Genomic DNA, 57,671 nt, shown 5'->3' with positions numbered 1-57,671 from the left:
CGACTTTGCGTCGACAGGTCAGGCTGACGATCGCCGCACAGCTAGACTACACTCAGATCAACGCCCTATTCACCAGCCAATGGCCGAGCCCACATGATCACGCCCTACCAGCGGCAATTAACCATCCTTTTTATCAGCGCCCTACTGCTCATCGTATTGGTGGGCCTCATTACCTATTTTGCCACCGATCAGCGCAGGTCGGACGAGCGCACCCGCAGCGATACCAAACACGCCCTCGGCATTGTCACTTCGCGACCCAAATTTGGTGCCTTCGCCGGTACCGGCGTTTGTGAGGCCGCTATCCGGGGCGACGTGCAAGGCAAAATTGTCACCCTGCACGTAGACCCGCGCTCTGCGAATTACAATGAATATGAAAAAACGAACTCGCTGTTGTTTTTGGTGGATGTCGTGCCCGAGGGCCAAGCATTCCTGAGCGAGCAGCTATCCACCAAACAACTGAACGCTCAATGCATCACGTCCGCCGAGAGCAACCAATTGGTCAAGCTACTGGTTGCGCCGGCGTCAAAGCGCTAGCTAATTTCCGGGATCACGACTCAGACAATTTTGCCTGTACGGGGTTGGCGTAAATACCCAACAGTAAATCGCGCTGCTCGTCGTTAAGTCCGGCAATGCGCCGCTGCAGTTCCGCGTGTTCCGTGGGGTAGTCAGCGGGGTTAAAGGGCTGGTCGTTCTCGCCCACGCCCACCGCCGGCACAGTGCCGGTCAACAGTTGAAAAGCCAAGCAGTTGCTGGGGTGCAACACATAGTTTTTCAGCACCTGTCGATCGATTTCCGCGGCCACCTCATCGGTACCCTTAAAATCGCCTTGAATTACGTCACCGAAACTTAAGTGGATGCGCCCTTTATGGCCATTGATTCCGGCGGCAATACTGGCCACATCTTCGTGCTCGCCTTTTTGGTAGCTGCCCTCCGTTTTGAGTACATACAGCTCACGGCTTTTGGCGAGGTCGCAGGGGTCCCATTCATAGGAAATAGACACCGGCACTATTTTCAGCTCTGCCAAATAGTCGCCTAGAGACTGGGTTTTTGGCCGACTCAAGGCGAACATACCCACCACGGCAGAATTGGTTTTATCGCGGCCATCTTTTGCGCGCCCTTCACGCTGGGCGACCCAAACATTGGATTTCTGCTCACACAATGCATGGTGAATATAAGACGAGAGGTATTTTGCCGCCTTGAGCTTCTCGCGCGGTGCTTTGGCAGAGCGATTGACGATAAAACTCTTGTTCAAACGCATCAAATCCGACACGTAAGGCTTAGTGAGCAGATTGTCGCCAATGGCAATTTGAAGCGTCTGAAATTGATTCTGAAATAACACATAGTTCACCATGGCTGGATCCATGGCGATGTCGCGATGATTGCTGACGAACAGGTAGGCCTGATTGCGATCGAGCTTTTCTAAACCGCTCGCAGTCACGCCGTTTGATTTTTTCTCAAGCATGGCATGCAAGTAGTGCGACACCAACTCCTGCAAACTGTGGACGGTTTCGATACCGGCCAACTGCGACTTTAACTTCATTGCCACCAGTGGCCGCATCAACCACGGCAGCAACTTGGTCAAGGTGGGAAATTTCAATGCCGCAACGGCAGTTTGCAGCTCGGGGTCTTTGACAATGCGGGCCAGTACGGGCGCCACTTCGTCATCGCGGTAGGGTCGAATATCGTCAAAATCGGTCATGGGTAGATCGTCTTGGGGTTAGGCCTAGGCGGGCTTTGCATTATAGTAGGCCAGCTCAAATAGACTGGCATCACCGCCCTCGCCTTCCAGTTGGCGAAAGGCTGGCAAAATACCTAAAAAGGAACAGAAATGCTACCCGATATCTGCCCCTGCTGTAGCGGCCAACCCTATCAGCAGTGCTGCGCGCCCCTGCACGCGGGCGCCCCAGCGGATAGCCCCAAAGCCCTTATGCGCTCGCGGTTTGCGGCCCATGCAATAAAAGACCTCGAATACATTGTCCGGAGCTGGGCGAGCGCTGCGCGCGCCGATATTGATCGCGAGGCGCTGGCGCAATGGCTCAGCGCCGCGGAGTTTGGCCAGCTTATGGTGCGTCAAGCCCAAGGCGACACGGTGGAGTTTGAATGCTGGTACCAACAGGATGGGTTACTGCACCATCTGCACGATCTATCCCACTTCGTGCAGGAAGACGGCCATTGGCGCTACGCCCGTAGCGAGCCGCCCAAACTCAAAGCCACCGTCGTAGGTCGCAATGACCGCTGCCCTTGCGGCAGCGGAAAGAAACACAAGCAGTGCTGTCTCGGCGCAATGGCTGCGGCGTCTTAAGTACACACTTCCTGCACGGATTCCGCCAACGCGCCAATGGCGTCTTCTAGCTGCTCATCGCACAGGTAGGGCGCAGGCCCCATGCGCAGCCATTGCTTACGGAAGTCCGTGTGGACGCCGCGGTCGCGCATGGCTTCACTGAGTTGCTGTGCGTAGGGCGAAGAAAACGACAGAAACCCGCCCATGTATTCCACTGACGTGGACAATTGAATGTGTGCGGGAGCAAAGCATGCATCGGTGAAGCACTTTGCCAAATGGGCCAATTGGTGGTGGTGCACTTCGTCTAGAAAATCCGGCGTTAATGCCCTGCGCTCAAAATAGTCAAACACCTTAGCGGCCCGAAACAGGGGCAACATGTCCTGACTGGATCCCCCAAAACGCGCGCCACCATCGGCGTAGGCCAAGGGCGTTTGTGCGGGGCTGTCAACTATGGGGTCGAACCCGCCAAACCAACCGGTGACCACTGGGCGAAAATCTCGGCCGGGTGGCACGTGCATAAACGCCAAGCCACTGCCCATCTGACAATACTTAGCGCCACCGCCCACCACGAATGCCTGCTGTAAATTGTAATCGGCCACAGAAAAGGACAGCACGTTAATGGAGTGGTAGGCATCAACAAATAATTCGACGCCATGCGCCGCGCACAAAGGCATCAAGGTATCCAGCTCAAGGCTCTGATGGCCCGTTTCAAAATTCACCGACGAGGCACACACGGCAGCCGTTTTATCGTTGATATGGCGCCCCAATCGCTCCACCAATGTACTGGCCGGATTGGCGGGCTCCAGGATAACTTCAACACCCGCTTCAGCCAAACGAGCCAACTGGCGCGCCACCGAGGGGTACTCCGCGTCACTGGCGATAATTCGCGGCCGTTTTGCCAGCGGCAGCGCAGACAGAAACCGGACGAACAGCTCGTGCACACTGGTGCCCAAGGCGATGTTTCCCGCACTCGCCTCAATCAAATGAGCAAAGCCCGCGCGCACCCGCTCGACCACGGTAAACTCTTCATCAAAGCGCTCTTCGCCATAGCGGTTTAGGCAATCCCAATGTTGCTGATAGGCCTCGCCGGCGCAGTCTGGCATAGCTTGGTGGATGTGGCCGGTGAGCATAATCCGAGCCCCCACGGCAGCGTGCTTATAATCAGCGGCTAACACATTGGGCGACTGCTGTATTTCGACGAGCTGTGGCATTGCACTTCCTTAGGGTGTGGCGAGCTTGATGCCAGTATAGCCAAGGCAGCTAAAGTCACCGGCGGCAATGACCTGCAATTTGCGTTAAAATCCCGCCCCCAATAATGGAGGCCCCATGACGCACCCCCCCGCAGCCCCAGCACCGACGATGCACAGCCTGACCGATTTCTTCGAGCACTTAGGGCTGCAATGGCGGCTCCAGGATTGCGGCGTGCGCCTGCAACCGGTGGCCAGGCACGATTGGCGTCAGATAGAAGCAGGCGAACGCCCCTACCCCTTTCCCTATTTAGGTCAGGCCCACTTGGCGTTTATTTTATGGGCCGAGGATAGAGTCCATGCACCCAATATCTGGTGGTTTAAGTTGCCACTCGACGAGCAGGGTCTCTTGTCGCTGGCCGAGCGCGATGGGTTATTGCGCCAATTGGTGGACGCCCTTGCCCGCAATGTGGCGGCCGCGCAAGCAGGCCAAACGCCCAAGGGATTGCTGGAGCACAACCCTTACGTCTGGCAAGCCAATGACAACCAACTGGCTATGTTGCACGCCCGCCTAACCGCGCAACTAAAATTGCCCGCCAGCCAGTTTCATGCCGACGCACTGCACTATTTAAAGCAAGGACCTTGGGAACACTGGCAAGCGCTGGGATTGCAAGGTTTGGCGGATGTGGTGGCGCGAGTGGATGAACCGGATCATCGCAAGGCCCTTAACAGTGCCATTGCGGGCCTGCCCAGCCCAGTATTGGTGTCCATTTGCCAGCTGTTAGAGCACCAGCCCATCGGCGCCTCGCTCAGCCAAGCCATAGTGGACCGGCTGAGCCGCGCCTGTGACGATCAACTGGCGGTGGAAATCAACGTCTGCCTGCGAGCGCTGGCGGCAAGCGAGGCCAGCGGTTTAATTGATCGAGCCCTCGCCCTCGCCCTCGCGACACCGCTCGATGCCGAAGCGTTGGTGACGCTGGCCACCCGCCATGGCACCCGCTTGGCACACTCAGCGCTGGCAACGCCCTATTTGGAACAGATTGCTGCACTGGGCCAGCTCGCCTTTAACCGCATCATGGCCGAGTTATTGTTTCAGCCGGGCCAACGCGCACAGTGGCTGGCTAACTTTCGCGCAACCGATCGATCAGACCGCCTTGGCAGCGCCATCGGCGGCCTCTTGAGTCACACTCACTGAGGGCGAGCGCTCGCGCTCCGCTGGTGCCGCGCGCAAACGGTCCAATAACAGCGCTGGGCCGGCGGCTAATAAGAGTGCCAACACCAAGGCCCCCACCGCCACCCACAACATGGCCACATAAGCGCTGCTAGCGGCCCCGCCATCTCCGACCATGCCCGCCGCCACTAGCGAGCCCGATGCCAAGCCCATTTTTGAGGCAAAACCCGCCAACGCAGCCATGCGACCCTCGGCGTCAAATTCCGCTGCCATGCCCAGTAGATAGGCAATCACAAATGCCCAAGTAATTCCCACCACACAATTAGCGGCGGCAAACAGACCGGCATGACCGGCGTACAACAGTGCCCAGGTCGCGAACACCGTCAGCACCATGGCCAGAGTGAGCGGCGCCAAGCGCCCCGCGCGGCCCGAAAACACAATCACTAAAACCGCCCCAACAACACCTAACCAGGCGGCGATACCCAACCAGCGAGTGATGTAATCCAGCGCCAATCCATGGGACTTTGCCAGCCCCATAATCACCGCATAGGGGCCGTTGTTGCCGGCTTGAAACAAAAACAACGCGGCCAAAGTGGCCAACAATGGCCACCAAGCGATGCCTCCCGAACGGCTTTGCAAGCGCACCTGCAGTGGCTCAAGCACTGGGTAATCCGGCAGTAGCGCCAGCAATCCCAGGCTCACCCCACTAAACAGCATTAAGCACCAAAACAGCACCTCGGCACCAAACACCGGCACTAAATTGGGCAGCCACATAACTCCCAAGCCACCCAAGCCGTATTGCACAACCAATAGCACACCGAAGGTTTGCGCCGGCTGGTGGGTACGCGCAAAAATACTGTACGCAATCCCAACCAATAGACCGCCCAAGACCCCGTGGCCACCTCGAATCCACACCAGCCAATCCGGCGCCGTCAATAATGCAGAGGCAAAGTCCACCGCCATCAAGGCGCACAACAGTGCGGCACAGCACCAACGCCAAGGCAACCGCCCCGCCAATGGCACGGCCAACAAAGCACCGATAGCCGCACCGTATATATTGGCCGAGCCGATTTGACCGGCTTCAGCGGTCGAATAGGCGCGTCCAGTCACCAAGCCATCGACCAGCGCTGGCAATATGTTGACGTAGAAAAATCCTGCCGTTGCCACCATCGCCAAACACAACCGCGCCATCAGTCCATGGGGCGATTGCCGGGGTAAACCCCACCAAACAATTTGTTGCGCAGGAGCACCTTGGTTCGAATTCTCCATACTTAATGGTCTCTTTTATGTGGCACGTTTGTCGGCCTATTTATGGGTATTTCGATCGCGGTCGCCATCACTCTATTTGGCGCCCCTGCAAATCATGTGTCGGCTTAAACGCGAAGTGAAACAGCAAGTGGCTGTGGTCTATCGCCGTCATCTATGCCGCGTTAAAACACACTTAAAAGCCGGGACTGGCCCGGCCACTTAGATAATTTACCGGTGCCTTGTTACTGACACAGCGGCGATAACTTGTGCGCTTCCTGTGCCGCCTTCATCCACAGGTAGGTGTCGTTGTCGGAAAAGTAGTAGTAACTTAAACCATTGGGCAGCAACAACACACTGATACCACCATAACCAGACATAAAGGGCACCCACAAGGGATTGCTACAATTTAAATCGCCGCTAATTTCGTGCGCCCAAAAACCATTGTTGTAGTGGTAGTCGGCCAGCGGTATTGGACCACGGTCAGCACTGTTGCGCTGCATCGCTGCATCGAACATCGCATTATCTAACATCGCGACCCCATTGATCTGACCGTCAGCCACGTTGAGGAAGTTTGCAATCTTCGCCACATCATCGCGCTGAAATACTAAACCCCAGCCCGCAAAGGGTTGCGCTACCGCATCATAAGTACGACGACTCACTTGTGCGGTTGGGCTAACACCCAAAGGCTTCCACAGATCATTGACAATGACATCTGAAAAAATATCGGCATTGCTACCCGCTTGCGCTTTAAGAAATGCATTCATCGCCGTGCCCAGCACATAGGTGTCCGAGGTGTGGTATACCCACTGGGTTCCAGGCGCCACTTTTCGATCATAATAGCTGCAGCTATAACTGATTTTACTGGCGTGATCTTCGGGCAAAAACAAATCGTTAGTATGGGTTCGCCCTTCGTCAGTCATGTAGCCCGCCGAGCCATAATTGCCGGTAGCCATATCGCTGGCATGCTCAAAGGTTACATCGCCCCAAGTGCCGGTGGCGCCGCAATCAGCTACCCAATCGCCAATCATTTGCTGGCTTGCACCAGCGTAAAGTTTTTCTAGGCGCATCATGGCGGTGCCCGCAAACACCGTTTTGGCGGTGGAATATGAGGGGACTGTAAGCCAATCGCAATAAGGGTAGTCGCCGGCCCGCGTCGCACAACCGCCCACATAGTTAACGCCTTGATAGGTGACGCCGAATAGCGTCATATGCGCAGGATCGGTTTCCGCAGCGCTGCCAAACTGGCTGGGATCAATACCGGGGAAATCCTGCGCGAGCGCGGCAACAGGTTTGGTTGGCAGGCGCGCTGCCACCTCGGTTTGATAATCCGCTTTTACTGTATCTGCATTATTAATCACCTGCGGCGTGTAACTGGCAGCCAAAGTGCCCCACATATCAAACTTAAAGTACAAGCAGGTCTCACTGCTGATTTGATAGGCTACATTTGACACGCTGCCATCATTTTTAAACAGTAAACTCATCACCCCATTGTGCATACAATTGGCGTTTTTCTGGTGCAGGGCAAAGGGAATGGCCGCGCGCGAAAAACCATTGTCACCATTTTCATTCCAGACGCGGCCAGGCTGTAAAATATACTCCCACTCGGGGTGACTATTGGCTAGCGTGCCCCGCTCCACCGGCACTAGATGGGTACCCGTTTGCACAAATTGATAATCAAATTCTGGCAAGTGCTTGCGCGTAGTGTCCCCACTGCCGGTGTAGCGAAAGGTATCCTTGATTTCATCAAAGGCACCGCTCGTGCTTTCGTTATGCAATTGCAAACTGCCTTCAAACTGATGCACGGGCTGGGCGGCCTCTGCCGGCAGTGCAAACGCACCCATTTGCACCAAACTGCCGTTTGCCGGTGCGCCGGTCAGTGCGGCGTAGCTAAGCTCATTGCGCACCACAGCGCCCGAACCCGAGAGTGGATCGTAATTGTCCACCACTGTGCCCGGCTCAGTGCCGGTACCCGTTAACGCTAGGGTCAGCGGATTCTCGTCGGCGTCATTATTACTCAGCGATAAGCTGTCTCCGGCATAGCCTGTTGAGGTGGGTGAGAAAACCACGCTAATACTGCAGCTCCCGGCACCGGCCAATGTTTGACCTGAGCAATTGTCAGCCTGCACGGAAAAAGGTGCAGTAGCGGAGCTCAGGGCACCCAACACTAAATTTGCGTTGCCACTGTTGCTAATTATAAATTGGCGCTGATCACTATCGCCGACATTGACTGAACCGAAATTACCGCTGCCCGACAGTTCAATCTCTGGCGCAGGCGTTAAGCCGCCCAGGGTCGCGGTGACCATAACCTCATCGCCCCAACAATAGTCGCCCAACAAATTGCCTGTGCCGCGAAAACGAACCTGCAGATTACTGTTGTCATCCGCACCGGCTGGATTGGCGCTGGCAGAATAAAAAGTGGCGTCGTCTTGGCCATCGGCCAGCTCCAACATTTGCGTCCAACTGGTGCCCGCGTCCAACGAGTACTCCGCATAACAGCGGTCACTGCCTTCAAGGCCTGTAGCTGCCAAACGCATGGTGATTTGAACATCGGAATAGCCTGTGGCATTTACACTGTGCGCGCCGCTGGCGGTTTGCTTCAATCGCAAGCTGTAATTGCCGATCGATTGGGTCCCACTGACCGCCACATTACCGCTGGTGTTCCAGCCGGCACTGTCGCCATCTTCAAAATTTTCACTAAATAGTATGTCTGCAGTGACCGCGGTACTTGTAAACAGCGCCAGTAGACCGATCCGCAGAGAATTGGCGTTTAACATTGGTATTGCCTCGCGTTGGTGAGTTGAGGTTGCACACAACAAAATGCACCAAGTTCCACTCTATCGAGACAGGATTTTTATCCATAGTTCCAGATACCGCCCCGCCATGAGGCCAGATTCCGAAGCCGCAGTCGCTTGAACTTATCGCAGGCTTACGCTCATTTACAACGCCAAACCTGCACGCTCAAACTGCGCCCGTAGAGGCGCCAATAGCGTTTCATAGCGTCGCCATTTAGCCACTGAATCTGCATACACCGGCCGCCTCACTTGGGTTGCGCTGGCAGTTTTACTGGCACTGCTATTGGTGTGAAAATCCAAACAACCGGCCTCCCACTGCAAACCGCAATACGCAACAATCTGGCGCGCCTGTTGCTCGGGGTCGGCGACTACCGCTTCGTAGTCGACGCGCAGAAACCCATTGGGCACCACCTTTTCCCAATGCCGCATCAATGCGTCATAGGCCAAATAATAGGTGCCCAAGTCAGCGAGGTCATAGGAAAATGGGTAGGCATCTTTAAAATACTGTTTATAGATGGCAAGGCAAGTATCAAGCGGATGGCGGCGCAAATTGATAATTTTGGCATTGGGCAGCGCCAACTTGATTAAACCCACATACAAATAATTAAAGGGCAGTTTATCGATGATATGCACCGATCCTGGACAGTATTGTGTTGTCTTTTCCATGTAACGGCGCCCCAGAGATTCAAAATCGAGATGAGCGCTGGCAGCTATAAAGTCTTGGCGATTGTTTACCGGCAAGCCCGATGTTTTAACCGCTTCGATGAGTGCAATTGAAAAGTCATTGATCTCCCCTGCCGACTCAACTGCCGAATGGCTGGCCAAGATCCGCTCCACGAGAGTCGTGCCCGTGCGCGGCAGCCCCAAAATAAAAATGGGCTCAGCCTCGCGATAACCTTGCTTAGGCTCCGCAAATACAGCGGGCTGAAACACCTGCTCAATCTGATGAATTATCTCGACGTCGGTTTGCACTCGATACTGCATTAAAGATCGCCTGCGGCCATTTGCTTTCTGGAGCGCAGCTGAGGCGTCCTCAATGCGCCCCAAGTCTTCGTATTCCTTTGCCAGCGCAAAGTACAAAAAATGTATATCGACAACCTGTCGACCGCTTGCTTCTGCAGCTTGAACAACCTGAGTAAGCTCAGCAATGGTATTCTGCCCAGAGCGCGCAGGCCGCAACCCGGAACGGGAATAATAAGCTTCATAATCATTGGGACTGCGTCGAATGGCTTCGCTGAAGTTTTCATAGGCGCCATCGATATCGCCCAGGTACCGCTGCATACAGGCTTTATTGAAATAAAAAGCGCTGGGGGCTGGGTCCATCTCAATGGCGATATTAAATTGCACCAGCGCGTCCTCTACGCGGTTCAACTCATTCAACAAATTGCCAAAATCGAAATGCAAGCTGGCCGCAGTGAATCGCTCTGTGAGCAATGACTCCGCAAGCTCTAGTGCTGCAAGGCGCTTGCCTGTGGCGAAATGGCAAAGTGCTTTTTGAAGGGCATGTTTATTGGTTGGCTTTAAATTCAGCGCGCTATCTATCGCCGCATCTGCCTCTGCAAACTTGTTTAATCTTGAGTACAGGCGACTCATCATGTACCAGCCCAACGCGAAATTCGGATACTTACCGGTCAACTGTCGAGCTACCGCAAGCGCGTCAGCCAAATTTCCGGCATCGAAATGTGCCATGACCTCGCTGGCCATCGACTGCTGTTGGTTGTCAATATCAATCACACGCAAGCGCTCTTTTATACACGATTAAATCATTTGCATCAGATAATTGCAGAAATTGCCAAGACATGCCATCCCACTCGTCCGCCAAACTAACACCACCCGAAATAATTGCCATCAGCCGATGTATTTACATTTCAAAACAAACAAAAAAACCGGGCTAGGCCCGGTTTAAACACCTGAGGAAGGTTAAAACTTATACATCACAGAGGCACCCAGTGTGCGTGGCAAACTGAGGTAATCGTTTGAGGCATTGCCGTAGAAATTATTTGAGGGGCTGGTTTCAGAGCCCATATGTGCCGCCGTAACCTTGCCCGTAGTCCCCGCTTCATTGCCAATATTTTTCACGTAGGCCGATACTGTCCAGGCGTCTGCACGCAAAGTCGAGGTGAAGTTCCACAATTGGAATCCATCAATGTCAGCGGCTGCCACGGAATACAGCGGATCACTCTCAACTGTACGGCCCAATGAATTTAGAGAATCCGATTGAAAATAGCCACTTAACACACTGGTCAACTGCATACCGTTATTCAGGTAGGTGTTGTGCGCAAGGCTGACGTTGAACACATGCTTGGAGGTGCCTGGCAAGGTGTCACCATCTTCGGCAACCAATTTTTCATAGTTAACACCATTGCCATAGAAATTACCGGCAGGTTTATACACATCATCCGTCAACTTCGCATCAGCATAGGTATAGCCTGCGGAGTAGCTCAGCGATTCAGAAAGACTGCCGGAAAGCTCCAACTCTAAACCTTGGGTGCGTGCAGATTGCCCGTTAATAACCGCAAAGAAACCCCAGTTATTGGTGGCCGTATTCAATTGCGGGTCCGTCCAATCGGTGTAGTACACAGACGCCGAATAGGACATCGTATCTACTGAGCCCTTGTAGCCCAACTCGTAGTTCACCACGCGATCAGAGGTAAACGTAAAGTAGTCTGGATTTTCTGCATAATTACCTGAAGTGGGCACCGCGTTAGCACCACCGTGGCGGTAACCTTCCGAGATTGTGGCGTAGAGCAAGGTGTTATCGTCAACATCGTAGGCAACGTTGGCTTTGAGCAACACGTCATCATCAGAATTACTCTGGCTCGCCTCGCCCGGCGCCCCGCCCCAAATGGGGACAGAAACTTCAGCATCTACGTCGAGATCATTGGTGAAGTAGCGGCCACCCAATGTCACGTGTAAAGCGTCCGACACATGGTAGGTGAGCTCGCCAAATACCGCAGTCTCTTCGTAATTTTGATTGCGGCGGAATTTGAAATCTTGCTCAGTCAAAATTTGGTAGCCACCCCAAAGATCAAACAGATATTCATCGTAGCCTTTTAAGTAGCTATTTTGCCCCAGCTTGCCGTCCTGCTTGGTGTAGTACAGGCCCGCGGTCCAATCCAACACACTGTCGCCGTTTGAAACTAGGCGTAGTTCTTGGGCGAATGCTGCATCGTCGTAGAAACGCTCAGCTTGCGCAAACGGGCGCGGCGATGAACCGTAGTACTGGAACCAACCGTTCTGCGCATACACGCCGCTGTTATCGCTAATGCCTACGCCTTCATGGCTAGTTTGTGAGCTACTTGACGTGAGCGTTGCAAAGCCGAGATCAACCTCGACCTCAAGCGCGGCTAGTTCCACTTCACGGCTAGATGGCTCCTCCATGATGGCGCCGTTTTCATAGTCACCATAGTTGCCACCGTTTACTAAATCGGCGCCGCGCGTGGCTTGGCGACGGCCGCCAATTTCATCCTCTTGATGTTGAATGGATAGTTGAGCATTGAACGTATCGCTGGGCGCGAATAGAACTGACGCACGGTAATATTCAATATCAACTGTGTCGGCATCTTTACGTTGGGTATACACCGGAGTTGACGTCAATCGATCGCCACTCACAACGGGATCCCCAGTTGCATCCACGGCATACACATTGACGTAGTCAACGATACCATCATTGCTGATTTTACCGGCGTTCATTCGCACAGCCAGCGTATCGGTAAGCGGGATATTCACCAGGCCATCAATGCTTAAATTGTTGCCATCGGAACCTTCTGTCTGCCCATAGTTTGCGCTGACCTCACCGGCAAACTCGGTAGTACTCGGCTTATTCATGATGTAACGCACAGTGCCGGCCAATGAGCCAGAGCCGTAGAGCGTGCCCTGTGGCCCGCGCAGCACCTCTACACGTTCAATATCTTTCAAAATAAAGTTGGCATACAGTGCCGTATCGTCCACGTAGGTAGCAACGGTCGGCACGGCGGCCAATGGCACATCACCATTCGCGCCACTGTCGACGTTCATCCCACGAATAACAATGCCATTGGTCATGCCTGAGTTGCGATAGCCGCGATCAATAACCGACACGCCCGACACAGAGCGCAACACATCAACGGCGTCGATGATTTGCTGATCTTCTAAATCGCTGCCGGAAACGGCCGAAATATTAAATGGAATATCTTGTACGCGTTGCGAACGCCGCGTGGCGGTGACCAACACCTCTTCCAGCTCGACCGCGTTTTCAGCAGCGCTTACAACTGTCGGCTGCGCTGCACACGCACACGCAAAAGCCAATGCCGTTAATTGAAATGTAGTTTTTGTATTCACAACTGGTGACCCCTCAACATTATATTATTCTATCCAACACTACTGTCTCGTATTCAGGCCGCCCAACGTAGAGCCAGTTACGCGGCTAAAATGAGTCCAGTTAGCTGTCCTGTTCTGGCAATATCAGCTCGCCCAATTGCTGCAAGGCTGGCGATGCATGAGCGCCCTGCTGGTAGGCGGGAAATTGCACATCACAATCGCGCCAGCTTTTCAGCACCTGGCCCAAACCGTGCCATCCGCGCTCGCGGCAACGTCGCACATGTGCCAAATCCAACTCAACGGCAATGACTTCGCGCACTTCGCCGGCCTGATGTACAACTTCTCCGCCCGGCCCACAGACCACAGAACGCCCATTGCCTAAGCGTCCCGCCACATTGATATCCACAAAGTACACCTGATTGGATAACGCATTGGCGCGCGCCAAGGAGATCTCCACTTCGCGATCTATGGTGTTGGTCATAGTGGGATGCAAAATGACCTCCGCGCCCATCCACGCCAAGGTGCGCGACACCTCCGGAAACCACATGTCGTAGCAAATGCTGACCCCAAATCGACCTACACCGGGCACATCGAAGACGCAGCACTCAGCGCCGGGCGTGACACCTTTTTCATAGGGGGCAAAGGGAAAAATTTTTCGATAGCTGGCCACCTGTTGCCCCTGGGGATCGAACACCGGAGTGGTGTTGTATACCTGTCGCCCATCGGCCACAAACAGGCTGCCCGGCACCAACCAAACATTGTTTTCGCGCGCGCACTCGGCCAATTGCTCAAACACTGGGTGATCTGCAGTAACTGCCTGCTCAGTAGAGGGACCAAACAGCGCCAACTCGCCGATGACCACCATGTGCAACCACGGAAACCGCTTTTTAGCCAGCATCACTTCATGCACTAGCTCATCAAGATTATTTTGGTTGTTTAATGCAAGCTGCAAACCGGCAACGGCAAAACGACTCATTGGCAAATTCCCTGATTCATACCCATGTGAGCAATAGCACCTATTGCCCTAACTGTGTTCAGAGTAAGGGCATGTGAATCTGCGCCCTAGTGCCAGTTATTTACCGCTTATGGTTCCAGTTGTACTGCGCTCGTATCTTTGGCCTGTTGATGCCGCATGATGGCGCTGTCGATAAATCGGTGGTCGTGGTCATACCACCGCACTTGATCTTGTTCCACCACGGTATAAAAACTCATGGCCTCACCGTATGACCAGGTTTGCCACTGGCGATAAAATCGATCGTCGGCCACCCACCATCGGCCCTCGTCCTGCTCTTCATTGGCAAATCCCGCGTGCCCCACCATGCGACCGTCAGCTAGCAAATCGATAGTTAGCGGTTGCCCGTACACGGTTTTGGTTAGCAGCCGAGCGCCTGCCAGTGCGCGGGTAAGCTCCGCGTTGGTGAACCATTGTGGATTGGATTCATCCAATGCATCGCAGGGTTCACCCGAAAGCTCACGAATCAGTGCCGCTAATTTAGCAATGCCGGGTCTAATTTTCTCCACCGGCAACGAACTCACCCCCAACCGAAAACAGCCTGAATGATTCTCGGTTGCACCGTAAAAATGTGCGACGGGCTCAATGAGGATGCCGCGCATCTCCGCCTGCCGACACAACTCCTCAACCTGTAAGCCAGCGGGCCCCTGCACCCAACAACAAGTCCCCCCCTCCGACTCCATGGTGTAAACGGCGCGCGGCAAATAGTGATTCAAGGCGTTGCGCAAGGCGATCCATCGATCTTTAAAGGTTTGGTGCAGTCGCCGCATTGTGGCATCGAAATGGCCGAGCGATAAAAAAAATGCCGCAGTGCGTTGATTATTGGCCGCAGGGAAACGCGAAAGATAACGCCGCTCGTGGCGCAGCGCTTCGATCAGCTCTGCCGGCGCAATCATAAAGCCCAGGCGTAAACCCGCGGAAATTACTTTCGACAAACTACCGATGTAGATCACCCGGCCTTCACGGTCCTGACTTTTAAGCGAGGGGTGAGGATTGCCTAAAAAATTTGTTTCGCTATCAAAGTCATCTTCAATAATAATTTGATCGAACTGCGCAGCCTGCCCAAGCATCGCTGTGCGTCGCTCGGAACTTAGTGTCACCGTGGTGGGCACCTGATGGCTTGGCGTCACATAGATAAATTGGCTGCGACCGCTGTTTTTCGAGATATCTATACCGTGTGTATCGACGGGTAGAAACTCTAGTTCACTGCCAGCGCGCGTCACCAACTCGCGAAAATCGGGATAGCCAGGTTCTTCCATAGCCACGCACGTATCCACGTCAAACAACAAATTGGCCAGTAAAAACAGTCCCTGCTGAGCACCATTGGTTATTAGTATTTCATCCGGCCGCGCAGATATTCCACGGCGCGGCAAGATTTTGGTCCGAATTTGCTCGATCAATTGTGGGTCGTCAGCGTCGCCGCGGGCGCGCGACCAATCGTTAATTTCACGTACCCCTAAACTCAGGCGGCTCGCTTCGCGCCATTCAGCAACGGGAAATAACGACTGATCAAATTCGCCCTCCAAAAAGGGATAGGGATAATCCTGCCACTGGGGCGGTACCGGAAAGCCCGAATCAACCTGCACGTGCTTTGCCAAGCGTTGACGCCACAGGCGATTGACTGCGGGTTTGGCGTCGCCATCAGCTAACCGCGGGCCACCGCACTGCACCGCTTGACTCACGTAAATACCAGAGCGCTCGCGACTCACTAAATAACCTTCGTCAATGAGCTGTTGGTAGGCGAGCACCGCCGTATTGCGCGAGATACCTAAACTGTCTGCCAAGCGACGCGATGAAGGCAGGCGCTGACTGTTTGGAATCAACCCCTCCGCCACCAGCGTGACAATTTGCTGGCGCAACTGGGCTTGCAGGTTCAACTCTGAGTCTTCACTCAGCTTGATCAGGTTCTCAAGCATGGTATTACCCGAAACATTGGATGGTACTTTTGTACCAGCCTCGCCACCCAAGTACAAGGGCGAATCGTCCAGCATCAATGGGCCGAGACAAAAAAGCCCGCACAGGTGTGCGGGCGCAAGCATGAGCCATCTACTGACACAGGGATTGGATTTTATTTAGCTCTTTTGCGGAATCCACAAAACTGTATTCGTTGTTATCACTAAACATGTAATAGGTAATGTCATTGGGCAGCATAACCACCGACAGCCCACCATAACCGGACATATAAGGCACCCAGACATCGCTGCTACAATTCATTGCGTCTTTGGCGTTCCACGCCCAAAAACCGTTTTGATAGCGATCATACACGCTACCCGCGCTCAACCCGTGGTCGCCGGTGCGCTGCATTGATTCATCTAACATGGCGGTATCCAAAAGCGATTGGCCATTAATTTTTCCATCCGCCTGCGCTAAAAATTCCGCTAACTTAATGACATCGTCGCGGTGATAGGTCAAACCATAGCCCGCCAATACTTGAGATTGGCTGTCAAAAGTACGCAAGCTGGTGTAGGTAACTGGGCTTAGGCCCAACGGTTGCCAGATTTCCGGCACTAACAGGTCGGCGTAAAAATCTTGCCCTGCCCCCGCTTGTGACTGATAAAACATATTCATTGCACGACCGAGCAGATAGGTGTCGGAGGTGTGGTACACCCACAGACTGCCGGGCGCAGATTTACGGGGATAAGCGCAACTGTGAGCCACTTTTTCCGCATGTGTGTATTTCAGAAAAAAGTCATTGCTCGTAGTTGTTGATGCCTCATCCACCTCAAAGCCAGATGAGTCGTAATTTCCGGTAGCCATATCCAGTGCGTGTTCGAAGGTCACACCAGTCCACTGACTGCCAGAGCATTCGCCGACCCAATTGGATAAAGGTAAATCTTTTTGCACGCCCGCGTACTTTTGCTCCAAACGCATCAGGCCGATGGCGCCTACAGTGGATTTGGCCGTAGAGTAAGACGGTATATCCAAGACATCGCAATGGGGATAGGTGCCCTGGCGCGTATCGCAACCGCCGGCGTAGTGCACACCTGCAATGGCCACTCCAAATACCGTGCGATGATCAGCACTCTGTTCAGACCCTAGGGTAGCCGTGTTGATTCCAGCCGCGGGATAGTCCACGGCCAGCTCACTGATAGGTTTCACCATCATGCGATTAGCCACCTCTGTTTCGTATTGAGCCTGCAACTGAACGGCACCACTCACCGCTGCGGGTGCGTAGCTGGCAGACAACAAGCCCCACATATCGTATTTAAAATACGCACAGGTTTCCGCCGCAATTTGGTAGGCCACTTTGGTGATACTGCCGTCATCTTTAAATGCAAAACTCATCACTCCGTTGTGCGTGCAGTTGGCGCCATTTTCCTGCAGCGAGAACGGCAGTGAAACACGGCTGTAGCCATTATCACCGTCTTCTTGCCACACCCGTCCTGGCTCTAAAATGTAACTCCAGCTGGGGTGACTCGTTGCGATTAAGCCGCGCTGCACCGGTATCAAATGCGTCCCGTGTTGCACGAAGTCAAAACTGAATTCCGGCAGGTGCCCCGGGTCGGTGTAGGCATAAGCCAAACTCGTGCCGCGCTCCACAAAACTGCCGTTGGTGGCTTCGCCAAAAAGCGTCAAATTACCTTCAAAATTGTGCTGGGGGTTCGCGCCATTGGCGGGCAGTGCATAGGCGCTGTAATCCATTAAACTCACGCTGCCACCATTGAGCGAGGCGTAACTCAACGCGGTGCGATTTACATTGCCATTGCCCGTTAAGGGGTCATATACCGCCTGTGCCGCGATGCCGTTGCCCAGCAGTTGCACGTCCGCTGCCGGCATGTCTGGATCGTCGGAGTTGATGGTGAACAAATCACTCACACTGCCAGTGGTGGTAGGCGCAAAGGCCAGCGTCACCTGACACTGGCCCTGCGGTGCCAAGGTGGCATAGGCACAAGTGTCCGTGCTCACAGAAAACGGATTAGCGGGCGCCGACACTGCGCCAATGTGAAGATCGGCATTGCCGAGATTACTCACGGTAACGCTTTGCTGCGCACTGGCGCCCACCGCCACATCGCCAAAATCCAGCGCGCCCGATATCTGGATATCTGGTGCCGCACTCATGACATCCCCGGTCACCAGAATATTATCTGCCCAGCAATAATCGCCAGTGCTGTTGCCACTGGCGCGCAAGCGCAATTGCACATTGTCATTGTTGTCACCGCCTATCGGGGCTAAATAGCCGCTGTACAAAGTGACGCCGTTGTCCTGACCGTCATACACCGTGATGACGCGCTGCCAGGTTTGGCCGTCGGTGGACACCTCGCCCACACAAGTTTCACCATACTCCAAACTTGAAGCGGCAAATTGCATGGCCACTTGCACATTGTCGTAGCCCGCTGAGCTCATAGATTGGTCCGCCGTGCGCTGGCGCGTTAGCCGCAATGAATAATTCCCGGCATAAACGGTGACATAAGCAGTCCCGTAGCCACTGAATGCCCAACCATTGGCGTTGGCATCCTGAAAGTCTTCATTGAAAAGCGTTTCTGCAAACGCAGCTGACGTCAGGCTTGCAGAGACGAGGCAATACATGAGCGGGCGGACGATCGAGCGCATGGGAAATCCTCTTACAGTTAGCGATTGTTATTGAGAGGGGGTGCGATTCTGTCCTTTACCTTACGCTGATAAGCGGGAGCCCTTTAGCGCCAGTTGCCAGTTCTACGTAGTGCCAGCCGGCTACACGACAAAGCACCAGGCAAAAAAAAGCCCGCACAAGGCGGGCTTAAGGCTGACTTAGCAAACAGGCATTATTCCCATTCGAAACCGAAGCTAACTCCCACTGTGCGCGGGCGACTCGGGCCAAAGAAATGCGCGGGCACGATGCCGCCGTTGTTGTTCATACCGTCATAGGTGGTTTGGTTGGTGAGGTTTTCTATGTAACCAATGATCGACCAATTTTCATCGGAGCGATAACCGGCACGCAGTGTCCACTCTTGATAGGCATCGATTTTGGACTCCGCGACGTTTTCCCAACCGCCACCGCGCTCGGACTCCCAGGTAACCGACAAGTTGCCCACCAGCTGGCCACCGGTAATGGGATAGTGCGCGTTAAGCACGGCACTGCCGGCAAACTCTGGCGACCAAAACAGTGAGCTGCCCTCACAACCGAGCGGGTCGTCCAAGCCACAAATATCAGACAGCTTGGTGGCTTCGGTATCCAAATAACCCGCTGCCAAATACAAATCCCAGTTGTCGTTTAACGCCGCGGTGATGGTTCCTTCAAGGCCTTTGCCATCCACTACGCCCGCGTTTTGCACACTCGACGCACCGCCGTCGGCGATCACCACTTGCAGGTCTTGGTAGTCGTACCAGAAGGCCGTCATGGTGACATTGGCTTTACCATCCAGAATCGTGTCCTTATAACCCAGCTCCCATGAATCGACAGTTTCAGGTTCAAAGGTGTTCAAACTTTGAACGTTGGGATCGATTTGGCTGCCCCATTCAAAGTCGTCATCAAAGTCCATGTTAAAAGTACCGAAGCCACCGGGCTTGTAGCCTTGGGTGTAGCTCGCAAAAAACATTCCGCTATCCATGGGGCGCCAGCGCACCAGTGCACGCAAGGTGGTGTCTTGCCAACTCTTCGAGCCTTTAATATCGCCGTCGGTGTAGAAACCGTAGGCCCAGTAGGCACCCAAGTAGCTATCTGGTTCAGGCACATTTTGGGTAAAGGTTTTCTGGTCGTCTGAATAGCGAACACCGATGCTGGCATCCAATTGGTCGCTGAACTCATAGGTTAAATCCACGTACGCGGCCCAACCTTCGTAATCCCCTTTGGCGCGACTGGATTCGTCCAAATTGCCGTCTGCACTGGCTTCAAAGTCGGTGTAGTAATCGCTGCAACCGCCGATGGTGGCATCGTAGTACTCGTAGTAATAGTACTTACACATTTCATCTTCGGAGGCGCGGAAGTTGAACCGGGTGTCGATACTTTCACGGTAGTAAGACACACCCGCATACCACGACAAGGCGTCGCTACCCGTGGAGGTCAGGCGAAATTCTTGCTGAAAATAATCGCCGGTTTGATCTTGGGTGTAGTTACTCAGATTGGCGGGCGTGCCGTCGTAATCTTCGGAGTAGTAGTAGTCGTGATCTTTGTAACCGGTATTGGAACTCAGCTCTGCAAAACCGAGGTCGTAAGTCAGCTTCAAGCCAAACGATAGAATATCGGCGTTGTCGGCTTCGCCTGCGGCCAAATCAATATCGGCATCGCGCTTGTTGCCGCGCACGGTGATGGGGCCATTTGATGCTTGTAAACGCTCCCAGGTATCACCTGTGGTCACGGCGCGATACACAGAACCCGATTGTTCGCGAGTTTCGTATTCCACCGTGGTGTCGATGCCGAGCTCGCCACTTTGATAGGCCGTCGACCAGCGAATGGCGGATTTATCGTGACCAATTTGATCTTCTTGGCCCGAGAAATTTTCCACATAACCATCTTCTTGCGAGTGATAACCGGCTACGCGCATGGCAAAGTTATCAGACATGGCCATGTTGACGGCGCCTTCCACCACGCCGTGACCGCGCTGACCAATGTCCACATCGATGTAACCTGAATTGCCGCCGTTGATGTCGGCCTTGGCGGTGTGCACGCTGATGGCGCCGCCAATAGAGGAGCGGCCAAACAAGAAGCCTTGGGGCCCCCGCAACACTTCCGAGCGCTCCATGTCGTACAGACTGGTTACCGCAGCACCGTTGCGACCTTCATAGAAATCGTTTTTAAAGAACGCCGCCGAGGGATCGCCACCCACACCAAAATCTTGGGTGCGAATACCGCGTACACTCACCGCATCTAAAAAGGAATCTTTCGAGTTACCCGTTACACCCGGCGTGATGTTAATTAAATCTTTCACATCATCCAGATTATTGTCCTTGGTAAAGTCACCGGTAAATGCAGAAATCGCCAGCGGCACATCCTGCACATTTTCGGCACGCTTTGTGGCCGTTACGGTAATCTCTTCAAGCCAATCTTGTGCCTGTGTAGTGGCAGATAGGCCGGTGGCAAAGAGCGCAGCCGTGATACTGGCAGCGAGTCGCTTGCGTCTGAGTGACGTCGGATGGTTGGTTTGCATGGGTGCCTCTCTTGTCATTGTGATCCCCTTGTTTTAGCTAGACTAATGCGTGTTAAACCTCGATATTTTCACTGCTGAGCGTCTGCAGCATGGGCTGCAGTTGTTGTTGGTATTTTTTCCAGCGGCCAATGGAGCGGGTGTGTACGGGTTCGCGTACCTGCGCGGCACTGGCGGTGGCCACGGTGCTTGACTGCTGATGAAATTGTAAACATTGCGCTTGCCAGGGCAGCTCTAAATAGTCCAGCAACGCGCGCGCATTGGGCTCAAGATCTTGTGCCGTGGCTTCGTAGCTGATATCAAAAATGCGCCCCGGAAATTCGCGGTGATAATGTGCCATCAAGCGCCGATAGCGGGCGTGGTGACGCGCCATTTCTGCTTGATCGTAGGAATGCAAATAGGCGTCGGCGAAGAGCTGTTTGAAACTGGCGAAGCAGGCGTCCATGGGGTTGCGCGTGAGGTGCACAATTTTAGCCTTGGGCAGCGCTTTTAAAATAAATGGAATCAACAGATAGTTGACGGGCAGCTTATCCACAAAGCGCGAAGTATCGCCCTGCATACGCCGAGTTGCTTCCATGTACATATTGCCCACCTGCCGGTAATCCAATGGCAGGGCGGCGTTAAATAGTGCTGCAGAAAACCGCTTCGGGTCTTGATGGCGGCTGAGGCGCCGCAACGATAAACCAAACTGCTGCAATTCACCTGCCGATGTCACATCGGTGTGACTGGAGATGATGCGTTCAATCAAGGTGGTGCCGGTGCGCGGCTGCCCCAACACAAAAATGGGTGCGCGGTGCTCACTGCCCGGCCCGTCAGCCAACCACTCGGCGGTGCAGTGTTCCGTTAAAAATTCAACCATGGCAATTTCGGCAGCTTCATCGAAGGCCACCGTATTGCGACGCGCTTTGGCACCCGCCATAAACGCCTCGATGGCCGAGGACCAATCCTCCAAATCTTCACTTTCTTTACCGATGGCATAGTGCAAAAACGCCTGTGCGCGCTCTGGCAATTGCGGTTGCGCCAGCAGCTCACGCATCTGCGCAATGTGGGTGTCGTCCTGCGCTTTGTGCGCCGACGCCAACGCCCAGTGCGCCTGCGCATGGCCGGGCACTTTGGCGAGCACCTGCTGGTAGTCGGCAGTCGCTTGGGTCAACTCCCCGTGATACACGCGGTTGCTGGCGAGATTCAAACGGTACTGAATATTGTCGGGCGCGCCGGCCACCGCCTGCTCAAACTGTTGCCGCGCCAAGCCGTGATCGCCCATGCGCGAATAGACGGCGCCCAACAGGTCTTGCACTAAAGGGTCGCTACTTTTATGGGCTTCCGCTTGCTTCAACGCCGCATCGGCGCGATTGACCTGCCCCTCTTCCATAAACAATTTGGCGAGGTGCGCCCAGGCAGCAGCGTGGCTGGGTTGCAAGGTGGTCACGGAACCGAAGGCCTGTACGGCAGTGGCGCGGTCGCGCATCTCAAGGGCCACCAACCCCACTAAAAAATGAGCCTGAGGTAGCCGTGGATTCATCGACATGATTTGCTGACACAGGCGTGCAGCCTGCTGGGGCTGGCCCGCGTTAAGTAGTGCGAAACCCTGCTTAAGCAAAGTGGGCAGTGGTGGACTGGCGATAGCGTGATCCATTTGAGCCTGCGTCGTTGTTGTTATGGTTTGCACACAACTAAACCCCAGAGGGTTCAAAAGTATGCACAGTATTTAATCAAATTGCGCCAATCCGAATAATTGTTCAATACCCTATCGGGGTCAAGCAATAGAACACTGGCGTTCGAGCGTGGCGTTGGTTACATTCCGTCTTTCGCTTTTTCCCACAAGACCATTTTCTGGGTGCCCCATGCCATATAACCATAGCAAATACCGCCCGTTTCGGACGTTATTACTTACCATTGCCGCCCTGTTGCTGAGCGCGAGCTGTCTTGCCTCTGAGGCAGATCAAACTGACACTCCCTGGACACTGCCCGCTATTGTGCTTAAAGAAGTGCCTTTCAGTGTCACCATAGCCAACGCCGACGCGCTGCAACAGCGCACACTGTTTGTCACCGTTAACGGCAAGGCCCATCAGGGCACCTTAGAAGAGGGCACGCTGACCTTCACCGATTTGGTTAGCGATCAAAGCCCCGCACAGCTCACGCTGAGCAGTAACGGCCACACGCTGGCCGACGCCGAAATTACCGCGCTGCCGGGCTGGTTCTCGCTAATCCCCGCCCTTATGGCGGTGACCATGGCCCTGCTGCTGCGCAACGTGATGGTGGCGCTGTTTGTGAGTTTAATCACCGGCATTTGGATGGTCTACGGGATGACCGCAACGGGCCTCGGCCACGCCATTTTGGACGCCTGCCAAGTGTATGTCATCAACGCGCTCACCGAGCGCGAGCACATGGAGGTGGTGGTTTTTTGCTTCTTGATTGGCGGCATGGTGGGCATCATCTCCCGCAATGGCGGCACCATGGGTATCGCGGAACGCATTACTCGCGTGGTTAAGAACCGCTCACAAACACAGCTGTCCACCAGCTTTTTAGGGCTGGCGATTTTCTTCGACGATTACGCCAACAGCTTGATTGTGGGCAACACCATGAAGAAGATTTCCGACACCATGCGCATCTCTCGCGAAAAGCTGGCGTACATCGTCGATTGCACCGCGGCGCCCGTATCGGCCATTTTATTCGTCACCACCTGGATCGGCTTTCAGGTCGGCGTCATTAACGACGGCCTATCCACCATCGGCAACTTTGACGAATCCGCCTATTCGGTGTTTTTGAATTCCCTCATGTACAGTTTCTACCCCGTGCTGGCCATCGTGTTTGTGTTGCTAATTGCCAGCTCAGGCAAGGATTTTGGCCCCATGTTGCGCGCCGAGCAGCGCGCGTTTCACACCGGTCGCGTACTCAGCCCCGCCATGGATCACGACAGTGGCCCAGCCCCCGAAGAAAAAGACCTCGAAGCCAAACCCGGCGTGCCCCATCGCGCCTTTAATGCCGTGATCCCCATGTGCGTGCTCATTGGCGTCACCATGGTATCCATTTACATGACCGGGCTCGCGAGTCCAGACCGCGCCGACGATTCGCTGCGCGAGATCATTGGCAACGCCAACTCCTTTGCCTCCATGATGTACGGCTCGGTGGCTGGCTGTATCGTGGCCTTTGTGATGACGTTGGGCCAGCGATTGCTGACCGTGCACGAAATCACCGATGCCTGGTTTGCCGGCGCCAAAGCCGTGATGCTGGTGATTTTTGTGCTGACCTTGGCGTGGGCCCTGTCAGCGGTGAACACCGAACTGCACACCTCGGACTTCTTGATTTCAGCACTGGGCGACACCTTAAATCCCAACCTGATGCCGCTGGTGATCTTCCTGTTGGCCGCGTTCATGGCGTTTGCCACCGGCTCGAGCTGGGGTGTCATGGGCATCATGATGCCGATGGTGGTGCCCTTGGCCTGGGCAGTGCTGGTGCACAACGACATGACCGGCACCGAGCACTTGCACATATTTTACTCCTCCGTATCCGGCGTCTTAGCGGGCGCCATTTGGGGCGACCACTGCTCGCCGTTGGCTGAATCCACACTGCTGTCGGCCATGGCCTCGGGCTGTGATTTGATCGACCACGTACGCAGCCAAATGCTCTACTGCCTCGTTGTGGGTGGAGTGGGTATGCTTATCGGCACCCTACCCGCCGGCTTTGGCCTACCTTGGTGGCTGTGCATGTTGGTGGGCGCCGTGCTTTTGTGGCTGATCGTGCACTACTTTGGTCGCCGCGCGGAAGACACCCTGCCAGCCGCGCAAGTTGAGGTTAACCATGGCGCCGCCGAAAGCGCCTGATCCCATCGGCCCGGCGGCACCTGAGTGCTACTGGGCCGACACCGCCACGGCGCCGCAGTTGCCGCCCGTTTCGCTCGATTCCAGTTACGACTTGATCGTAATCGGGGCCGGCTTCACGGGCATGAACGCGGCCCTCACTGCTGCCGAGGCGGGTATGCAAGTGCTGGTACTCGATGCCCACGCGCCGGGCTGGGGCGCCAGTGGTCGCAACGGCGGCTTTTGCTGCATTGGCGGGGATCATTTAGGCATTACCGCCATCGCAAATAGATTTGGCGAAGACGACGCCAAACGCTACGCGCTTGGCCAACTTGCCGCCATCGATCACGTGGCTGCCCTGTGTGAAAACCACGGCATTGATGCCGATCGCTGCGGACAGGGCGAATGGGTACTGGCCCACAAGCATGAACGCCGTGCCGACCTGCTGAATTACCAACGGGAACTCGCGCACTTCTACGGTTTGCAGGCGCAGCTGCGCCCCACAGCAAATCTGGACAGTGCCGGCAATATCAACCCCTACAGCCAGCCGGCACTTTGGACGCCAACAGGCTTTGGCCTGCACCCCCTCAAATACCTTTATGGCCTGATTGACACAGCACTAGCGCGCGGCGCTCACATCCATGCGCCCGCGCGCGTCACGGGACTGCGCGCCAGCCCTGCTGGCTGGCGCGTTCAGGGCGAGGACTTTCAATTGCGCGCACGGCGGGTGCTTATCGCCACCAATGCCTACACCCAAGACACGCTCACCCGAAAATTGCGCGGCCGACTGCTGCCAGCCCAATCCAATATTTTAGTGACCCAACCGCTGCCTGCAGACACCTTGCGTGCCATGCATTGGGCCCATCTCACACCGGCCTACGACACGCGTCGGCTGCTATATTACTTCCGCCTGTTGCCCGATGGACGGCTATTGTTCGGTGGCCGCGCCGGAATTTCAGAGTCTGCGACGAGTTTTGCGGCGAGACGGGCGCAACACACGGCGGACTTCCTGCAACTGTTCCCCGCCGCCCACGGCCTTGGCATAGACTATTTCTGGAGAGGACGCGTTGCCCTAAGCCGCAGTCAAACGCCACATGTCGCCAAATTGGCAAACGGCCTTTACTGCGCACTGGCCTTTCATGGCAACGGCATTGCCATGGGCAGTTGGTCTGGCCACCAAGCAGTGAAATTAATGTTAAAGGCCGAACATCAGCTGCCGGATTTTATGCAGCGAGCGCCGCGACGGTTTCCACTGCCTTGGCTCAGGCCACTGTACTTGGCGGCGGCCTACGTCGCTTATCAATGGCTAGATTGATGCGAGTAAACGCGGTTTTGCACCGCAACATACACGGTAATATCGGAAAATTATGGAACAAAAAGTCAAACGCTGGCTGATGTACCTTGCCCTTGGCACTGCGCTTGCGCTGTGTGCGAGCGCCATGGCTTTTTTGCTGCTGTGCGGCGTTACGCCGTCAGTGACCGTGTACAACAACAGCCCATGGCCCTTGAGCAGCGTACAGGTCACGCTTCCCTCCAATAGCCTTCGCTTTGATGCCATAGGCCCAAATGAAGAGCAGCGTATTTTTTACGACGCCAATCAAGCCGACGGCGTCTACCGCATTGAACTGGAACGACAGGGCAAACGCCTCAGCACCGAATGTGGTTACGTCACCCACGGCGAATGGGGTAAGCGGTTACAAGTGATTGTGGATGAAACCGATCACATCCAGTGTCGCGAACAATTGCACTACTGACGCAACCCTTTCCCTCTATCAGCGAGCAACGCCCGAGTGACGACACTGCGCGGAATTATTTTTGATTTAGATGGCACCCTTGTGGACTCCCGGCTCGACTTCGCCGCCATGCGACGGGAATTGGGGTTACAGAATGGGGAGGGGTTGCTAGAACATCTTGCGAGCCTCACCGATCCAGCAGCGCGCCAACAAGCTGAGGCCGTTATCGAGCGGCACGAGCTGGCTGGGGCCCACGCCGCCACCTGGATTGAGGGTGCAGAACACGCCTTGCATCAACTGCGCAGCGCGCAAGTGCCCATGGCCATCGTCACGCGCAACATGCGCAGCGCCACCGATCACATGGTTAAAAAGCTCGGCATTCCCATCGAGCACATCATCACCCGCGAAGATTGCCAACAGGTAAAACCCCACCCCGAAGGATTATTGGCCGTCGCAAGTTACTGGCAAATAGCCCCGCGTGCGCTGGCCTACCTCGGCGATTTTAAATTTGATTTAGAAGCCGCGCGCCATGCGGGTATGCACGCATGGCTGTGGCGCAATGACAGCAACAGCGAATTCGAACACTTGGCCGATGCCGTCTTTCACCGCTTTGAAGAAATCACCGAACGGTTGCTATAAATCGGGGACAGTTTACCTATTTCCAGCCCACTCAGGCATTTCACATCTTCGCAACAACACACCTAGAGCAACGGCTTTCGACCGCGCTTCTTAGGCCTAAGCGCTAGCCCCGTCATTTTCTCAAGTTGACTCATAAACTGATCAGTACCCGCTGGCCGACCAGAACGGCTGTGTTGTCTGATTACGTCAATCAGGTCGCTATCATCGTCGCCAGTTAAATAGCCCTGCCAGTTGTTAATGCGCTCTAGCATTGGTTGCACCGCTGTCACCTTATCATCCTCACCCAACAAATGAGCCCGCACACTAGACCAAGGCCATTGCGCGGCCTGACGCACTAACCCAGCGTTAACGGGGTTCAATTCCACATAGCGTACAGCTGCTACCAAATGTTGCTCGTCCATGACAAAAGAATGAAAGCGCTCCTGCCACAGATGCCCTTTCCAACCCTCGCGCAAATTGATAGTTCGTGTATATCGCCTGTGCACCTGGCGGAACAGCGCTGCAAGACTATCTTCACGCGCCGGAATAGCCACCAGATGCACATGGTTTGGCATCAAACAATAAGCCCAGATCTGTACACCCGCTTCATCTTTATATTTACAAATCAGATTGAGATAGTGCTGGTAATCGGCATCGGAGAAAAACGTCTGCATACGGCGATTGCCGCGCTGAGTTACGTGATGAGGGAAATACGGAACTACAAGCCTTGGCATCCTTGCCATTGTATTGCTCCTTGAAAAAGTTTTACCTACATCGCAGATTAAAGCGCTTTGTAGTTATTAAGTAAACTGTCCCCGTTACTCAATACGCTCAACCAACGCCTGGCCAAAAGCAGTTAAAGCGTTACACGCGATGTCTTTAAAACACCAATGGTGCCTTTAAAACACGAATGGTGCCCCGGGTAAATATCGACGGATTTCGAGCCTATGCCAAGGGACGACTCAAGCGCGCCCAAGACTGCCAAGTCCCAAGCGCGTAGGACAGCCCAAACACGAAACAGATGGCAGAGCTGACGACCCAAAACGTCACGCTGTTATCAGGAAAGAATGGCATGAGCGCTGCAAAAGCAACGCCGCGCACCAAATAAATTACCGCAATAATACTTAACCCCAATCGCAATAGCGGAAGCCGACGAATAACGCCAGCGCCAGACAAGGCGTACAACGACCACAACGTCAACACCACAACGATAGCCAGGGTAACTAACGTCGGGTAGCGATTGCCCGCCTCCGCCATTTGTGCCATGCGCTCTCCGGCCCCTAAGAAACGATACCAATCGCCGCCAAAAACAATACAACCCAAATGCAGCAATGCGGCTACAGCGCTGCAGATTCCCGCAAAGATCAAGGTGGCATTTTTAGATTCTGTATTCATCGCACGTCCTTTTATGACTACTTCCCATCTGCGCAATTATGCCCAACTATCAGTCTGAAACTATTTGCTAGGCATGACTTTAATCACCTTGCCTTCCCGACTGTCGGTCAACAAATACAATGCCCCTTCGGGGCCTGCGTAGACCGCGCGCAAACGCTCGCCCAACTCTTTGAACAGCGACACTTGGTGTGTGGGTGTGTTGCCATCCATTTGTACCCAGCGCACCTCCTTGAACTTTAACGCGCTCGCCAACAGGTCACCTTTCAGCTCCGGGAATAGGTCACCGTTGTATACCGCAAGTGACGAAGGCGCGATGGAGGGCGTCCAATTGATCAGCGGTTGTTCCATGCCGGGGTACTCGGTGTAGGGCGTGATGGACGCGCCGGAATAATCCACGCCATAGGTGATCACCGGCCACCCGTAGTTGTTGCCGGGCTTAAGGATGTTAACTTCATCGCCGCCCTTGGGGCCGTGCTCGTTGCTAAACAAGATTTTTCGCACGGGGTCATAGGCCATGCCTTGTGGATTGCGATGACCGAATGAATAGATGGCTGGGTGATAGCCTTTTTTGTCCACGAAGGGATTGTCGGCGGGAATGCTGCCGTCGTCGTTTACGCGTATCATTTTCCCGAGCAAGCTATCGGATTTTTGCGCGTCTTCTCTAAAATCGTAGCCATCGCCCACACCCATTACCAATGAGTTATCTGGCAGGAACGCAATGCGCGCGCCGTAGTGCACCGGCGTGTGCTTCGTGGGTGTTGCGGTAAAAATCACCTCCACGTCCGTAAACGCATTGCCTTTAATGCGACCACGGACGATGCGCGTGGCGTTGGCAGATGGCTCGCCCCACGCCAACGATAAATACACCCAGCCATTGTTTGGATAATCGGGATGCAGGGCCAGGTCGTGTAAACCACCCTGCCCTTTAAAAAAAGTGGCGGGCACGCCGGTTAGCGGCGCCGAAAGCTTACCCTTGCTGACGAGCCGCAAACTGCCGCTGCGCTCACTCACCAATAATTGACCGTCGGGCAGAAAGGCCATTGCCCAAGGCAAATACAGGCCTTCGGCAACGGTAGTTAACGAATAAGGTTGTAGGGATTTAGCATCGCCCTCGGCGGCAACCACAGACTGCGGTAACTGCGTCGTTAGCGCCACTAGAAACAGCCCCAACCAGGAACCCAAGCTCAACCGTTGTAATAATTTGCTTTTCATTTTGATGTCCCGTTAACTAACCCGTAGTTGCGTTACTGTATAGGCAATGCCATGTTTTGCAACCAACCGCTTGCTATCGCCAGCCGCTGCCACATGATTTAAGGATTAACACATGTTTATCAAGCACCGATTGTTACCTTGGCTACTGGCCGCTACGGCGGGTTTTGTAGTGGCGAGCGTCAGCCATTCGCAAGCAGTCTTGTATCGACTGACAGCACTGGGCATTGAAATACCGCTGGCAGTCAGGTTGCAATCCACGTGGAATGATCTGGTGGGTCTGAGCCCTGCCTATTGGCCCATCATTGGCGTGGGCCTTGCCATTGCGCTGCCCTGTGCGGGGTGGCTGTCAGGCCGCTGGCCGTCACTTCGACTGGCGCTGTTTATGTTGGCGGGGTTTACCGCAATGGCGGCCATTTTATTGAGCATGCAACCCATCATGGAAATCACTGTGGTCGCCGGCGCGCGCGGCGCCCTGGGTATGTTGGCGCAATGTCTATCTGGCGCCATTGCGGGTGCCGTATTCGCGCTTACAGCACCGCCAAAATTTTCTGGGCAATAAGCTTAAAGCCAGCAGAATTTGGATGAATTTCATTGCGCCAATGATTGCTTGCCAGCGTGCCCTGCGTGTCTACCACCACAAATCGACCTGGGTACTCCACTGCCAATGCCTGCAACATGGCGCGAAATTGCTCGAGCAAATAGCGCACAACGTCTGCCATAAGCGTCCGATCGCTGTAACCTAGCGAGCGAAACACCGGATAGATCCACGACTCACCAATGGGAAACACATCAAACAGCGCATAACCGCGCTTGGAGGGAATGGGATAATCGTAGGTGTGGGTAATGATGCGTGTGTGGGGATTACGTGAAAACTGCTCCACCCGGTGAATGAGCTCTTCATAAACCGCGCGCAATTGCAGTAACTTATTTTGCAGCCGCTGCTCGTGCACTGCGCCGATGCGATCAAGACCCGGCGCAAACGGCCGCACTAAATAATCCAAATCGTAACGACCCACCATGTCGTTGCCGCCACCTGAAAACAATAAATAGTCAAAGTGGGTATTGCTGATACGCTTCATCATCGCGTGCTTTTGCTCGCCACTCATCATCGTCACCGCCTCGTCGCCATTGCTGGCAGTGGCGTAGATTGCCAAGTGGTCGTGCTTAGCTAAATGATGAACAACATTGCTGGGCTTACCGAAGGCGATGTAGCGACGCGGGTAGGCAAACCAGGAATCGCCTTCGGCCAAAATGCGTTTGGCATCGGGGTTATCGGCGACCAGCTCATCGAACTGCTGGGAATCTGAGGTATAGGGCACGGCATTTCCTTACGCGTCGATCAGCGGCCAGTGTAGCAACCCGCTCACCCCCTTGGGTAGCGTCGGCCACCGGCTGTTTAACCCAAGCGCGCCTTGCGCTCGTCATAATAAGCCACCACACCTTCCACGGCAGCTTCATCGAATTCACGCAGCCCACTAAGTACCAAACACTTTTCACCGCGTCCTACTTGGGTCTCGCCATCGTAAAACGCAAAGCTCACCTTCGCTTGGCCCCGTTTGCCATCCACGGTCAGGCTGTTGCCGGCAGGCTTGAGTTGAAGATCCGCGATATCCAGGCGATCAAACTGCAGATGCATGGATTGATAAATCACCATCGGGCGCGCTGGATTGATCATCACCTGCTGCTCACGCCACAGGGGCACCAGAATGTGCGGAAAGGTGTGGCCAGAAAACGCCACATAGGCGCGGGTTAACATTTCAATGAGCTGCGCATCGTGAGACTGGGTGCCACCGCGGGCCACCGACATGTACAACTTGTCATTGCCGTCGCGCACATCCACCTTGTTGCCATCTTCGCAAAATCGCAGCGCCACATCCTCTTGCACCATATCGGCAAAGGTAAAATCCATGGTTTGCGACAAACCATTTTGCGCAAGCGTTAAGGCAAACAGCAAATCGCCGGGCACGCAAAAGCGCTTGGCATCAGTATCGTGAATGGGGTTAAAGTCATCGGCAACCTGCTTGGCAAAGCGACTCGCCTGCGCGCGCGTAAAGGAAAACTCTTGACCGGATTGTTTAAAAAAGTCACCTAACCACATGCCGAAATGCCTGATTCAATTGCAGAGGCGCGATTATACAGGCTTGCGGGGGGATGCAAAGGCTCTCACCGCACCTTGCCGCGGCAGTACACCAACGCCATTGGCTGAGTTTCGCGCCATCGTACCTTGGCCACCAACACCGAGTGTTCAAAACACCGCCAAACTGCCACCGGAAAACAACCGGCGGCCAATAACCTCTGCTCAGGCCGGGAAATGTTGATTACATCGACATACCCCGGCAACGGGTCGAGAAAGTGCACTTTTATCGACACGTCACCCAAAATACTCCACCACCCAGGCACACACCTGCCGGTTGATACCCACCACGGGATTAATGTGCGCGTAATCGCGCTGAATACGGGCACGGGCCTCGGTTAATACCTCTGAGAGTGTGCTGAGCAGGGGCGTAAGGGGGAATTGCTGGGGAGCCATGGCATTACCGGAGTTGGAAAGGGGAATTATGGCATGTGAAATAAAACGGCTAAAAAGCAACTTTTATGTTGCTTTGGCAAATACCGATGTGCCGAAGTGTATAGAACTTACCGAGATGTTGCCTCCGTCTAAAAAAGGGGCGGATCCGAATGAAAACCATTTGTCATCGGCCTTTTTCTCTTACCGCCGTAAATCCGCGTCCAATAATGAGTGCAACATCGCCACTTCCCAATGATTTACAACAGAAAATGCCCTGAGTGCTGAACCAATTAACACTTCCTTGACCTGAACCTCGTCAATCCCATAATCCAACAGACTGGATACTTGCTGAAGAATTGTTACAGCTCTATCTCCCGCCGACTTCGAAAATCTACCGGCCAATTCGAAAACATTAAAGTGATGATCAACTCTTTTTTTATCTTCGTCGCTCCAATTTTTTGGAGGCTGAACAAAATACTCAAACACACCCACACCATCCTCAAAATAAAATCTTGCAAATAACCATCTGTCGGTAAAAAAGTGTGGAGCATCTAAGTAAGGATGTATTATTTGTCCTTCCGCATTTTTGGCAGCTTTTGATCCTTTACTGCCCATATTACAATCACGACATGATGGAATAAGATTAAATGGAAGAACAGAGAAATTAGGATAATTTTTTTCGGCAAGTAATGATCAAGATTTTTAACGCTGCCGATATCACAGCAATATGGACAACGATCACCTGAAGAAACCCTAATTCGATCGTAAACATTTCTACCTGGAAACCGTTTTACCATACGGGTATCATAGAGCTCAATGAGTTGGCTCTTAGTTAACTCTCCAATAACTACGGGATCCTCGAAGACTCCAGCCGAAACTTCCTTCAATAGATATAATTCACCCTTCGCTGCAAAATCAACATAATTCGCCTCTTGAAATATTAACTCCTTTAATACAGCCTCGTACTTTTTCTTATCAGCTTTGCATGTCATGCTGTCGCAGCATGCATTATACGAAGTTTCCATCGAAACTTTGGGAGGCTCAACTTTAATCATTGATAATGCTTTTCTTGTCTCTATCGTGAACCAAAGCTTTGAGAACAGCCCTACCTTCTAACCCGAGACAACCATTCAATTCGTGGATGATTGACTCATAACTCTTGCCATTCTGCACAGAACTCATCAAATAATTATGAAACCCAGACTTTACAACCTCTAATCGAAAGACCTCTCTGGTCAATATTCCGACATTCTCACCGAAAGTTTCGATAGCCGGCCTTTCCACCAACAATTCATCACCGGATCGTAGCAACTTCCAAACACATGATTTTGGAACCTCCTGCAAAACCACCGGCGAATGAGTTGCGATCAAAGCCACACCATTTCTATCGATCAACAGATCGGACAACGTACGAATAAAAGCGGCGAGAAGAGGCGGATGTAAATGACTTTCTGGCTCATCCATTAAAACCAGAGCTTTTTCCTCTACTGTTGCAACTAGCTTGGTTACTGTTAAAAATACAATCGCATGACCGGAACTCAATTTTTCTAAATATGGTTCTGCTAAGGCCTTAAATTTTTCAAATTCCTCATCACCCTCTTTTCCTGTACTTCCGGCATCAAACCCCGCCGAGAAATATAGCTCAGACAGTCGATGCAACTCTAAAGATGCAAAATTATCGTCTGAATTCAAAGTATCCAAGGCAGCCAACCATCGCAGCGTTTTCTCCTGACTATAGAAACACTTTGCGAGAGCCTCAATGCACTCAAGCCTTAGATCCGCTAAGGATTTATGTACTCCATCTTTTTCTGGAGTTTTTAGACCTAGATAAAAATAACAAGTTCCCTTAGAGCGATCAGGTTGATCACTTGGAGGATCAAATGAATCAAAAGCACTGAACGAGACAGAAACCAGACTACTAAAATAATCCTCTTCGATCTCGTCGCTCCCCCATATAGAAACCTCCTGGAATCTTGAGTGGGTTTGATCCTTATTGCATACAGCATAAATCATGTCATTCAATAATGTAGTCTTACCTGCGCCATTTCTGCCAATAATCGCGTGAATATTGGTATTCGGCGACCGAGATCTATCGACCTCAAAAATAAGCCTTAGCTCACTCTGCAATGCGGTTTGTGGCCGCCAAAATTCAAAATGATAATCCGTAAGCTCTACGCCACCATTCATCAGACGAGAGTATTGACCTTTCACCGTCGAAACGCTGCAATCGCGAAGCAGAGAAGTCTTAAACACCTCTTCGCCTATATACCTCTCAAGAAGACTCTGGTTATACACTACATCCCGTAACGCCAACAAAACCGAAGATCTAGCATCGGAATTAAGTTTAGAAATGTTTTTATAAAAATTTTTACTTCCTAGAGAAAAATAGCGTTCACTTAAGTGATAGAACTCAGCATCCAAAGTTTCATATGTACTAGTCTTTTCCGTTTGCCCTGCGAACCCTATCCTCACACCTCCAATTTCATGAAACTCTCCATTAGAATCATGCAGTGCAAAATTAAACATAGTCACAAAGGAATAGTCATTCCAATGGTCTATTTTTAGATAAGCAGTATCCAAACCACTATCTGGGAAAAAATGATTTCTCTGAACAACAACAAACTTCATAATCAATAATGCTCTTCGATGTAAGAATAAGCTTTATTAAAAAGCTCTTTGTCCTTACCCAACCCAAACTGAGCCAGTGTCACCAACAGTGCCTTCTGAATTTCGCGCGGGCCGCTGCTGGAGTTTTGCCAGCCTTCAAATCGGGTGGCTTTAACGATTTTGTCGATCTGCTCTACAACATCGCCGATTAGCTTTGGCGTGGTTTCTGGGCGGGTTTCCAAGAAGAGCTTGGTCAAGGCCTGCTTGTTGTCCTCTTCGGTAACGACGTGGTCGCCGGTTTCGCGCTCGGCTTGCACCGTGTCTTTAGCTGCATCTAACAGACCTTTTAACCAGTCGATGGCTTTGATGACACCGGCTTCGTAGTCTTGACGTAATTTTTCTAGGCGCTCACCCAGCTCAACAAACTTCGGTTCGGTGTGACCACGCAGGCGGCCCATCAAGTCAATTTCGAGCCGCTTCGCGCGCTGCTCTTGCTCTTTGTCGGTCAGGGTGAAAATGGCGTGCTCATCCATGATCAGCTCGTCGATATCGTCGCGGATGCGATTGATGTCGGTATGCTCGTGGATCATTTTAATAGTTTCAGGGCCGAGCGCGGCCCACACCAAAGCACCGGTCTGACCTACCGGACGTACTGACTCATAAATCTGCGCTAGCCATTTGTAATCATTTCTGAACGGACTTAAGAATGGATCGGGATTTATAGCTGACCATAATTTGGATAGCACGCCGAAGCTCGCGGCAAACTCATCACGCTTTTCATTGGTTGGCAGGCACTCTTGCGCTGCCATTATCCCTTCGAAGCCTTCTAGCGTGCGGTCCACATAGGGGAAGAAGTCCAAGCATTTTTTCAGTTGGGCTGGCAATAACTCTTTAAAGGCTTCAATGCCTTCCACCACACCATCAATCTCTTCCGGGTTGTAGGCCAGCGCGGTGCGCAGGTTTTCAAACACGCCAAGGTAATCAATGATGAGGCCCATGTCTTTGCGCACTTCGTCCGTTTCGTACAATCGGTTGGTGCGGCACATGGCCTGCAACAGCGTGTGGTCACGCAGCGGCTTATCCAAGTACATGCAGTAGCAGATTGGCGCGTCAAACCCGGTGAGCAACTTGGCGGTTACGATAATGAGTTGTAACGGGTGCTTGGGGTCTTTGAAGCACTCGATTAAGTCTTTCTGCACCTGATCTTCAGCATCTATGTGCTGCCAACGCTCAAAATCCGCTTGCTGAATCGGCAGCTCCAACTCGTCATGCCATTTGCGCCAGTCTTTATTGACCTTGTCTTTCTTGTCGCCTTCCAGTGCCTTCACGGGTGCCTGGTCGACGTTCATCACCACTTCAACGGCATCAAAGCCGAGCTTTTCACCCAGTAAGTAGTACATCTGCACGCAGGCATCGCGGTCGTACACCACCACCATGCCCTTCATTTTTTTCGGCTTGACGTGGCTGGTAAAGTGTTCGGCAATATCGGCGCTGACGGCGGCCATTCGCTTGGGCGCTTTGAGCATCACCGCTAATTTGCCCGCGCGTTTTGATAGTGCTGCCTTTTCCTCTTCGTCCAGGTTGTTTTCCTGGGCAAGCTGCTCAAACTCCTGGTTGATGGCATCACGGTCTACTCGCAGCTCCGCCAAGCGTGGTTCAAACTTCACTGGGTTGGTAGCGCCATCGCGGATTGACTGCTTGTAGCTGTAGCGATTCATGTAGCGGCCGGGGTCTTCCTCAGCACCGAATAGCTTGAAGGTATTGCGGTTGATACCGGAAATCGGTGTACCGGTTAAACCATAGAAGTGCGCATTGGGAAGTGCCCAGCGCATTTTTTCGCCCAAGCCACCTTCCTGCGTGCGGTGGGCTTCGTCCACTAACACAATAATGTTGTCGCGGTTGTTAAGTCCGTTGGGGTTACTATCGTCGATCTCGATATCTTTAAACTTAAAGATGGTGGTAATCAAAATGCCACGACTGTCTTGCTCGATATGTTCGCCGAGTTTTTTGCAGCTTTGTACTTTGATGAGGTTCTTAACGTCCGCACCGCCAAAGGTCTCGTTGATTTGGCTATCCAGGTCGCGGCGATCTACCACGATCAATACGGTGGGGTTTTTCAGGGCATTATCACTGCGCAGCATCTTGGCGGCGTAGAGCATCAATAAGGATTTACCCGAGCCCTGGAAGTGCCAGATCAGGCCTTTTTTCGGGTAGCCTTTGCGCACACGCTCTACTATTTGCTTGGCTGCTTCAAACTGGGGGTAACGCGGTAGAATTTTAATGCGTTTAGGTGGCGTGTTCTTACCGGTTTTAACCGTTGAAAACAGCGCGAAAGATTCCAGTAACTGCAATAAGGTTTGCGGGTTTAACAAGCCCTCACAGCTATCCAGCACCGATGCCAAGCCGGGCAAAATGTCATCGCGCAGGTCGGTATTGTGCCAAGGGCCCCAGTCTTTTACCCGGGCGTTGATGGCGCCATAAGCAAAGGTTTTGCCTTCACTGGCAAAACACAGCAGGTTGGGCACAAAGTAGGGTTCAACGTTCTTCCAGTAGTGCTTTTTACCACCCATGAAATCGGCGGCGCCGTCTTGCCAGGTCACACTCGGGCGGGTAGCGGTTTTCACTTCGCCAACCACAAGTGGAATACCGTTCACATAAAGCACAATATCAAAATAGACTTCGGTAGCTGCGATATAGTGCACCTGTTGTGACGCCACCAAGTGGTTGTTTTCGAGTTTGTCGAAATCAATCAGGTTGATGGTGATGTGGTCGCCATTCTCACCAAAGGGTAAGGTTTTTTCGGCCATTAACCATTCATGGAAGTTCTCATTGGCTTTTACCAGGCCAGTATGACGTGCTTCCAGCACTACACCACGCAGCTTATAAATCACCTCATCGGCGTAATCCGGCTGTTTGGCGATATCGGGGTTTAACGAACACAAGGCGTCTTTTAGCCACTCATCAACGAAGATATCCTGTGCTTGTTTGGGCAGGTTCTCACCGTGGCAGTATGTCCACTTTACTCCGCTTAAACCTTTTAATCGGTCGATAATTCCATTTTCTGTGACGGTTTGTTCGTTAAACATTATTTATCCCAAGAAGTGATTTAGCAGTGACTTCTGTATTTTTCTATCAAATCTTATGCTTTCAATTTTTCGCATCAATTCCAAAAGCCTCTTCTGTTCGTCTAAACTCGGAAGATAGACAATCAGCTTTTTAAAATCAGCCAAAGTAAGCTTTGGCCTTGTTTGCCCAGCAGTAATCATCCGTACCTGCTGCCTGAAAAATCGAGAATTGGCTACATAAGACAGGTACTCAGGCTCAACAACATCCAAATTAGGTCTCAACCTAATAATGTCAGCCGTAATAATGCCAGTGCCTAATAGGTCCGGATAAACTGCTGAGATCCCTGGGGGCAACCCCATTTTGGTAAAAATCACATCTCCGGCCTGTGCTTTGTGCGCAGCTAATTTTTCAAACTTTTCATCATCGACAAAAATGTTGCTAATCCAATCTAATCGATTTGGTTGGATATCTCTTACAAAGATGACTGGATGCCCAGCGTTTTTAAAATCGCTTACGACCAAATCGCTACCAAACGGACCTATGACGAAACTATTTCTTTCTTTAATGGCCAGATCTTCTAGTTTATATTGCGACCATCCATCTGGAATATTAATTTCTCGAGCTTGTTTTAAGCTGCGAATAGCATGATTTGAATGAGTTTTATGTAGAACCAGCATGTCAGTCAGCATCGATAAGGAAGCTTCGCATGCCGAGGAAATGTTTTCTATTTCAAGAGTTTTTTCCAGAGCCTTCTCCTGTTGCTCTTGCATAGTTTTGTCTGAAAGCTCAAATTTATACTCTGCCAACGACTTAAATTTAGTCCTCGGTGAGAGTGAGCCTGAAGAGGTTTTAATTGACCATTCCCAGAAAGATTCTGATTGAATTAAATATGGTAATAAACCTTTTCTTATGCCGCTTTTGTTGTCAAGAACGATTATGTCACCGGAACAGACCCCATCAAACTCAGCAATTGCTGCCTTCTTCAGGTAAGGACGGCGCTTACCAAACAGGATATGCCCCTTCTTAAATACTCGGGTAAAGCTTGGGTTATCTTCGGCAATGATTCCCCAACGCTTGATTTTGAGAGAGCCAGAATCCAAGTGCTCTAAGCCAATGTAACGTTCATAACCATCGGCAATTGGGTCTTTGGTGGTGAGCTTTACTTCGCGGCAAATATCACCAAATTTAACGGTTTGTTTATCAGTCATTGCGTTCTACCTCGTAACCTAACTGCGCGAGGCTCTGAAATAATTTATTGGTCTGCTTTTTCAATTGAACCCGGCTAACCTTCCATGCCTCGATGGCATGCTCAATATCGTGCACTTCGCCATTGTTTTGCGCTTGCACATAGAGGGGGATCGACAGGTTGTAGAGATTCTCTTTGATGGTTTCGATATCCACCAAAGCGGTAATGACGTTCTGCTTCTCAGGCTCAAAATACGCCTCACAAAGCACAACTAAATCATAATCGGATAAGCGGCTGTGGGCGCGCTCGCGGGTAACGTGTTCCACACCATTGATAAACAACACCTTGTTTTTACGCTCAGCGGGTTTATTGCAATTGAGCACCACCACGCAGGATTCCATCGGCGAGTTGTAAAACAGGTTTGGCCCAAGGCCAATCACCGCTTCGATAATGTCTGACTCAATGACTTGTTTACGGATGCTTTGCTCGGAATCGCGGAACAACACACCATGTGGCCAAAGCATGGCGGCGCGGCCAGTGTCAGGCTTTAGGCTCTTGATGATGTGGGTGTAAAACGCATAATCGGCGCAGCCTTGCGGTGGCACCCCGTAGAGGTTGCGGCCGTAAGGGTCGGCGGCGAACTTATCGCGGCTCCACTTTTTGATGGAGTAAGGCGGGTTGGCGAATATCACATCAAACTGCTTGAGCTGGTCGTTTTCAATAAACTTGGGTTCCGCCAGAGTATCGCCGCGCAGCACATCGAACTCTTCAATGTCGTGTAGGAACATATTCATTCGGGCGATCGCTGATGTGAGCAGGTTTACCTCTTGGCCATAGAGATGCACTGAGCGCCATTCTTCTCCATGGGTGCGCAAATCCATCACCGCATTTAGCAGCATTCCGCCTGTGCCGCAGGTTGGGTCATAAGCGGTCTCACCGGGCTTTAAGCCCATGATGCGCGTCATTAGGTGCACGACTGTACGGTTGGTATAGAACTCAGCAGCGGTGTGACCGGAGTCGTCGGCGAATTTTTTGATTAGGTATTCGTAAGCCTCACCTAGATCATCCTGAGCGACCGATTTAATCCCCAGCGGAATTTTACTGAAGTGCTCAATCAGATCAGATAGCATGTGATCGGGCAGGCGCTCTTTGTTGGTCCACTGGGCATCACCAAACACTCCATGTAAGCGCGGGTTGTTGGCTTCAATTAAACGCAGTGCGTTTTGAATGGCCTCGCCAATGTTTTTGCTGGTATGGCGCACCTTTTCCCAGCGGGCTTCCTGGGGGATATCAAAACGGTGGAACATGGGCATGGCGGCGTATTCGGCATCGCCTTCATGGATCTCCAATGCTTCGGTGTACTCTTCCAAATACACATCCGACAGGCGCTTATAAAATAGCAGTGGGAATATGTACTGCTTGTAGTCTGAGGCGTCGATTTGGCCGCGCAAAAACTCGGCGGCCCCCCAGAGGAGGTTTTCTAAGTCTGCTTTTTTCATATTTCAAAACCCTCTTTGATTAGCAGGGCTTCCAATTCGTTTTCGGCTTGTTCCAATGCGGTGAGCTTTTGCTGAAAATCCTTTAATGCGTCTTCTACCGAGATGGTTTCTTCTTCCAGTGGTTTTTGCACATAGCGCGCAATGTTCAGGTTAAAGTCGTTTTCTTTGATTTCACCGATTGGCACCCAGCGAGCTACACCTTCGATTTCGGCTGCGCCTTTTCTATTTTCTGAACTGGGGCCCTGTTTAACCTGGCTTTTGTAGATGCCATAGATCTCATCAGCTTGATCATTGGTCAGGGTGTTTTGTGCGCGGCCTTTCGTGAAGATTTCTTCAGCATTAATAATCAACACATGATCTTTATGGGGCTTCGGGCGTGACTTTCGCAGCACGAGAATGCTGGCTGGAATGCTGGTGCCATAAAAGAGGTTTGATGCCACACCGATAATGGCTTCGATGCGGTTTTCCTGCAGAAGCTTGGTACGGATTGCGCCTTCAGCACCGCCACGGAACAACACACCGTGAGGCAAGACCACAGCCATTCGGCCGCTATCGTTAAGCGAGGCGAACATGTGTTGCACCCAGGCAAAATCACCGTTGGTTTTGGGTGCCAAACCATACTGTTTACGGCCATAAGGATCTGCAGACCAGAGATCATAGCCCCATTCTTTAAGGCTGAACGGCGGGTTGGCGATCACACAATCAAAGGTTTCAAGGCGATCACTGAGCAGAAACTTAGGGTCACGCAGTGTATCGCCACGCACAATGTCAAAGTCTTCCTGCCCATGGAGAAACAGGTTCATGCGGGCAATGGCCTCGGTGGTTAGGTTCTTCTCCTGGCCTTTGATTTTTAGCAAGCGCGGATCACCGCCGTTTTCTTTAACGTGGTGGATGGTTTCCAGTAGCATGCCGCCGGTACCGCATGCTGGGTCGTAAACGCTTTCACCCGCTTTGGGGTCAAGAATGTTCACCATCAGGCGAACGATGGTGCGCGGGGTATAGAATTCCCCGGCCTTTTTGTTGGCCTTATCTGCAAAGCGCTTAATCAGGTATTCGTAGGCGCGCCCCATGTCGTCGTCACGCACGCTGGCGACGCCTAGATTAACCTTGTTGAAATGGTTGAGCAGTGTGCTCAACAGTTCATCTGACAGGCGATCTTTATTGGTCCAACTGGCATCACCAAAAATGCCGTGTAGCTTTGGGTTCGCTAATTCGATGCCTCTGAATGCATCTTTCAACGCTTGGCCGGCATCTTTTGTGCGGTTGAACACATGACTCCAGTGGCAGTTTTCAGGAATCTGAATCCGGTAAAACATGTCGCCCTTGGCAAGCTCTTCATCACCCACTTGCGCCAAGGCCTGCTCAAATTCCTCGTCATACACATCGCATATCCGTTTAAAAAACAGGATCGGGAAGATGTAGGTTTTATAATCAGAGGCGTCTATGGGGCCGGTGATGATATGAGCGGCGTGCCATAGATGGGCTTCTAGGTCTTTTAGGTTTATTAATGTCATGCGTAATTTGTCTCTGATACCGATTGGGCTTAGGCTTGATGCTTGTCTAAGCCCATGATTTTGCTGGGCAATCTTATCACTTGACTGGGGCGATCGGTGCTTTCTGCTTAACTCGCCACACCGGTCAAATAACGATCAACCCACTAATCAATCCCAATAATTAGCCCTATCAGCCACCACCCACCGCACACCCCCACGGGGATCACCTCCCTCCTGCACAAATTGCGGAATCACCTGTTGGAGCATCACCTTTCAGCCAACAATCCGACTATGAGGGAGCAATAGACAAACATTGCCATCAGCTGGGTACAGAAGGCGTACAGGTTTAAGCTAAGGGCGGTTGCAACTAGAATTGGAGCCGGAGAAGCATCTGGTGTTGTTTCAGCTTTGTGGATCATGCATTGTCCTTTATATACCGCTTGCACTTCCGTGCCCAAATTCCATGGCAACGGAAATTTAACCCATTTAATACATTTGTACCAGAGTACTAGTCGCCTATCCCTTAGCGGGACAGCCACCACAACTTCCCTTAGCGGGACAGCCACCACAACTTCCTATCTTTCCCCGGGATCGACCGGGGCGAGTTACCTTTCTTTAAACGTAACCCAAAGAAAGCCGCCCTTGGTCTTGTAAAGAGACGTCACCCTGCTGGGACCTGATTCCCCACCCCGCCAGTGTCCGCCAGCCCTCAATCAAACAGACAATCGAAAAGCCAGCCTCTGGTCGCACTACAACCCCAATAAGCCAACAATTGGTTTACAAAAACCATATATTGGTTAATATAAAACACTAGTTGGTATAAAAAGGTATTGATTGATGTTTGTGCTAAAAGGTATTTTGCGGGCCGAAAGTCAGGAAAAGATCTTGATTTACCTGCTGTTGCGCGAAAAAGGTTATGGCAAGGCAATTGCCGAATTTTACGGTAGCTCCCAAAACGCGGTACAAAAACAACTTATCCGGATGGAGGAGGATGGTGTTGTGGTAAGCCGTGCTATAGGGAAGTTACAGGAGTACGAACTGAACCCCCGCTACCCCTTTTTAGCACCGCTCACCGCCCTCATAAAAAAAGCAATTGCAGCCTACCCGCAAGATTTAATCACCAAACTCGCAATGACGCGCAACAGGCCCAGGAAAGCAGAGAAGCCAGTGGTTTATGCCGACGAAAAATCATTAAAGGTATCGCGCAGTAAAACCACAGAACAAGCCAAATCGAAGCTATGACAGATATCTCCCAATTTTCAATGCTACAGCTCGCGGGTTATATTGCGCAGCATTTAAAAGCTAGGAATATCGACGTGGTGTTAGTAGGCGGCTTAGCAGTTGCCTGCTATACCTACAACCGCTACCTGACCAAAGATATTGATATGGTAGATATTTCTTACCAATCACCCCGCGCTTTACAAAGTGCCATGAACGCATTGGGATTTCAGAAAAAGGGCCGGGTATTTGTAAGTGACGAAACCGATATTGTTGTCGAGTTTCCCTCGGCGCCACTTTCAGTTGGCGACGAATTCATTACCAACCATACCGAATTTCAAACAGCGCAAGGCGCAATACCGATCTTGCAGGCCATCGATGTAGTTAAAGATCGCCTTGCGGCCTACTTCCATTGGCAAGACAAGCAGTCTCTCGTTCAGGCGCTTTGCATCATGCTTTGTCACAACATCAGCCCAAATGAAGTACAGAAATTCTGCACAAGAGAAGGCTCACAAGAAGCGTTTGAAAAAATTGCTAGCTTTCACAAGAGCCTCAAGAATATTGGCGCATTGGAGATAGAGGATATCGAGCGCTTCGTTGTTACACACTCACTGCCGTGACCTACACACTAACTGCCTGACAGGCCTGCCTCTTTGCTATCGACCGGAACGAGTTACCGTTCTTTGGTGGGCAAGACACGGCACCCAAAGCAAGCCCTTGGTCTTGTGAAGAGACTTCGCCCTGCGAAACCTGATTCCCCACCCTTTTAGCGGCCGCTGCGAAGTGCCGCCCCTGGGATCTGGAAGTGAGTTTGCAGGAGGTGGCGGTGCCGGAGCCGGCCGCGGGGCAGGTGCTGGTGCGCATGCAGGCAGCGCCTATTAACCCGTCTGACATGTGGCCGCTGTTTGGCCCTGCCGAAATGCGCGAGGCCAAGTTGAGCAACGATGGCATGGCGCTGCGCGCATCGGTGTTGCAATCCTGTGCCTAACAGAACAGCCTTTAAAACCTACTAATAAACGTGTTCACCCGCCGCATGCGCTTCCATAAGCTCTGCAGCCTTTTGATGTACTTCGTCTACAGTCACCTCTCTGCCGCCATGAGGCCTAGACTCTATCCAATCCATTAGCATTCTTTGCACATGGCTGGAATTAGCAACGCAGTATTGTGGCTTTCGCACCCAAACTGGAGGACTAAAGTTTGACGCTGAAGTGAACCAAGGACAGTAAGAATAGTTTTTTGAACCAAGATAGCTATCTAAGACGAAGCCCATAGGTATCCGCACTAGAATTGCGACAACGCCCACAATGGTCGCTGCATATAACACATGCTGATAGTGCGAGCCAGTATCTTTGTCTACCAGACGAAGCAGCAAGGCCCAAGCGATTAACAACAACACGAGCGACCCTATTGATGCAGGCAACACCCAAGGCGATAAAGAAATTGCCAACGCACCTTCGTGTATTGCATTCCAATTATTGACAAAATCAGGCAGCATAAAAAATAAAACGCCACACGCCCCACTAATCATTGCGCAGGCCAGCAAAAAGTACTTCAGCCGAACCATTGGAGTTTTTAAATCAATTTGAGTTTCAGAAGGCATGCTTATTTAAACCTGTCAAAATAGGGTACGCCAAAAAGTCGGTGCATAAAGCCGATGGGATCTTCATCTGCATAACTCAGACCCTTTCTAAACTCACGTCTAGTTTGATTAAAGTTTTTCCTGGCTCTTTGTTCGGCATCTATTAACATCTGAGCCAGCTTATCTTCTAGACCTAATTGCTCTGCCGCATAGCCAAGGCCAATAGTCAACACCGCACCTACTATCACCACGGCGACCATAGGCCCTATTGCTACCATCGCAGCGCCAGTGACAACAGAAGAAATTGCCGCCCAAGCAATTGCACCACCCGTTGCTGCAGAAACAATGTCAACAGTTACTCCAGCAACAAAACTATGCCAGGTCATTTTGTCATTCATTAACTGTTCTAGTGCGTGGAAGGCCACTGTAAATATTACTGAAACTTTAATTCCACCCTTTATGGTATCTGCCAGCCCCAGCTTTCCAATTCCCAAACTGACAACTTTTGGGTTGTTGGCCAAATAGCGCGACGCTGTAAGGTGTTGCCTTAGGCCTGCGTAACCGGCAATAACCACATAGGCTTTACCACCACTCACGTTGACCTTGTACTTTGAAAACACCTTGCCGCCTCGTTTTAGATCAGCTGCTAACAGGGCCAATTTTTTACCATCAGCAAGCACTGGCAGAAAAGACCCTAAATATTTACCATTGTCTTTATATTGCTCCCAACCTTGGTGGACCGACGCGACTGATTCGCCCGATACAGCTCCCAACCACTCGGTTATTTGGCTACGGCTCAAGCCCTGACTTTCCTTGACGGAAACGGCGTAAGCCAAAAATTCGCTAGCCGTCAGTGCTACCATTGTGGTGTCGTTTCTCCGCAGCGACATTGCAAGGGCCTGCTGCTGTTGAAAATTATTCGAGGTGTGCGGTGAAACGTGATTGTAGGGGATGGGGTTTGCCATAATACAGTCCTTTGTATTGATAAATTGTGGAGCCACCCGCCAAATAATATTAAGCGGAAGCCAGCTGCCAAGGCATGTTACTTTTTCAAGCTTGGTTAAACAACGGGCGCTTACGCCAATTTACTATACGACCGTGCCAATACCAGTCATAACAAAACTGCCTCGCCAACGTTTTTCAATAGCCTGCTAGCCAACCATAGCCGAACAGCCACTACATCGCTCTTTCTTGCCCGTATTGACCAGAGCGAGCCCACCGCTCCTCACTCACCACGCTAGCCTGCCGCCCTACCCCTTTTCCATTTTGGCCATGCACCGCTATGCTTTACCCATTCCACACAGATACCAAAAGGACACATTATGACCAAGGCCCTACAGCTGTTTTCTGAGATCAAGCAAAGCGGTGCGCTGGAAGTGAGTTTGCGGGAGGTGGCGGTGCCGGAACCGGCGGCCGGGCAGGTGCTGGTGCGCATGCAGGCAGCGCCTATTAACCCGTCTGACATGTGGCCGCTGTTTGGCCCTGCCGAAATGCGCGAGGCCAAGTTGAGCGACGATGGTATGGCACTGCGCGCGCCGGTGTTGCAATCGTGGCTTGGCGCCATGAAATCCCGTTGGGATCAGGCGCTGCCCGTGGGCAACGAAGGCGCCGGTGTGGTTGAAAAGGCCGGTAAAGGCGCCGAGCACCTACTTGGCAAAACCGTGGCGGTGATGGGCGGCGCTTGCTACGCGCAATACTGCTGCGTGCCTATGCACAGCTGCCTGCCCCACCAGGAGGGCATTACCCCGCGCGAGGCGGCCTCTTCTTTTGTTAACCCGCTTACGGCATTAGGCATGGTGGAAACCATGCGCATGGAGGGCCACACGGCACTGGTACACACGGCGGCGGCCTCTAACCTTGGGCAAATGCTGAATCGCATTTGCATTGAAGACAAGGTGCCCTTGGTGAATGTGGTGCGCAAGCCCGAGCAGGCCGAGCTTTTAAAAGCGCAAGGCGCGCAATACGTGGTGGATTCAAGTCTTGAGAGCTACCGCAAGGATTTGTACGCCGCCATTGCCGCCACCGGCGCCACACTGGCCTTTGATGCCACAGGCGGTGGCGAGCTTGCGAGCGATATTCTGGCCACCATGGAGGCCCACCTAAGCCGCGACATCAAGGGCCTGAACACCTATGGCTCCGATACCTACAAGCAGGTGTATTTATATGGCGCACTGGATGTAAGCCCCACCATTTTGCGCCGCGCCTACGGCATGAGCTGGGGTGTGGGCGGCTGGTTGTTGCCACGTTTTATTGCCAAGGTGGGTATGGAGCGCGCCGCAGAACTGCAGCAGCGGGTGGCAAAAAATATCAAAACCACGTTTGCCAGCCAATTTACCGAAGAGATTACCCTCAAGGATATGCTGAAGCCCGAGGTGATAAAACGCTACACAGAAAAGAAAACCGGCACCAAGTTTTTGGTGAATCCGGCCATATAAAACCTGAGTTAGGATTTTTCAGAAACATCCCTGTTCTAAAAATTGCAAACGTTCACCTTGCAATAAAAAGCCGGCATCACTGATGCCGGCTTTTTATTTCTGTGCTGAAATTTTCAGGTTATTTACAGCAACTTATTCATGATTTACAGCAACTTATTCATGATTTACACCAGCTTACTCATGATTTACTCCAGCTTACGCGGCTTCTACATCACCGGCGGCAGGCGCAAACTCGCCTGTTTTCGGGTAGAGGGCAATTCAACATATTGCGCAGGATCTACCTGTTGCTCACCTTTTAGAATTTCAAAGTGTAAGTGTGGCCCAGTGACTTTACCCGTTTCCCCCACTGCACCAATTTTATCACCGCCGGAGACGCGATCACCCGCTGCCACTGCCCGCGAATCCAGGTGTGAGTAGAGGCTGCGCAAGCCATCACCGTGATCGATGATGATGATTTTTCCGTAATTGACTTTGTCGCCCCAAACATCGGTCGATACCAGCACCTTGCCATCGGCGGCAGCCAACACCGGAGCGCCTTTGCCAATAGCCAAATCCACGCCCTTGTGAAACCGGTCCTTTTTTTGCCCAAAGCTCGATGTGAGTCGTGCACTGGGCACCGGGTTAACCCAACTACAGTGTTCGCCACTACCAGCGAGGGCCGAGCCTGGCTGCACTAGAAATGCACCAGCTACCAATACCGTCACACCACAAGCCGTTAGCAGGCGGTGCATCCAATTGCATTGCGCAGTGTGGGCCACATTCAAAATTCGTTGCATTCGCATGGTTGTTGTTCTCCTTGTGTGTTTAATAAATGCCACTGCAGCAATGGGCTCGCCGCTTTGGGTTGCGCGCAAAATATTGAGCATGGCCTGCGCGTAGGTTTGTGCCAAATGCGGGCGCTTTTGCAAAACGGCGTTGTCACAGCTCGATTCAACAGCCCAATTAAATTGGTCCAGAAGGCGCAATAAAAACGGGTTAAACCAAAACAGGCAGCGCAGGCACAGGGCTACACAGGCAAATACCGTATCAGCACGACCCAGATGGGTAAGTTCATGTCTAACCATCAATTGAAACTGCCGCAAATTTAACGCAGACAGAGAGACTTTAGAGATCACCAACGTTGGACGTAAAAGACCAATCACAAAGGGGGAGCAACGGCGTTCTGTGACGCGAATTGTCAAACGCTTTTGGCGCTGTAGCCGCTTGAGATACCGCGAGGTTGCAGTTTGATCGCAATTAAGGACGGCAGGCGTTTGTCCAAGCCAACGACGCAGCTGCCAACTTTTTAGCACCGCAACAGTGATGCGAGAGAGAGCAACACCAACCACTAACACCATCCAAACAACACACAACCACACAGTGAAGTCTGTGCCAGTGGCAACCCTCTGCGCTTGAGGCAACACTTCATTTGCAGTGAGTGCTACCGTTGCGAGATCCGGCAATGTCAAAAAAGATGGCGGTAAATTTTTGGCGGGCAAGAGCACAACCACTATGGGCAATAGGCAGCAGCCTACTGCCAGCAACCAAAAACTGCGCCACTGTGCCGCTACCACCCAGTAACGGTCCGCCAGTAGGGTTAGCCCGTAAACTGCGGCGCTGAATAACACCAAAAAAATACTGAAAACGGTAAAGTCTGTCGCGATGGCTAACCCACTATTCATCTTCATCTCCCTGCTCCGCGAGCAAGCGCTCAAGGTCGCGCATTTCTGATGGGTCCAACAGTTTACTGTCTACAAACATCGAGACCGGCAGTGGCCCATCCACCTCCAGCACGCGGCGAGAAAAGTCTTTCACAAAATGAGCCAAGGTGCTGACCTTGCTCGCTTTCGCTCGATAGACCTTCAACCCGTGCACCTCTTCCGCAACCACCAGGGTTTTTTCCACCATGCGATCCAAGGTTTTCCGAGTTGACGAATAAGACCAACCCAAGGCCTGCTGGACTTGATCGTGTAACTCCCGGGCACTCTGCGGCTCTTGGCGCCAGAGTGATTTCAGCAAGGTGAGCTCCGTCGGCGACGGCTTGTGGTGCTCCATGTAATGACCTCGTTAAACAATGTTGCCGCCCGTCAACCATAAAAGAGCGGTGACAGGGCTCGTGATACGACACAGATCACCATGATGCGACACTTGTCGCAGCAGGTCAAGATCGCACGGCCATCTGTCGCAACGAAGCCACAAAAAAGTAGACCTAAAAATTGACGGCCATAAAAAAGGGGCAGCCTAAGCTGCCCCTGTGATACGAACGATTAGCTAACTCAATTTGCTTTTAAACGCAGCTTCACATTGGATGACGTGGAGTAACCGCGAACATCCATGTGCCAGCGACCGCCGGCGGGATTACTGAAAGTACACGTTTCAGTATTGCCCCACTTGTAGGGCCGGCAATCCCAACTGCTGGTGGTGGATTGGGCACCGAAACGCACATACAGATCAGCATCGCCGGAGCCACCAGAAATGCTCACTTCGAGGCTGCTGTAACCCGCTGGCAAATCGTAGTAGTGGCGCGACCAGCTGCCCTGATTGACATTGATTGTCGCAATTTCCGTGTCAACGGGGCTCGGGCCCGTGGATGTGCTGTAGCTACCTGTGAGCGAAACGCCGCTAAAGCTATTGTAGGCTTTCACGCGCACATAGTAGGTACCGGCACCCTGGGTCATATTGCACGTTTCATTGTTGCCGCTGGAATATGGGCGGCAATCCCAGGTACCGTCTGTAGGTGCCGCGCCATAGCGCACGTAAAGATCGGCGTCACCCGTTCCACCGCTGGTTTGGAACTTGATATTGCTCGAGCCGCTGGGCACAACCATGGTGTACGTTAGGTCATTACCCGTGCTGGCGCTCAAACCGGTAACCGGCACGCCATTCTCCAGCTCATTGCCACCGGGCGGTGGTGGTGGCGGTGGTGGAGTACCATCGAGCAGAGAATAGAGCATCAGGTTGGGCGAGCCTTTGACATCGCTAATCGCGCCCGTTGTCGCCGAACCTTCCAGGGCTGACTCTACCTGAGCGGGCGTTGCCGTTGGATTGCCTTCGAGATACAGCGCGGCCACACCGGCCACGTGTGGGCTGGCCATGGACGTTCCGCTCATAGTGGTGCTACCACCGGATTGTGACGTTGAGGTAATGCTTGAGCCCGGCGCAAAGATATCCACGCAGGAGCCATAGTTGGAGAAGTAGGAACGCGCATCGCCTTGTGCCGTTGAACCCACCGTCATCGCGCTGGGAGCACGAGCGGGCGAATAATTACAGGCATTGGAATTGTCGTTACCCGCGGCGACCACTGTCACTACGCCAGCGTTAACCAAGTTAGCCACGGCAGAATCCACAGCCGAAGACGCTCCGCCGCCCAAGCTCATGTTCGCTACCGCAGGTTTAACGTGATTGGCTGCAACCCAATCGATACCGGCAATCACTCCGGAGTTGGTGCCGCTGCCGCTACAGTTCAGTACCCGCACACCGACGATGGTGGCACCCTTGGCCACGCCCCAGGTGCTGCTGCCCACGGTGCCCGCTACGTGGGTGCCGTGACCCTGACAGTCAGAACTGTTGCCGTCGTTATCAATAAAATCCCAACCATTTTGCACGCGACCACCGAAATCGGAGTGGGCATTTACGCCGGTATCAATCACGTAGGCCCGAACGCCGGCACCTGTCGCCGTGTAGTTATATTTGGTGTCCAGAGAGCTGCTGCGCTGATCGATGCGATCAAGGCCCCAGGTGGCATTGTTTTGGGTGGCATTGATGGACACTACTTGGTCTTGCTCAACGATCTCAACCAATGGGTGGTTGGCCAATCGCTGGGCCGCCTTTTCACTCATGCGCATTACCCCACCTTTCAAGGCGGCGCTGAAGTGCTGACTGGCGGTGGCGCCGTGCGACTTGGCCAGGTCGCCAATTTTGGACTCCACTAACGCGCGCACTTGTGCGGGCGCCATGGATTGCGCCTGAATCCCTAGGCTATTTTCTTTTAACACCACAATGTATTGGCTTTCCACGGCAGTGTCGGCTGCGGCAGCGATAAACTGGCCAGCATGACTGCTCGCGCCAGCCATAATACTGACGGCAAACGCCAAGGGTTTTAGAGCATTAATTGGTTTTTTCACGTTCGTTCCTCGTATTATTCTCAGTCGCTTTTGCGACCACTTTATTGAAGAGTTTTCATTCGATGTACAAACAGTAAATTCTGAACTGCACACATCTCAGAAATATCGAAGGAAAATTTTGACAAGCCCAAAAAGGCTAGAAGAAAAACGAATATTAGGCGCGCAATTACTGATTATTTATTGACTAAAGTTCAGCTGAAAATTGCCAACGATGATTTAAGTGCCTGAATTTCTTATTATTTAATGAACTGACTTGTGTCCGTTTTTATAAGAAGATTCAGGCTCAGGTGTGAGCCGCAAAGGCAAAAAGGGCCCCAATAAAAGTACTTTAGTACCAAATAATGCGCACTACTCCATGGGACTACGACGCAAGGCGGGGAGAGTGTGTTTTTTATTGCTCGATAAATTGGACAATAAGCGCGCCACTTCAAAGCTAAACGCGCCATTTCCATCAAAGTGGACCTCACCGCCCACCGTGATGCCCAACATCACTCACTAGGCACGGATCTTGGCGTCAGCCTGAGCCGCACCAACTGCACACTGGCAAAGCCAACCTCCAAGAAGGCTCCCAGCGCCGCTGCTTGTGTTGAAGTTGCGCCCACTACAACCAAGGGATACGCCGAAAACGCCAGCAATAATCCCAACCCCCAATAAGCCTTCAAGCCATACAAGGTGGCAAAAGTCAGGTAGCGGCCGCCGATAACCAGCAGCATGGCGGGGAAAAACAACAGTGGATTTAGCAGGAAAATTCCATACACAATCGGCAGCGAAAAAATCAGCCACGCCGTGCTCGCTAGCGCGAGCCCGGCCAACGGGTTGTCACTGCGATGTCGTCCCGAGGCACCGCAGAGCTTTGCCATCAGTACCGCCAGCGGGTGAATCAGTGCGCCGCCAACAAAAAATAACCACACCGTAAGCTGGGCGCTCGCCCAGAGTGAAACAACGGCGGCTCCCGTCCATACCAGTCCCGACACCATGACACCTAGAAGCCCGTCGAGGTAGGCACTGCGCATGTCCGATTGCGCTATTTGAATATCCATTTTCCATTCCCTTTAAGTTGTTTTGGCGCCGCCGTTTGGCCTCTACTCGGGCACCTGAAACTGCGCCAACAGTTTAACCTTTCGCTCGCGCTGTTGGCTTGGTGTTCGGTCAACGTACACCGCCATTCGGCCAGCTGTTTTACCCCAGCGATCCCAGCGGCTGCTGCAGACTGCTAGGCGGCACCGTAAACCATTGAGGCCCGGTGTCGGTCATGTACAAACAATCTTCAAGGCGCACGCCAAATTCACCGGGTATATAAATGCCCGGCTCGTTGGAAAAACACATGCCGGGTGCAAGTGCGGTGGTTTCACCGCGCACGAAGTTCACCGGCTCGTGGCCTTCCATGCCAATACCGTGGCCAGTGCGATGGCTTAAACCGGGCAGCTGATATTGGGGCCCGAAGCCTTGCTTTTGGTAGTAGGCGCGCACGGCGTCGTCTACCTTGCCTGCGGCCACGCCGGGCTTGGCTGCTTCAAACGCCACGTTCTGCCCTTCACGCACCAGCTGCCAGATTTTTTGTTGCTCGGCATTTGGCTCGCCATATACAAAGGTGCGTGAAATATCCGACTGGTAGCCCTCTACTGCACAACCGCAATCCATGAGCACTATCTGCCCCTCTCTGATTTCTTGCGGTTGATCAGAGCCGTGTGGGTAGGCGCTGGCCTCGCCAAAGAGTGCCATTGTCCAAATTCCTTCGCCGCCCAGCGCTGCCTGGGAATTGCGCATCAAGTTGTTTACGTCTTGGGGCGTCATGCCCTTTTGCAATTGCCCGTACACAGCGCCATAGGCCAGTAAGGTAATTTCGTTGGCCTTTTTCATGAGCGCAAGCTCGGCGGCGCTTTTGTACATGCGGCACCCGCGAGTAATGGGATCTGCCGATACCAGCTGCAGTTTGGGCGCGGCCTGGCGCAAGCCATCGGCCACAAACCAACGCACGCTGGCCTCAAGCCCAAGCTTGCCGGCTTTTATGCCTCTGTCGCCCAATAATTGCGCTACGCGCTCAAAGGGGTTTTCGTGCTCGTGCCAGGTGCGCACATCGTCGCCAAAAGTCATAGATTCGCGCACGCTGGGCTCTTCGAAGAAGGGGGTAACAATGCCAATGTCGCCAGCGCGGGGAATTACCACACAGGTAAGGCGTTCGCTGCGCCACCACTTAATGCCCGTGAAATACAGCATGGCAGGGCCGGGCTCCAGCACTATGGCATCGATTTTATGCCAGTTCATCAAGGCCTGAGCTCGCGCCACCCGCGCTTCGCGCTCAGCCACAGAAATGGGTTTTATATCATCAGTAATGGGCGCCAAGGCCGGGGCGTCGGCCTCTTTAGCAAGGCCCGGGACGGCCAGCGTGGCCGCAGCCATAAGTGCTGAGCCCTTGATAAGTTGACGTTTGGTAAACATGCCTCGCTCCTTGCACGCCGGGCAGCAAACGGCCCGATGGGAAAATAGGAAAACCCAATACTAGCAACCCATGGCCCAAGGAGCACCCGCCCGGTTCACATTTGCCAACCGGGCAGGCGTAAAGGATTACGCCGGTGGCGGGACTTCTTTGCGGAAGGATAGAGGGACGGGGCCAATGTCGCCGTGATACCCCACATAATGCACCTGACCGTTGCAATTTACCTTTCCAGCAACAGCCCGACTCTTGATTAACTCATCAATAAAATCTGAAGCCTCTTGAGAAGATATTACATCCGACTGCCCTGCGGGTGGCGCATACCCAAAGCAGCTTGAGCGCTTAATCACAGACTTCGCCAAATATACATATTCTGGCGAAGGTGCAAGTATTGGTGCATTTTTCTCTAGTGATTTAGCCATTTCCGCAATTTTTTCCGCAGCATCACCCTTAAAATTGAATGCTACGCTTTGGACCACCTGAGCAATAACCTCACGAAATGGCTTAATCGGTACGCGAAGGTGGCTTCTATAGTAGTTTCCCGCATTACTTACTTTTCGCCAAATTGAGCCAGACAAAAGCAAATATTTATCATCGTCTATGGGCATACGCCATTGACACAAATGGACAGAGTCCCTGAGCTTGACCACTTCACTGTAAAGTGCAGGATTATCGCTGACTTCTACCCATTGGCAGTTAACGGCATCGAGATACATAGGTACACGAGAGTCCGTAAAGTCAAACTCATTTTCCGATGGGACCTCTAACGTGCAGGAAGCAGCAACTATTTCAGTTTCCCGCTTTATAACGTCTATAAAATTGTCAGGGTTAAAGAGCGACTCGTTTACACCTAATGAGCTGACTTTGATTACTCGGACGGTAAAACCTACTTCGCCTATAGATGGTGAAATAAATGGCGCGCCCTTTACATTCCAAGAGGATCTGAAAATATCTTTGTATAGGGTTGGACAGCTGTCTTCGATGTCAATAAGGCGTTCATACTCATCTGCCGCTATAGATACTTTTAGTTTTCCAGGATTGTCCTGCTTTATTTTGCCGCTAGCCCGGGGCGCCTCGAAAGCTAGTTTTAACGTATCCAGATCCCTTGAATATGAGTTCACCGAGTTAAAAGTCGGTGCTGAGGGCATTTTTTCACTACTGAAAGGCCACATGTTATTTCGCACCACTATTCATTTTTGCATAGACCTTATTCAACAACTCCGATTCGGCTTGGTCCTTACGAGTGTGATATTCATTAGTCAGACTTGGAACGCATTTAGCGCCAATTTTCAGCAATTGATAGGCCACCACTAAACCTGCCGCACCAATTCCAAATTGCCCCCAAAGTAGTGAAGCGCCTGCCAATGAACCGTAGTTCTTGGTTGCTGTCATGCCGAGATCATTAACCCACTGCAGTCCCTTCCCGGGAACCTTATCGGCTGGCGTATCTTTCCTTAAAACTGTCAGCCCAGTTTGTATTTCTGCTACACCAAATAAACTACCTCCAGCCATTTGGCCGATACCAAATCCCTTGTTAAACCAATTGGGTTCTGCAATATCCATATTGAGCTTGCGCCTATAGCTGTCTGCAACAGCATGACTGGAGGTATTATCGCTTAAAAATATCGACTGTTTTCCTTTCAGGTCCATTTGCTTTTTGGCAAGTAGCTTCATAGCTTCAGTCAATACATAAGAACCTCCACGATGAGAAGTCCATTCAATGTTCAACTCCCTTTCGTGAGCATCCTGCATATAAGCTGTCAGTATAGATGCCTCTTTCTGTTTACCTGCATTGGTATGGACCAATGCGCTATTCATTATTGATTGCCAGCCAGACTTTAATAATCCGGGTACCGGGGAATAAAACAGATGATACCCGGACTTTTTGAGTTCAGCCTCTTTCTTTGGACTTCCTTTGCAAATATGTGAAGGCATATAGCGTGCTGCCTCCTCGATATCTTCAAAGTAACCGTTAACACCTATTTTTAAACTGCTTTGCTTTGAGACGGAAGACAAATCTGGCAACCAAGTCTTTGCCACCCATTCTGGCCCACTGGCCGATTTAGCTGATTCAACTGCCCACATCCCGGCTCTTTCGGTTTTTTTTGCATCTCTACGAGTCAACCTTATCGCGAGTATCTCAATCGCCCCCTGCCCAAACACCCCAGGCACCACTTCATACTCAATTTCGAACCCCGAGTGCACAAGGCAGCGGCGGTTTGGGCGATGGGGTTGGTATTGGGCGTTGGGCAGATCGCCGCCGGCGCGCAGGCGGTCTACAGCTTTGGTCATGCTGAGGGCGTGGTAGCCTTCTGAGGAGGGTTTGGCGGCCATGGCGTACATGGCATCCAGAATCTGGCGCTGATCGTTTGCCACCATTACGCGGGTGCCGGCGCCACTCTTGAAATAGGGGCTGAGGCCGGTGCTGGTGGAACCAAGGGCGGGGGCAACGCGGGGGAGTTGGGCGTTCATGGGCTTTCCTTGTCTGAAAACTGATCCTGACAGGGAGTGTATTTTCAGTAGCGTGGAGCCTCAACCAAAAAGGCGGGTACGGGCGTGCCGTAAATTCGCCTTAGCGCGCTTTAAACTGCGCAGGGGTTATGCCCCGCCAGCGCTTAAATGCTTTGGCAAAACTGCGCTCATCGGCAAAACCTAGGTGCGCCGCAATATCCATCGCATGGCTGCCCGCATCCAACATTTGCTCGGCAACGGTTGCGCGCACGTCATCTTGCAGTAATTTAAAGCTGCCGCCTTCAAGCCCCAACTTGCGATTGAGGTGACGGCCACTCATGTGCAGTAATTCGGCAATATCATCTTTACCCGCGGCGGGGTGCTTGCGAATCAAATCGGCCACAGCGCGTGAAAAACTGCTGCTGCCCAAGCGCTGTAGCGCTTCATCGGCGAGCACTCGCATGCGTTCAAAGACTTGGGCATTGGACTGTACCATCGGCAGTTGCAACTGACTGGCATCAAACACAAATACATCGGCGATTTGATCGTAGGCCACGGGGCAACCGGTGAGCTGTTCCGCCAAAGCGACATCTACCGCAGCGGGATGTGCAAAGGTAATGCGCTGAGGTTTGAAGGCGCCATCGGTGAGCCATCGCGACACCGCTAGCGTAGCGCCCATCACCGCTGACACCCTTTGATCGCGGCAGGTTTCGTAGTGCGGTGCATAAATTAACCGGCACTCAGTGCCCGTGCGCGTCAAGGTAAACTCGCCCCCCTCCCCCACGATGCGGTGGTAATCGATGAGGGCATCGAGAGCCTCTTCTAAATTGTCGCAACTCATCAACAAAAAGCCCACCACATCTAGATTGGCAGGCTGTACGTTCAACCCCGCACGCAGTCCAAACAGCGGATCTTGACTGGCCGCTACGCAGGCTTCCCAGAGCGCATCGAGCGATCGCAGCGGCACGCGCTCGTGCTCACTGTGGGAGGCCAGCCACGACTGTATGTCGGCGGGTAACTCTGCCGAATGACGCTGCAAGGTCTTCAAAATTGCGCGGGTAAAATGGATTGTTACGGTCAGGGGCATGCAGGTCGCACTCGTCTTAATGCCGGGGCAATGATGATGAAGAAAACGGTTGGCTGAACCGCTGTGTCCCGCTTGGTGAAATTTGGTCCCGAATGGCGCCAGTTTCCTGCGGTGCCTTTGGGTAAGCTAATGACAATGCTGACTACTATAACGAAAAACACTGCGCAAACCGGAGCCTCCATTTGACGGAACACC

47 protein-coding genes (1 of these 47 only partly in view) are annotated in these 57,671 nt (G+C 52.5%); 13 read left to right on the top strand and 34 right to left on the bottom strand.

Annotated elements, in window-relative coordinates; genetic code table 11:
• Positions 1–93 precede the first annotated feature (93 nt).
• Complete coding sequence (locus FHS30_RS04570; RefSeq protein WP_183908751.1) at positions 94–534, top strand: hypothetical protein; 441 nt, start codon at positions 94–96, stop codon at positions 532–534.
• Positions 535–547: 13 nt separating this feature from the next.
• Here FHS30_RS04570 and FHS30_RS04565 read toward each other — a convergent pair whose 3' ends face one another.
• Complete coding sequence (locus FHS30_RS04565; protein WP_183908749.1) at positions 548–1,699, bottom strand: 1-acyl-sn-glycerol-3-phosphate acyltransferase; 1,152 nt, start codon at positions 1,697–1,699, stop codon at positions 548–550.
• 129 nt (positions 1,700–1,828) lie between these two features.
• Between FHS30_RS04565 and FHS30_RS04560 the strand changes: the two genes are divergently transcribed.
• Positions 1,829–2,302: a YchJ family protein gene (locus tag FHS30_RS04560; RefSeq protein ID WP_183908746.1), complete on the top strand. Its 474-nt coding sequence runs from the start codon at positions 1,829–1,831 to the stop codon at positions 2,300–2,302.
• On the opposite strand, the gene FHS30_RS04555 is transcribed toward FHS30_RS04560, so the two are convergent.
• Positions 2,299–3,492, bottom strand: coding sequence for an aminotransferase class V-fold PLP-dependent enzyme (locus FHS30_RS04555; protein ID WP_183908744.1), 1,194 nt, complete (start codon positions 3,490–3,492; stop codon positions 2,299–2,301). The genes FHS30_RS04560 and FHS30_RS04555 overlap by 4 nt on opposite strands.
• Before the next feature lie 115 nt (positions 3,493–3,607).
• Here FHS30_RS04555 and FHS30_RS04550 point away from each other — a divergent pair, with 115 nt between their 5' ends.
• Positions 3,608–4,663 carry a DUF3549 family protein gene (locus tag FHS30_RS04550; RefSeq protein ID WP_183908742.1) on the top strand — a complete coding sequence of 352 codons (1,056 nt, stop codon included), beginning with the start codon at positions 3,608–3,610 and terminating at the stop codon, positions 4,661–4,663.
• Here FHS30_RS04550 and FHS30_RS04545 read toward each other — a convergent pair.
• The 9 genes from FHS30_RS04545 to FHS30_RS04505 all read right to left on the bottom strand — a co-directional run bounded on the left by FHS30_RS04545 (position 4,613) and on the right by FHS30_RS04505 (position 22,687).
• Complete coding sequence (locus FHS30_RS04545) at positions 4,613–5,908, bottom strand: MFS transporter (RefSeq protein ID WP_183908740.1); 1,296 nt, start codon at positions 5,906–5,908, stop codon at positions 4,613–4,615. The two genes, FHS30_RS04550 and FHS30_RS04545, sit on opposite strands and share 51 nt — an antisense overlap.
• 221 nt (positions 5,909–6,129) lie before the next feature.
• Positions 6,130–8,661 (bottom strand): choice-of-anchor D domain-containing protein, encoded by a 2,532-nt coding sequence (locus tag FHS30_RS04540; RefSeq protein WP_183908738.1) that lies wholly within the window; start codon positions 8,659–8,661, stop codon positions 6,130–6,132.
• Between the two features lie 162 nt (positions 8,662–8,823).
• Positions 8,824–10,413, bottom strand: coding sequence for a sulfotransferase (locus FHS30_RS04535; protein ID WP_183908736.1), 1,590 nt, complete (start codon positions 10,411–10,413; stop codon positions 8,824–8,826).
• A gap of 186 nt (positions 10,414–10,599) precedes the next feature.
• Entirely contained in the window at positions 10,600–12,999 is a 2,400-nt protein-coding gene (locus FHS30_RS04530) for a TonB-dependent receptor domain-containing protein (protein ID WP_183908734.1), read from the bottom strand.
• A gap of 100 nt (positions 13,000–13,099) precedes the next feature.
• A complete protein-coding gene (locus FHS30_RS04525) occupies positions 13,100–13,954 on the bottom strand; it encodes a carbon-nitrogen hydrolase family protein (RefSeq protein WP_183908732.1) in 855 nt (284 codons plus the stop codon).
• A gap of 107 nt (positions 13,955–14,061) precedes the next feature.
• Positions 14,062–16,029, bottom strand: a complete 1,968-nt coding sequence (gene pdxR / locus FHS30_RS04520; protein WP_246341125.1) for a MocR-like pyridoxine biosynthesis transcription factor PdxR — start codon at positions 16,027–16,029, stop codon at positions 14,062–14,064.
• A 7-nt stretch (positions 16,030–16,036) separates the two neighbouring features.
• Complete coding sequence (locus FHS30_RS04515) at positions 16,037–18,541, bottom strand: choice-of-anchor D domain-containing protein (protein ID WP_183908730.1); 2,505 nt, start codon at positions 18,539–18,541, stop codon at positions 16,037–16,039.
• 191 nt (positions 18,542–18,732) lie between these two features.
• A complete protein-coding gene (locus FHS30_RS04510) occupies positions 18,733–21,072 on the bottom strand; it encodes a TonB-dependent receptor (RefSeq protein ID WP_246341124.1) in 2,340 nt (779 codons plus the stop codon).
• 34 nt (positions 21,073–21,106) lie between these two features.
• Positions 21,107–22,687 (bottom strand): tetratricopeptide repeat-containing sulfotransferase family protein, encoded by a 1,581-nt coding sequence (locus tag FHS30_RS04505; protein ID WP_183908728.1) that lies wholly within the window; start codon positions 22,685–22,687, stop codon positions 21,107–21,109.
• A 208-nt stretch (positions 22,688–22,895) separates the two neighbouring features.
• Here FHS30_RS04505 and FHS30_RS04500 point away from each other — a divergent pair, with 208 nt between their 5' ends.
• From FHS30_RS04500 to FHS30_RS04485, 4 genes are read left to right on the top strand one after another with little or no spacing between them, the layout of a single operon-like run.
• On the top strand, positions 22,896–24,875 hold the full coding sequence (locus FHS30_RS04500; protein ID WP_183908726.1) for a Na+/H+ antiporter NhaC family protein: 1,980 nt from the start codon (positions 22,896–22,898) through the stop codon (positions 24,873–24,875).
• A complete protein-coding gene (locus tag FHS30_RS04495) occupies positions 24,853–26,166 on the top strand; it encodes an NAD(P)/FAD-dependent oxidoreductase (RefSeq protein WP_183908725.1) in 1,314 nt (437 codons plus the stop codon). Before FHS30_RS04500 ends, FHS30_RS04495 begins: the two co-directional genes overlap by 23 nt.
• Positions 26,167–26,218: 52 nt before the next feature.
• Complete coding sequence (locus tag FHS30_RS04490) at positions 26,219–26,605, top strand: hypothetical protein (protein WP_183908723.1); 387 nt, start codon at positions 26,219–26,221, stop codon at positions 26,603–26,605.
• Between the two features lie 36 nt (positions 26,606–26,641).
• Positions 26,642–27,223: an HAD-IA family hydrolase gene (locus FHS30_RS04485; protein ID WP_183908721.1), complete on the top strand. Its 582-nt coding sequence runs from the start codon at positions 26,642–26,644 to the stop codon at positions 27,221–27,223.
• A gap of 62 nt (positions 27,224–27,285) precedes the next feature.
• On the opposite strand, the gene FHS30_RS04480 is transcribed toward FHS30_RS04485, so the two are convergent.
• The 3 genes from FHS30_RS04480 to FHS30_RS04470 form a co-directional block, all read right to left on the bottom strand.
• The gene (locus tag FHS30_RS04480) at positions 27,286–27,945 is read right to left on the bottom strand and encodes a transposase (protein WP_183908719.1); all 660 of its coding nucleotides are present in this window, start codon (positions 27,943–27,945) and stop codon (positions 27,286–27,288) included.
• Between the two features lie 202 nt (positions 27,946–28,147).
• Positions 28,148–28,597 carry a hypothetical protein gene (locus tag FHS30_RS04475; protein ID WP_183908718.1) on the bottom strand — a complete coding sequence of 150 codons (450 nt, stop codon included), beginning with the start codon at positions 28,595–28,597 and terminating at the stop codon, positions 28,148–28,150.
• 60 nt (positions 28,598–28,657) lie between these two features.
• Positions 28,658–29,809 carry a PQQ-dependent sugar dehydrogenase gene (locus tag FHS30_RS04470; RefSeq protein ID WP_221197132.1) on the bottom strand — a complete coding sequence of 384 codons (1,152 nt, stop codon included), beginning with the start codon at positions 29,807–29,809 and terminating at the stop codon, positions 28,658–28,660.
• Between the two features lie 112 nt (positions 29,810–29,921).
• On the opposite strand from FHS30_RS04470, the gene FHS30_RS04465 reads away from it, so the two are divergent.
• On the top strand, positions 29,922–30,368 hold the full coding sequence (locus tag FHS30_RS04465; protein ID WP_183908716.1) for a hypothetical protein: 447 nt from the start codon (positions 29,922–29,924) through the stop codon (positions 30,366–30,368).
• Here the strand turns inward: FHS30_RS04465 and FHS30_RS04460 are convergent.
• The 10 genes from FHS30_RS04460 to FHS30_RS04415 all read right to left on the bottom strand — a co-directional run bounded on the left by FHS30_RS04460 (position 30,337) and on the right by FHS30_RS04415 (position 42,190).
• Positions 30,337–31,128 carry an SGNH/GDSL hydrolase family protein gene (locus tag FHS30_RS04460; protein WP_183908714.1) on the bottom strand — a complete coding sequence of 264 codons (792 nt, stop codon included), beginning with the start codon at positions 31,126–31,128 and terminating at the stop codon, positions 30,337–30,339. The genes FHS30_RS04465 and FHS30_RS04460 overlap by 32 nt on opposite strands.
• Before the next feature lie 77 nt (positions 31,129–31,205).
• Positions 31,206–31,907 carry a DUF3581 family protein gene (locus FHS30_RS04455; RefSeq protein WP_183908712.1) on the bottom strand — a complete coding sequence of 234 codons (702 nt, stop codon included), beginning with the start codon at positions 31,905–31,907 and terminating at the stop codon, positions 31,206–31,208.
• A gap of 273 nt (positions 31,908–32,180) precedes the next feature.
• Positions 32,181–32,339, bottom strand: a complete 159-nt coding sequence (locus tag FHS30_RS04450; protein WP_183908709.1) for a hypothetical protein — start codon at positions 32,337–32,339, stop codon at positions 32,181–32,183.
• Between the two features lie 180 nt (positions 32,340–32,519).
• Positions 32,520–32,933, bottom strand: coding sequence for a hypothetical protein (locus FHS30_RS04445; protein ID WP_183908707.1), 414 nt, complete (start codon positions 32,931–32,933; stop codon positions 32,520–32,522).
• The gene (locus FHS30_RS04440; protein WP_183908705.1) at positions 32,885–33,373 is read right to left on the bottom strand and encodes a hypothetical protein; all 489 of its coding nucleotides are present in this window, start codon (positions 33,371–33,373) and stop codon (positions 32,885–32,887) included. The genes FHS30_RS04445 and FHS30_RS04440 overlap by 49 nt, the downstream gene beginning before the upstream one ends.
• Positions 33,366–34,946: an AAA family ATPase gene (locus tag FHS30_RS04435; protein ID WP_183908697.1), complete on the bottom strand. Its 1,581-nt coding sequence runs from the start codon at positions 34,944–34,946 to the stop codon at positions 33,366–33,368. The genes FHS30_RS04440 and FHS30_RS04435 overlap by 8 nt, the downstream gene beginning before the upstream one ends.
• Before the next feature lie 2 nt (positions 34,947–34,948).
• The gene (locus FHS30_RS04430) at positions 34,949–38,011 is read right to left on the bottom strand and encodes a type I restriction endonuclease subunit R (RefSeq protein WP_183908695.1); all 3,063 of its coding nucleotides are present in this window, start codon (positions 38,009–38,011) and stop codon (positions 34,949–34,951) included.
• 3 nt (positions 38,012–38,014) lie between these two features.
• On the bottom strand, positions 38,015–39,199 hold the full coding sequence (locus FHS30_RS04425) for a restriction endonuclease subunit S (protein WP_183908693.1): 1,185 nt from the start codon (positions 39,197–39,199) through the stop codon (positions 38,015–38,017).
• On the bottom strand, positions 39,192–40,676 hold the full coding sequence (locus FHS30_RS04420; RefSeq protein WP_183908691.1) for a type I restriction-modification system subunit M: 1,485 nt from the start codon (positions 40,674–40,676) through the stop codon (positions 39,192–39,194). Before FHS30_RS04420 ends, FHS30_RS04425 begins: the two co-directional genes overlap by 8 nt.
• Entirely contained in the window at positions 40,673–42,190 is a 1,518-nt protein-coding gene (locus tag FHS30_RS04415; protein ID WP_183908689.1) for a type I restriction-modification system subunit M, read from the bottom strand. Before FHS30_RS04415 ends, FHS30_RS04420 begins: the two co-directional genes overlap by 4 nt.
• 816 nt (positions 42,191–43,006) lie before the next feature.
• Between FHS30_RS04415 and FHS30_RS04410 the strand changes: the two genes are divergently transcribed.
• From FHS30_RS04410 to FHS30_RS04400, 3 genes are all read left to right on the top strand, one after another.
• Positions 43,007–43,411 (top strand): winged helix-turn-helix domain-containing protein, encoded by a 405-nt coding sequence (locus FHS30_RS04410; protein WP_183908687.1) that lies wholly within the window; start codon positions 43,007–43,009, stop codon positions 43,409–43,411.
• Positions 43,408–44,007, top strand: coding sequence for a hypothetical protein (locus tag FHS30_RS04405; RefSeq protein ID WP_183908685.1), 600 nt, complete (start codon positions 43,408–43,410; stop codon positions 44,005–44,007). The genes FHS30_RS04410 and FHS30_RS04405 overlap by 4 nt, the downstream gene beginning before the upstream one ends.
• A 185-nt stretch (positions 44,008–44,192) precedes the next feature.
• On the top strand, positions 44,193–44,375 hold the full coding sequence (locus FHS30_RS04400) for a hypothetical protein (RefSeq protein ID WP_183908683.1): 183 nt from the start codon (positions 44,193–44,195) through the stop codon (positions 44,373–44,375).
• 21 nt (positions 44,376–44,396) lie between these two features.
• On the opposite strand, the gene FHS30_RS04395 is transcribed toward FHS30_RS04400, so the two are convergent.
• Both FHS30_RS04395 and FHS30_RS04390 read right to left on the bottom strand, forming a co-directional pair.
• The gene (locus tag FHS30_RS04395) at positions 44,397–44,987 is read right to left on the bottom strand and encodes a hypothetical protein (protein WP_183908681.1); all 591 of its coding nucleotides are present in this window, start codon (positions 44,985–44,987) and stop codon (positions 44,397–44,399) included.
• 2 nt (positions 44,988–44,989) lie between these two features.
• Positions 44,990–45,931 carry a hypothetical protein gene (locus tag FHS30_RS04390; protein ID WP_183908679.1) on the bottom strand — a complete coding sequence of 314 codons (942 nt, stop codon included), beginning with the start codon at positions 45,929–45,931 and terminating at the stop codon, positions 44,990–44,992.
• Between the two features lie 357 nt (positions 45,932–46,288).
• On the opposite strand from FHS30_RS04390, the gene FHS30_RS04385 reads away from it, so the two are divergent.
• Positions 46,289–47,401, top strand: a complete 1,113-nt coding sequence (locus FHS30_RS04385; RefSeq protein WP_183908676.1) for a zinc-binding dehydrogenase — start codon at positions 46,289–46,291, stop codon at positions 47,399–47,401.
• Between the two features lie 206 nt (positions 47,402–47,607).
• Here FHS30_RS04385 and FHS30_RS04380 read toward each other — a convergent pair whose 3' ends face one another.
• The 8 genes from FHS30_RS04380 to FHS30_RS04345 form a co-directional block, all read right to left on the bottom strand.
• Positions 47,608–49,062, bottom strand: a complete 1,455-nt coding sequence (locus FHS30_RS04380; RefSeq protein ID WP_183908674.1) for a M23/M56 family metallopeptidase — start codon at positions 49,060–49,062, stop codon at positions 47,608–47,610.
• On the bottom strand, positions 49,055–49,435 hold the full coding sequence (locus tag FHS30_RS04375) for a BlaI/MecI/CopY family transcriptional regulator (RefSeq protein WP_183908672.1): 381 nt from the start codon (positions 49,433–49,435) through the stop codon (positions 49,055–49,057). The genes FHS30_RS04380 and FHS30_RS04375 overlap by 8 nt, the downstream gene beginning before the upstream one ends.
• A gap of 221 nt (positions 49,436–49,656) precedes the next feature.
• Positions 49,657–51,504 carry a S8 family serine peptidase gene (locus FHS30_RS04370; protein WP_343048913.1) on the bottom strand — a complete coding sequence of 616 codons (1,848 nt, stop codon included), beginning with the start codon at positions 51,502–51,504 and terminating at the stop codon, positions 49,657–49,659.
• 488 nt (positions 51,505–51,992) lie between these two features.
• Positions 51,993–52,544 carry a DUF7010 family protein gene (locus FHS30_RS04365; RefSeq protein WP_183908670.1) on the bottom strand — a complete coding sequence of 184 codons (552 nt, stop codon included), beginning with the start codon at positions 52,542–52,544 and terminating at the stop codon, positions 51,993–51,995.
• A gap of 139 nt (positions 52,545–52,683) precedes the next feature.
• On the bottom strand, positions 52,684–53,943 hold the full coding sequence (locus FHS30_RS04360; RefSeq protein WP_183908668.1) for a M24 family metallopeptidase: 1,260 nt from the start codon (positions 53,941–53,943) through the stop codon (positions 52,684–52,686).
• Positions 53,944–54,069: 126 nt separating this feature from the next.
• On the bottom strand, positions 54,070–55,110 hold the full coding sequence (locus FHS30_RS04355) for a hypothetical protein (protein ID WP_183908666.1): 1,041 nt from the start codon (positions 55,108–55,110) through the stop codon (positions 54,070–54,072).
• Between the two features lies 1 nt (position 55,111).
• Complete coding sequence (locus FHS30_RS04350) at positions 55,112–56,410, bottom strand: hypothetical protein (RefSeq protein ID WP_183908664.1); 1,299 nt, start codon at positions 56,408–56,410, stop codon at positions 55,112–55,114.
• 100 nt (positions 56,411–56,510) lie between these two features.
• Positions 56,511–57,476 (bottom strand): AraC family transcriptional regulator, encoded by a 966-nt coding sequence (locus FHS30_RS04345; RefSeq protein WP_183908662.1) that lies wholly within the window; start codon positions 57,474–57,476, stop codon positions 56,511–56,513.
• A 182-nt stretch (positions 57,477–57,658) separates the two neighbouring features.
• Here FHS30_RS04345 and FHS30_RS04340 point away from each other — a divergent pair, with 182 nt between their 5' ends.
• Positions 57,659–57,671, top strand: partial view of a flavin-containing monooxygenase gene (locus FHS30_RS04340; RefSeq protein WP_183908661.1) — the 5' portion only. The gene runs 1,340 nt beyond the window's last position; only the first 13 of its 1,353 coding nucleotides appear in the window; the start codon lies at positions 57,659–57,661; the stop codon falls past the right edge of the window.

The sequence above is a fragment of the Simiduia aestuariiviva genome (assembly GCF_014192475.1).
GTDB classification, from domain to species: domain Bacteria; phylum Pseudomonadota; class Gammaproteobacteria; order Pseudomonadales; family Cellvibrionaceae; genus Simiduia; species Simiduia aestuariiviva.
The sequence above is the reverse complement of the archived record's forward strand: the minus strand, read 5'-3'. Positions and strand labels throughout refer to the sequence as shown.

Coding starts and splice junctions, on each gene's coding strand:
- FHS30_RS04570 (WP_183908751.1), top strand. CDS start 94: ATGATCACGCCCTACCAGCGGCAATTAACCATCCTTTTTATCAGCGCC.
- FHS30_RS04565 (WP_183908749.1), bottom strand. CDS start 1,699: ATGACCGATTTTGACGATATTCGACCCTACCGCGATGACGAAGTGGCG.
- FHS30_RS04560 (WP_183908746.1), top strand. CDS start 1,829: ATGCTACCCGATATCTGCCCCTGCTGTAGCGGCCAACCCTATCAGCAG.
- FHS30_RS04555 (WP_183908744.1), bottom strand. CDS start 3,492: ATGCCACAGCTCGTCGAAATACAGCAGTCGCCCAATGTGTTAGCCGCT.
- FHS30_RS04550 (WP_183908742.1), top strand. CDS start 3,608: ATGACGCACCCCCCCGCAGCCCCAGCACCGACGATGCACAGCCTGACC.
- FHS30_RS04545 (WP_183908740.1), bottom strand. CDS start 5,908: ATGGAGAATTCGAACCAAGGTGCTCCTGCGCAACAAATTGTTTGGTGG.
- FHS30_RS04540 (WP_183908738.1), bottom strand. CDS start 8,661: ATGTTAAACGCCAATTCTCTGCGGATCGGTCTACTGGCGCTGTTTACA.
- FHS30_RS04525 (WP_183908732.1), bottom strand. CDS start 13,954: ATGAGTCGTTTTGCCGTTGCCGGTTTGCAGCTTGCATTAAACAACCAA.
- pdxR (WP_246341125.1), bottom strand. CDS start 16,029: ATGCTTGCGCCCGCACACCTGTGCGGGCTTTTTTGTCTCGGCCCATTG.
- FHS30_RS04515 (WP_183908730.1), bottom strand. CDS start 18,541: ATGCGCTCGATCGTCCGCCCGCTCATGTATTGCCTCGTCTCTGCAAGC.
- FHS30_RS04510 (WP_246341124.1), bottom strand. CDS start 21,072: ATGACAAGAGAGGCACCCATGCAAACCAACCATCCGACGTCACTCAGA.
- FHS30_RS04505 (WP_183908728.1), bottom strand. CDS start 22,687: ATGGATCACGCTATCGCCAGTCCACCACTGCCCACTTTGCTTAAGCAG.
- FHS30_RS04500 (WP_183908726.1), top strand. CDS start 22,896: ATGCCATATAACCATAGCAAATACCGCCCGTTTCGGACGTTATTACTT.
- FHS30_RS04495 (WP_183908725.1), top strand. CDS start 24,853: ATGGCGCCGCCGAAAGCGCCTGATCCCATCGGCCCGGCGGCACCTGAG.
- FHS30_RS04490 (WP_183908723.1), top strand. CDS start 26,219: ATGGAACAAAAAGTCAAACGCTGGCTGATGTACCTTGCCCTTGGCACT.
- FHS30_RS04480 (WP_183908719.1), bottom strand. CDS start 27,945: ATGGCAAGGATGCCAAGGCTTGTAGTTCCGTATTTCCCTCATCACGTA.
- FHS30_RS04475 (WP_183908718.1), bottom strand. CDS start 28,597: ATGAATACAGAATCTAAAAATGCCACCTTGATCTTTGCGGGAATCTGC.
- FHS30_RS04470 (WP_221197132.1), bottom strand. CDS start 29,809: ATGAAAAGCAAATTATTACAACGGTTGAGCTTGGGTTCCTGGTTGGGG.
- FHS30_RS04465 (WP_183908716.1), top strand. CDS start 29,922: ATGTTTATCAAGCACCGATTGTTACCTTGGCTACTGGCCGCTACGGCG.
- FHS30_RS04455 (WP_183908712.1), bottom strand. CDS start 31,907: ATGTGGTTAGGTGACTTTTTTAAACAATCCGGTCAAGAGTTTTCCTTT.
- FHS30_RS04450 (WP_183908709.1), bottom strand. CDS start 32,339: ATGGCTCCCCAGCAATTCCCCCTTACGCCCCTGCTCAGCACACTCTCA.
- FHS30_RS04445 (WP_183908707.1), bottom strand. CDS start 32,933: ATGGGCAGTAAAGGATCAAAAGCTGCCAAAAATGCGGAAGGACAAATA.
- FHS30_RS04440 (WP_183908705.1), bottom strand. CDS start 33,373: ATGATTAAAGTTGAGCCTCCCAAAGTTTCGATGGAAACTTCGTATAAT.
- FHS30_RS04435 (WP_183908697.1), bottom strand. CDS start 34,946: ATGAAGTTTGTTGTTGTTCAGAGAAATCATTTTTTCCCAGATAGTGGT.
- FHS30_RS04430 (WP_183908695.1), bottom strand. CDS start 38,011: ATGTTTAACGAACAAACCGTCACAGAAAATGGAATTATCGACCGATTA.
- FHS30_RS04425 (WP_183908693.1), bottom strand. CDS start 39,199: ATGACTGATAAACAAACCGTTAAATTTGGTGATATTTGCCGCGAAGTA.
- FHS30_RS04420 (WP_183908691.1), bottom strand. CDS start 40,676: ATGAAAAAAGCAGACTTAGAAAACCTCCTCTGGGGGGCCGCCGAGTTT.
- FHS30_RS04415 (WP_183908689.1), bottom strand. CDS start 42,190: ATGACATTAATAAACCTAAAAGACCTAGAAGCCCATCTATGGCACGCC.
- FHS30_RS04410 (WP_183908687.1), top strand. CDS start 43,007: ATGTTTGTGCTAAAAGGTATTTTGCGGGCCGAAAGTCAGGAAAAGATC.
- FHS30_RS04405 (WP_183908685.1), top strand. CDS start 43,408: ATGACAGATATCTCCCAATTTTCAATGCTACAGCTCGCGGGTTATATT.
- FHS30_RS04395 (WP_183908681.1), bottom strand. CDS start 44,987: ATGCCTTCTGAAACTCAAATTGATTTAAAAACTCCAATGGTTCGGCTG.
- FHS30_RS04390 (WP_183908679.1), bottom strand. CDS start 45,931: ATGGCAAACCCCATCCCCTACAATCACGTTTCACCGCACACCTCGAAT.
- FHS30_RS04385 (WP_183908676.1), top strand. CDS start 46,289: ATGACCAAGGCCCTACAGCTGTTTTCTGAGATCAAGCAAAGCGGTGCG.
- FHS30_RS04380 (WP_183908674.1), bottom strand. CDS start 49,062: ATGAATAGTGGGTTAGCCATCGCGACAGACTTTACCGTTTTCAGTATT.
- FHS30_RS04375 (WP_183908672.1), bottom strand. CDS start 49,435: ATGGAGCACCACAAGCCGTCGCCGACGGAGCTCACCTTGCTGAAATCA.
- FHS30_RS04365 (WP_183908670.1), bottom strand. CDS start 52,544: ATGGATATTCAAATAGCGCAATCGGACATGCGCAGTGCCTACCTCGAC.
- FHS30_RS04360 (WP_183908668.1), bottom strand. CDS start 53,943: ATGTTTACCAAACGTCAACTTATCAAGGGCTCAGCACTTATGGCTGCG.
- FHS30_RS04355 (WP_183908666.1), bottom strand. CDS start 55,110: ATGTGGCCTTTCAGTAGTGAAAAAATGCCCTCAGCACCGACTTTTAAC.
- FHS30_RS04350 (WP_183908664.1), bottom strand. CDS start 56,410: ATGAACGCCCAACTCCCCCGCGTTGCCCCCGCCCTTGGTTCCACCAGC.
- FHS30_RS04345 (WP_183908662.1), bottom strand. CDS start 57,476: ATGCCCCTGACCGTAACAATCCATTTTACCCGCGCAATTTTGAAGACC.